Source organism: Pseudomonas sp. AP42, assembly GCF_001728935.1.
Lineage (GTDB): Bacteria > Pseudomonadota > Gammaproteobacteria > Pseudomonadales > Pseudomonadaceae > Aquipseudomonas > Aquipseudomonas lactis.
Map to the genome: position 1 here is coordinate 1 of NZ_LYSO01000012.1, position 57,149 is coordinate 57,149.

A 57,149-nucleotide genomic window follows, 5' to 3' on the forward strand; every position below is an offset into this window, starting at 1 on the left:
GCTCCCACATTTTGGACCGTGGACCGTCAGATAGGTAGTTATCCTGCCCATCACCGTTGGCTGAGGGCACGTAATGCATCAAAGCTGTACCGGCCAGGTACTCAGTCCCCCACCAACAACCCCAGAAACAGCTTTTGATCCAATGGCGGTGTCACGTCGGCATAGATCACCTTCAACACTGCCCTGTCGTTGGCGCCGGCGTCTCGCACCAGATCCTTCTGCCGCAGGAAACGCTGCTGGGCCAACTTGAGATGGGCAACACGGTAGGCACTGTCCGCCACCTCAGTGTCAGCATAATGAAAGTGGGCATACCAGAGCACCGTGGAGGCATTTTTTTCACGCACCGCGAACTCCGCCACATAGTCACCGCTGGCGGTGAGTTGGCGCCCATGCACCAGGTTGATATCGACCTGGCGATGGGTCCACAGGTAATCGACGTTTTCCTGGGAAGGGCGTTGCGCCTTGTAGCCGGTGCTGCGGTAGTCGCGCCCCTCTTCGAGCAGGCTGGCAACCTCGGCCCGGTAGTGATCGAGCAACGTCGGCACACCGGGCTTGTCTGCATGGGCCGCCTCAATTTCCCGGATGATGTCGCTGAACTTATTGGCGTGCTGCGTGAGCATGACCTCCCAATCCCTTGGGTCGACCTGTTCGCGGCGCGTCTGGTCCTGCAGCTTTTTCATCTGGAACTGGATAGAGCGCCGGATACCCTGCTTTTGCGCCGTCAGTTGATCGGCAGCGCGTTTCAACGTTGCCAAAGAGCGTTGAGGGGGCACAGGCGTCGGCTTTTCAGGGCGGGCGATCACCAAGTCCTTCCATACCCCTTCGCTGGGATGCTCGACAAAACGGCCAACCGCTTGTTGATTGAACGGGTCGCGAATTTCCATGATCGCCACCTGCTCGGCCGATTGCGCCGCCCGCACATCGCCGATCAACGTGCCGCGTCGCTGGGTTTTAAAGGCTCGATGGTTGGAACGCCTGGGGGCTCGAAGTGCAGGTGCGCGGCTTGGCATGGCAATGCCCTCCTCCTCTCGTACCAGCGCCGCCAGCTCGGCCTCGGCGCTCTGGCGCGCTTGATCCAGCCGCTCCAGGAAGCGGGCTTGATACAGCGGGCGGCTCAACGCCGGGTCAAGCTCGTGCAGCGCTTCGGATGCACTCGCCAGGCGCGCGTACTGGTTGATCAAGGTCGCCAGCACCGCCTTGCGCTCGCTCACCGAAAAATGTGCATAGGTCCTCAGGGCGATGTGGGAGGACGTCGCCAGTCGCAGGCCCTGCTCGTTGAGCAATTGGTAAAAATGCTGGACCGCGGGCGCGTCGGTCAGCGCGAGGTTGTCGATGCTCAAGGTTCTGAGCAAGTTGAGATTGTTCAGCGCCACGTTGAAGGGGTCGGCCATCTCCTGGGTGGGCAGCGACTGAATGAATGCCCGACTCTCCCCCAGCCCTCGGGTGGAGTCCTGCGCGTGCTCATTTAGGGTGGCCTCCAGGGCGTAGGTGTCTTCCAGCAATTGCTGCTCGTGGTCGTTCATCGCCACCATACGCGCGATGAGGTCTTGATAAGCCTCGGGTGTTCGCGTCGGCGTATTCACGTCGATACGCTGGGCGATCGCCCCTACCGACTCGCCTCGTGGTGAAAAACTGCTGTCCATGGCCAGCGCCAAGTGCAGGTTATGGATGAGCAATTGCGTGGCGCTGATGGCGCCATACTCAGTGGAACGAGCCTTCTCGAAGTCGCTGGTTTCCAACGCCGCTGTTGCGGGTTTGATCGCCTTGATCAGCGTGCGGCGTGCCTCGATCAAACGTCCCGCCTGCACGACGAACGCTTCCAGGGCCTGGTTGAAGGATTGCAGCAGTGCCTGACAGTTGGCCTGTTCGTCTTCGTGCTGTTTCTTCAGGAAGGCAACTTTTCGCTCATCGGTATTTTGCTCAAGCAGTGCCCACCAGTTCCTGAGTTTGTTTCTGGCTGAGAGGTACAGATCGCGCTGCGCTTTCACGCTGTCGAAACGGGCGGTCATTACATCCGCCTCGCGCTCCGTTTGCAGATCAAGCCGGGCTTGTTCGGCTTTCATGTGCTTTTTCGCAGCGCGATTTTTTTGTTGTTGCGCCTTGATCTGGTCACCCGGCGCACCCGCCCGCAGCTTCGGCGCGAGGTCCAGGCTCCATCGGCCGTTACCATCGTTTTTCAACCACGGGCCGCTGCGTGAGGTGTCGAGCGCATCCACGATAAATACGCGATTCGACTCGCGGCTGACGCGGTACACGTCATTGCCGATCAAGGCGTGCAGCCCGTTGTCCAGGCGGTAAAGACCCTGCAGACGCCCGGTCATCACCGGCATCGGCAGTTTTGCGGGACGCGGCACTTTAAAACGCTGGATATAGGCACGCTGGCTGGTGCTCAGGCCGTTCAGCGCATTGGAGAACGAGAAGTCAAAGGCGGTGCGACCTTCAGCAATCGGCACGGCAGGCAGCATAACCGGGCCGGCCAGCTGTTTGGCTGCGCTGGACAGCATTCCAGCGGGACGCCGCAAGTGCGCCAGGGCCACGGCCGTACTGCTCAGGTCTGCGGCGATCAAGGGTTGTTCAGGGATGGCGCGCGCAGAGATGTGCAACAGCGCCAGGCTGAGGCTACTCAGCAGGTCTACCCAGGCCAGCTCGCGGGTGGTCGGATCATTACTCTGCAGGGCGGGAATGTCCTGATGCAAGCTTTGAGTCAGCAGCAGCAACCATGCGATCGACATCGTCGAGCCTTGCAACAAGGGCAACAGCAAGGTGTTGAGCAACAGCCCGCCACCTTCGAGCAACAGCGCCCAGCGACTTTCGGCATTGGACACCGACTCGCGCTCAGCCAAGTCCACCAGTGCGCGCACATGCTCGCCAAACAGGTACGGCAATAACTGGTCATTGCGTTGGTGTTGCAGCAATTGTTCACTGCCCTCATCGGCGGCCAAGGTCGCGGGGCTGGGCGTTTCCAGCCGGTCAAACTCAGCCCCCAGGCCGAAACGCAGGATATGCGGCTCAGTGAACCCACCGTTGGCATACACCGGCCGCGCGGGTTCGCCAAGCCACATCAGCACGCTGTCCTGCAGGGCTCCAGGCTGGGCAATCGCCGCCAGCAACGCCTCGCGGCTGGCGTACTGCGTCAACGCTTGAGCATACAGCGGGCGATAAAGAATCACCGGGCCCGGTTCAAGGTCCTGGGCTTGGATCACAAACAGGTTGTCGACCTTGTCCGGTTCGGCCCCCGGTTTGCGCAGCAGGGCCAGCGCACGGATGACGACCTTGCGCCCCTCGACCACCCGCTCAGCAGCGCTGCGTTGCATCAGCGCAGCGACATAGCGATAGCCCAGCACCGTAAACCCCTGTTGCCCCTGGATCGCCAGCGTCAACGCCTGCAACGGTAACTGCGCCCGTAGTTGCTCGCCAAATAGCCGCTGGCGTTGCAAGGTGTCGTCGCTATCGGCCAGCAGCAGGCGCTTGAGGTAGTCAGGGTAGGCCTTGCCGATGTCCACGCGCTGGACCAGATCCGTGAGGTAATCGGGGGTGGTCCAGTCTTGGATCAATTGACCGCCCGTATGCCGAATGGTCATCGGGCCTTTGGGCTTGCCCACCAGGTTGCACAGGGCGAGGTCGGTCAATGACAGGGTTTGGCGCTGGATAATTCCCGCGCCGCCTGGGTACCCGGCCGCCACGGCAAAGGTCAGCTCCAATTCGTCAGGGTTGTAGCCGGGGGCTATCGGTTGATCGACCAGCATCTGCGCATGCAGGGCCTTCGCTGCAAACGTACGCAGGTCGCTCACGCCGTCGAGAAAGGACTGCCCGCCAGCTCGGGCCTTGGCACTGGCGAGTTCCAGCACATGGGTGCGATAAGCCAGGCGTTGAGTCTGCGCAGCGTCCTTCAGCCAGTCGGGCAGCCGGTCTTCCATCAGGCCGGTCGGCCCCGCTGAGTGCGGCGCCGGGTTCACAAACAAGGGGGATGGATCGCTCACGGCGTCATACTGCTGCTCCAGCGCATGCAGCCCCCGGCCAGAAGGTAACGGGATGGCCGCCAGGTCCTGCAGCTGCTGATTGAGCACCGCCGCGGCCTGAACCTGAAACACATTGCCGTTGGGCTCAAAACGCTTCCACGTCATCGCATCCGCGACAAAAGCAGCGTCGAGTTTCGCTGCCCAATACTGATCGAACGCATCATGGGAAGTGAATGACTCAACCGCCCCCGAAAGCGGGCACAGCAGGATCAGCGAGGCGTTGACCACCAGCAGGTCTGGCGATAACAGGGTAAACGAGGCCCCCGCTCGGGTCAGCGTGGTTTCCATGACATAGACGTGCACGGCCTTGGTTTTCATCGCCGCCACACGGTCGAGCCGATCCGGGTAGTCGGTGACCTGCTGAATGACGGCACGGGCGGGCTCGGCAAATGCCGTCGTGATGGCCGTGTGGATCAGGTTACTGCGCAGCAGCTCGCTGAGCCCGTGCCAACGGTTTGGCTCATCCCCTGTCCCTTGGTCCCAATAGGCAATCAACGCCTGCTGAAACGCCGTCGGAACCACGTCAGCAAGCTCGCGAATGACCTGCTCGATCACGCGCATATCCACGGCCGGCGCCGCCTCGTCCGCCAGGGCCAGCGGTGTGGGCGCCTGGTTGGTCAGGAAGTGATCCCGGTTGTAGCGCGTCGAAAAATCCAGCGAAGTACCGTTGCCCAGGTAGTCGAGCGCGACATTGAGCAAAACCCGCAGGTCCCACCCGCCCAATGCATTGGGGGTGGCCAGTTTGGTGGTCACCAGGTTGAAGTCCAGGTTGGGATAGGCCTCCTTGATGCCCTTTTCCAGCCATTGGCCGGTGACGGAGATCAAGGTGGGGTGATGCATGAACCGCGTGCCGACGGCTCTGGCGATCAGCGTGTCGGGGGGTGGCAGCGGTAGGTTGCGAGGCATGGAAAACGTCCTTTTTGTCCGTTGGGGCTCCAAAACCCGAGGTGGGGGAGCCTGGCAAAAAGAAGTACCACGCAGGCGTATTCGAACGCGGTAACGGTGTAGTGCACCGTGATACTTCGGTATGACGCCGAACCTGTGGCGAGGGAGCTTGCTCCCGCGACGGCCTGAGAGCCGGTTCTTATCTACCTGACACCCCACAATCCAAATGTGGGAGCTGGCTTGCCTGCGATGGCGGCCAGTCAGGCGACGCCTATCTACCTGACACCTCACGATCCAATTGTGGGAGCTGGCTTGCCTGCGAAGACGGCCTCACAGTCGACACAGCTGGATTGTGTACATATCCATTCCTGCGGTAACGGCCACTTAGGGTTCCGCTCTGACAGCGGCTGACTTTTGAAAAGCGCAAAAGTAAGCAAAACGCTCTTGCCCCACCACTCGGCACCTCGCCTAGGCTCGGTGTGCCCGTAATCCGCCAGCGTGGTTTGACGGGGCGCTTAAGATCAAAAGCAGATCAAGAGCGGCTCGCTTCGCATCGTGGTTACTGCTGGGTGAATCAGGGCGAATCGCTGGTTAGGGCAACAGGTATCTCTTTGCGACGCCCCAGTTGCGCAACCAGGTAAGCGACGGAGTCCGCGTTGCTCAGTACCGTAAGGATGCGTTTAAGCGGATCGGTACGGAAAGTTTGTCGAGCATCGGCGAGGGTTTGGGTGCCGGTGACCGTGAGCAGCCGGTCGAGCACAGGTTGTGTCGACGAGCCCTTGGCGGGATCGGTTTTGAGGCCGGTGGCGATATCAACCACCTGGAACAGCTGCTGCGTCGGGGTGCTGAGCGACAGGCTTGAAAGCTGGCGGTTTTCCAGGGCCGCCTTGGTTTTACTGCCCGCCGGGGTTTGGGGGTCAATCAGGTCATGAAAAGGATGGGTGGACTGCACGTAAGCCAAGTTCAATGTCGCACAGACATGATGCGTGATTTCGTGAATGAGGGTAGTCGCACGGGCGTGGACGTCGACATGGAAGGGTTTTATCAACAAATGATCGTATTGCAGACCCGGGTTGAAGAATGCTTCGGTCAAGTACACCAGTTGCAAGGGGTCGGGGACGATCGTAAAAGCCATCACCTTGTAGGCCCCCTGAAGCGCCGGTATCCGCGAGTGGCCAATGACAAATCGCGCTGAGTCCGCGCCGGTCAGTGAGGGCTCCATCAACGCACTGCAGACCGTGTCGACGATCGCCTGAATTTTTTCAAGGTGTTCGGCCTCGATGGTCTGCAGGCCAAAAAACGTTTTGATTCGTTTGGCGACATCAGGTGCAGCCAGGGGTGTTTGTGCGAGCAGGCGCAGGTTGTCCTGGGCGTTCCTTGCATAAAACGTGGCCAGTGCCAGTGCCTCAGTAATCATCAACGACTCCTGAGCGTAAAGCGCGCGAATCTGGCGCATGCCGCTGGCCAATATATTCATGCTGGGGCGCGCAAATGGCTCGGAATAGAAGCGATTGGTCAGTCGCGCAATAGCTCGTCGCCCCGTCAGCAATGGGTCAGTGCTGCTGAGCATCCACTGTTGTCGGGTGTTGCTGTGCACCAACGGGCCGACCTCCCCCTCCCCCGTGATCCGCCAGCCCTGGTCGTGCTTGATGACCTGGAACACTTTGCCTGCCACTGCTGCGTAATAGTGGTTGGAGGCCGATTGGTAAAGGTTGAGTGAGGTGTCTTTGATCAGGCTGGCCAAGCTCGGCTCAAGGACTTCGAAACGCTGGAGCCGGGTGCGTGGCGCAGCGGTAATGTCCAGCGCCGGCCAGGACACCACAGCGGTCGCAGGCGTGGAAGACGGTGGGGTCGGCTCGGTTGTCGGGAGTGTGCCGCCCTCCGATACGGCAGGCATGGAATTGCGCAGACCGACCAGTAAGGCGACGCCGCCGATAAAATGACCCAGCGCCTCATGCCATTGGTGGCTTTGCAGCTCTTCGGCAGACGCTTTGAACAACGTGAAGCTCTGCCAGACTATCAAGGGGTAAGCCAGTTTTCCGGCAAAAAACACGATGGCCTGCTGCACACCCTCAGCGAACACGGCTTTGGCCGTATCCCAGGCAGTGCCTGCATTGGCGGTTTTCTGACAGCCCAGCAACGTTGTCAGCAACTCGACATTCTCGGTGTACAACTGCTTAAACAAAGGCGCGTTGATGGGGTTGCATGCCAGCTGCAGGGCAGTGCTGGCCTGGGGTTGCTCCAGTGCGCTGGACAGTGCTGCGTGGTCAACGGCCGGGGCCAGCAGCCGAACCCAACGCTGTAAGGCGCCGCTGGCTGTCAGCTCGGCACGCAGTGCGGCCTCAACCGAATATTCCTTGAGGGTGTAGCCTGGACTATAGGGGGCATAAAGGACTAGAGGCCCCGCGTCACCTGAGGCGGGACCGATCAAATAAGCCCCGGGAATCCTGATGGTGTTCTTCCCGTCATCAACCAGCAGTTCCAGAGGGCGGATCATGGCGTGGGCGTCCACCACTGTGGCCCGGGCGATAGCATCGGGCATGTCCATGATCTGTTGAATGAGCCCGAAGGCCGCCGGTGAAAGCTGACCTTGCAGCATCATGCCATGAGCGTATTGCATCAGTTGCCACGGCAGTTGCTTGGCGAATCGTGTAGCACGTTGCTCAAAATCCAGGCTGGTGGGGCCCAGTAATCCTTCGATGTAAGTCTGATAAGCCCCATTGATATTCAGCGCCTGTATCCGCGTTTTCAGCGTCTGTGCATCCAGCGCGGAGGGTAATGGCGTTTTACCGGTGCTGGCGAACAGCGGCACCTCATCGTTCCAATACGATTGATGGCTCAAGGCATAGTCCAGCAGTGACTGGTTGCGCGCAGGCGTACTGCCCTGCGCCGGCAGCCCGACTTCGACGTCATCCGGCGTAATGCTGGCCTGGTCGTCACCGTCCTTGAGCACAGCGCTGAGTTTGTCGTGCGTGAACCGAGCCAGCGAGTCGATCCCGTGCAGGTAATCCTGATTATCAGTGACATTGTTTCGATACTGCTCCAACAACTCGGCATAGAGCTGTTGATCGACAGCACTGGCGTTGCCCAACCATTGCAAACCATGTTGCACGATCATGGCCTGGACCATGTCCATGGCACGCCGCAGGTTGGTAGGCGCCAGGTCTTGCGTGGCTTGAACCTGCCACAGCTTGCGCAACTGTTCGAGTGACAGTTGCGTGGCCAGGATTCGCTCCAGCTCACGGTCTTTGTGTTGAGCATAGGTTCGTTGCAAGTGTTCGACGAGGTTGTCTTCGATCAGCTCAAGGGCGCTGAGTGCATAGGTAGGATGGGCGTGCCAGTCCGGTTGCGCCAGGTTCTCCAGCAAAGCCTGTCGTTCGTGCGGGCTTGCCAGACGTCGATCAACCTCTGCTTTGAAGTGGCTCAATGAATGGAAACTTTCCAGTCCCAACGCGGGCGTCCAGAGCAGTGCACGACCGCAATAGCGAGGGTCAAGCCCGCCGCGCTCAGTCAGCATGAAACAGTGCGTGAGTACCTGTTGGGTACTTTGCCCAGTGGGTGTGATCGCCAACGCAAACGCATCAGGGCGAAACCCGTTGACGCTCAGGCGCAAGTCTCGGGCGTAAATACCCAGTACGGTTGAGAGTACTTCGTAGTCCAGGGGCAATAACGCGTTGTTCCACAGCCTGACTTGCATTTCCCCGGTCAAGCCCATCTCCATTGCTTTTCTCAGCAAGGGTTGCATGTTGGGGTACGCACTGTGGGTTCTGCGCAGATACGGCTTGAAACCCTCGACTGCAGTGTCGATCAGCGTATTGAAGTCAGTGATGTCCAAGCCTGAAATCTTGGTGGCGGTATTGTCAGATGTGACTGAGTAGACGTGAGTGTTCAACGGGTCGTTCAGTGAATCCACATCGCCACATAAACGCGCCAGAAAATACTCGACCATACTGCTCGATGACAGCAGTTGAGGTGTATCGGTGTCACTGGAGAGGCTGCTGTATTGACGCACCGAGAGGCACGCTGCCTGCAGGTGTTGATGTTTAGCGTGCAGCTTGGTGTTGAGGTAGGTGGTGGCGGAATTCTCCAGCGAGGGGCGCCATGCCAGGTGGCGTTCGATTTCAGCGCTGACGTTTTCGAGCAACTGCACAGAGGTGCGCAGTGCCGAGAGCGTTGGCGGAACCCTGGGTTCTGTCGCCGCCGCAGTCCAGGTACTTGCCAACTGGGTGCTCCAGCGGCCCATGGGCTCGAAGGTCAGTAGTTTTGGATCAATCATGCCACGCACATCCAGCACATGATCGACCAGGGCATCGAGGTCCATCGTGCCCTGGCTCAGGCGATATTGATCGAGGGCGTATTCAAGGTTGCGGCCTTGCTTCTCAATAATGCCCACCATGATGCTGTCGAAAACACCCCCCGTGATCGGGGCTTTGATGACCTCGCAGGCCGACAGATCGGCCTCGTTAAAGCGCTGCGACCTGGACAGGTGGTTTCTCCAGGCATCGGCGTGCTGCCGCGGGTTGAGGCTATCGATAAGGTGGGTTTTCAGCGCATCCAGTGCAGTGAACGATTGCAAGCCTTGGTGTGGGGTGTAGAGCAGCCAGGGCGAGTCATCGTCACTTTCTTCACTGCCGATGATGAGTGTGCCTGCCAGCTCGACAGGGGATTGCCCTGGCGCCTGCAGCAGTGCCTTTTCAACAGTCACGCTGGGAACCGCCGTTGTTGCGGCAAGCGCAGCCTTGAGCGGCAAGGCCAGTAGTTGCAAACGCTGGTCAACCGTAATCGCCGCTTGCTGCTGTTGGTCCAGCGCCACGGTGATAAAGGCATTGGCCATGGCATGGGTAAACAGTTGCAGCCGTGAGGCCCCGGTGGAAGCAGGTTGCGCCCAAAATGCCTTAGGCTGTTGCTTCATGTGGGCTCGCAAGCCCCGCGCCAGCCCTTGCACCGAGGCTTCCCAACGTAACTGGTCGTCAGCCCCGTGAGCGGGCTGCTGCGGGTCAGGCGTGCGTTGAGGGTCAACGTAGCGCCGGGTTTCGCCTTCAGGCCAGCCATTGTTGACGAAATACTGGAGGATAGTTGCGCTCAACGTGCGGGTGGTCGTGTGCCGCAGCGGTGGCTTGTCAGCGGTGCCTGATTCGCTGGAGGTGTCGACAACATACGTGTGCACCTGGATTCGGTGCTGATCGACGCCCGCAAACGTCTGCGCCAACTGCGTGCAAATGTATTCATCCAGCAGCGAGGTGAAACTGGGCAGTTTGAGCAGTTCCTCGCGCATCAGACGGGCGTTTTCCAGCAGGTTGTTGGCGAGGGTCGTGTGTTGGGCTTGGAAGACAGCGCCACCCACGGTATGTGCGCTAATCGTCAGGTTCGCAGTGGGCGTCAGGATGTGCTGCTGGGAGATGGAAAGGTAATCGAGCAACCCCTGGCGCTGCGCCGGGTCTTTGAGCCACGCCCCCAGTTGCGTCTTGAGTGCGTCATGGCTTTGCAGCTTTTCCAGGCCGCGAACGGGCGTGTAGAGAATAACGCCCCCTTCCGGGGCGGGGCTCATGACGAAGGCGCCCGCCAGTTCAATAGCCGGTTGGCCGGGTACGTTCAGTTGCAGGGTTTGGACGTGCATCGGCACTGTTTGTGCGCGTCGCAACGCATCGGTGGCCAGGTAGACGCTGTCGAACCAGTCAAGGTCCTTGAGGGTAAAGTTGCGTGCGCGTTGGCGCTCGCTGAGCTGCGTGCGATCGGTTTGAGTTTCGCTGAAAAAGTACGGTGGGTTGTCCGTGACCATTGAATACGCTCCATGCCGGATGGGCTGCTGAACTGAGCAGCGGTGAGTGATCGGAAAAGATCACTCTGGCGCTTCACGTTTCAGTCGAGGAGCTACATATGCCTATGCTCATGCCCCGCTAGTAGCTCGGCGCATCGCTTGCCGTCCCCGCGGAACAGCGCAAGTGAGCGCAGCAGCGTCCCGGTGTCCCCCTCAGTGATAAAAGCGTCCCGGAAGGCTTTGCCGGTCTCTGGGTTGAACAGGCCATCGCGCTCGAACCGCTCAAAAGCCTGGCGGGCCAGCACACCGGACCACGGGTAGGAATACAGTTTGGCCCCATAGCTCCCCATCGGTTGTTCGAAGCGGTTGATCGGGCGGGCGCCATCAGGCCACTGCAAGTACCCCACTTCAGCGTTGGCCTGGGTGAACACCTCGTGAGGTGTACGCCCGTCACCGTAGGTACGGTGCAATTCGAAGTCGACGAGGCCTGTGAGCAATACACTGGCGGTTTCATGACTGGTCTGGGTGTGAACCCATCGGCTCATTTTATTGGCCATATCATCACCCAAGGGCTCTCCCGTCTGAAAATGGCCAGAGAGCCAGACCAGGAACGGCGAAGTAAAGCAGAACTGCTCCAGCACTTGGCCGAAGAATTCCGCCGCATCATGGCTCCATTGGTCCATACCGGAAATCGCCCGATAGGGGGCGACGGTCAACAGGTGCTGCAGGCAGTGGCCGAACTCATGCAACAAGACCCTCAATTGCAGATGATCCAGCAAGCAAGGCTGGGCCTCCGTCGGCCGTGGCAACTTGCTGCGAAGCACCGCGATAGGCCGTTGTGGACGCCCCTCGGCCGTCATTCGGTGGCTGCGCAAGCCAAAGGCGGCGCCAGTCTCGCCACCCTCTACGCGGCGATAAGGGTCAATGAACAAATGTCCGATCGGCTGTTCATACTCCCTGAGCTCAAACACCCGCACATCCGCGTGCCAGGTATCGACCCTGGTCTGTTCGACCAGCTCAACGCCGAACAGGGTCTGGGTAAAGGTGCACAAGCGTTGCAGCACGGTGTCCAACGGGAAATAGTTGCGCAACGCATCCCGGGAAACGCCGGCCACGTCCTGACGGATTTTTTCCACGAAATAGCTGTGATCCCAGGGTTGCAGAGCGTCGACCCCGTGCTGCGCGGCATAGCGTTGCAGTTGTTGCGCCTCATCGGCGAATGTCGTGCGTGCCTGCTCAACCTGTTGATGCATAAAGGCAACGACCTCATCGCTCGTCTGCACCGTTTGCTCCACCAACGCCAGCTCGGCGAAGTTGGCATAGCCCAGCAATTGTGCTTTCTGGTGACGGCTGTCGAGCAACACCGTCAGGATCGGTTCATTATCGGTGGCAAGGGCATCCGCACCGGTGTCCACGGCACGACTGTAGTAAGCCACCATCATTTCCTGGCGCAAGGCTCGATGATCGGCGTAGCTCATCACGTCCTGAAAGGACTGCTCGCAAAGGGTTAGTAACCAGCCATCCAGACCTGCGTCCCGAGCCGCGACCGCCAGGCGCGCCAAGGTTGCCTCGGGCAGTCCGCTCAGCAGCGCCTTGTCTTGAATGTGCTTACGCCATGCATCGCTGGAGTCTCTTACCCGGCGCAGGAACTCCTGGCTGAACTCACCGATTTGCTGGTTCAGCGCTTTGAGCCGTAGCTGCTTCTCAGGAGAAAGATCAAGGCCAGCCAAATGGTACTTGCGCAATATTTTACGCAACGCACTGTGGCGTTGTTGATTGAAAAGCGCCGCAATCGGGCTATCGGCAAGCTGTCGGTGCAACTGATACAGGTCGTTGTTCACAGCCAACTCGGCTTTGTATTGCATGGCCAACTCATAACTGCGGTGCGATGCCTGCGCCCATGTCGGCTCTTGGGGGTGGGCGTCAAGCAGTTCAATGAGGTTGAGCACGCCATCCAGGCGAGCCTCCAACGCCTCCAGGGCTTGCACCAGGTCGTCCCAGGTGGGAAATGGCGCCTGGCTGGTAATGATCGTGGCGGTGGCGTTGCGACTTTCAGTGATGATCTGCTCAACGGCAGGCACCAAGTGTTCGGCCCGGATGGCTGAGAACGGTGGCAAGTCGTAGGGCTGTAGCAGTGGGTTGTTTTCAGACATGAAGTCACTCCTCAAAGGTAGCTTGCGAAGCAGCCAGCCTAGGGAGTGAATCATCGTTGGGTGGGCTAAATAGGTATGAGTAATCGGGACAAAAAAGCGATAGCGCGCAGGACAGGATCGTCAGTCATCAACATCAGCCTTTGAACCCCCTCCTTACCCATGCACTGCCACAGGAGCACGTCATGCAGCGTGGCAGAGCCCGATAACTGCTTGACCTGCACGAAGTAAGCCTGGCAGCCAGTGCGGGCATTGCGCGTACCGGCTATGGGGATGGGCGTCGGCGTACCAGGCGCGGAGAAATCCGTGTGTCAAACGATGGGGCAATTTCATTGCTTGGAAACCACGGTGACTCAAGATTACCAGTGCCAAAAGTGACATCCACCCAAAGCGCAAAGAGGCGGTTTGGAAAACCGAATCAAAGGTGCAACGCGGGCCTGGGCTCGCGAACGCCATGGACAGAAGGCACCCGGACACGCAGCGCAATCAGCAACGCAGCCAGCAGCATCAGCACGGCTGCCGCTACAAATACGCCTGCACTGCCACCGAGGCTGAATACTGCACCACCCGCGGCGGCGCCCGTGGCGATGGCGGACTGCACAGAGGCCACCACCATGCCGCCGGCGCTTTCCGCCTGATCAGGTACCGCGCTGGCGACCCAGTTCGACCACGCCACCGGCACACCGCCAAAGGCCAAGCCCCAGATTGCCAGCAGTACCGCCTGCCCCGGCAACGAGGGCGGCAGCAGCACCAGCGCCAGTGCTGCAACGCCGACCAGCGCAGGCATTAGCACCAGAGTGGCCAGCGGGTGGCGCTCCAGCAGCTTGCCGGCCAACAGTGTGCCGACGAAGTTCGCCACCCCGAAGCCCAGCAACATCAGCGACAGCCCTTGCGGGCCGATGCCGGTAGTGCCTTCAAGGAATGGCCGAACATAGGTGAACATCGCGAAGTGGCCGCTATGCACTAGTACACAACCGAACATCCCCATGGCGATGCCCGGGCGCTGCAACACGTCGAAAACCGTGCGCAGACGTGCCGGCCGGCGCGGCGCAAGGCGTGGCAAAGTCAATGACTGAAACGCCAGGGTCACCATGCCGACCGCCGCCGCTGCAAAGAACGCACTGCGCCAGCCATATAGCCCGCCCAGATAGCTGCCCAGCGGCACTGCAACGACCGTCCCGACGGCAATGCCGCTGAAAATGATCGAAAGCGCCCGAGGCAACAGCGCACTCGGCACCAAGCGCATCGCCACCGCCGCAGCCATGCTCCAGAACCCGCCAAGGGCAACCCCCAGCAAGATGCGCATCAACAGCAGCACCGCGAAGCTGGAAGAAACGGCGACCAACAGATTGGAGGCAACCATCAACGTGGAAAACCCCAGCAACACCCAACGTCGGTCGATGCCGCGGGTCAGGCCTGGCACCAACAATCCGGCGAACAACGCTACCACTGCTGTCACCGTTACCGCCTGGCCAGCCAGCGCTTCGGACACGCCCAAATCAGTCGCCATCAGTGTTAACAAACTGGCCGGAAGGTACTCAGCGGTCAGTAATCCGAACACCCCCATTGCCAGCGAGAAGACGGCCATCCACGCGGGGGCCGCAGTCTCTGCATCCGAGAAGGCGTCGGGATGGCGGTTGGATACGGCATTACACACACAGTCAGTCATTACAGGGATCTCCCAATCATCATTGCGACCCGCAGTCTAGGCGCGCGAATCTGGATGATCTATGATCCAAAATCTCTCATTTTTGACTAAAACACCTGAACAATGTCTGCAGAACCATTTGCTCTTGCCTCGGATCTCATCAACGAGCTGTTGCGCGGCATGCGCCTGCGTGGCGTCGAATACCGGCGTATACAAACCAGTCCGAGTTTCGGTTTGGGCTTCGCTGAAAAACCTGGGCATGCCTGGTTCCATTTCATGGCCGTCGGCAATGCGGTCCTGCGAATGGAGGACGGCACCACCTATGCGCTGTCTGCCGGCAACGCCGTGTTCATCTCCCATGGCGCGGCCCATCAACTGTATTCCCATGCGGATGTGCCCGTTCAGGACATCGACCGCCTAGACGGCGTCCCCCTCGGTGACACCGTGAGCGCGGTGCACACCGGAACCGATGCCAGCCCAACGCCGAGCACCATTTTGTTCAGTGGTTGTATGGAGTTTGAACTGGGCAGCATCCATGGCCTCGGCAAACTGATGCCGGGCCTGATGTTGATTGATGCCGACGGCCAGCGCTACCCTGGACTGGTGCCTATTCTGACCACCATGGAGCGCGAAGTCAGCGCCGCACGTGTGGGCTTCGCCGGTATCCTCGCGCGGTTGGCCGACGTGGTGGCCGCCATGATCGTTCGCGGCTGGGTGGAGTGCGCTTGCGGTAATGCCTCTGGCCTGGTCGCCGCTTTACGCGACCCCCGCTTGGCCGGTGCACTGCTAGCGCTCCATCAACAACCGGGCCGCGACTGGACCGTTGCGCAATTGGCAGCGCAATGCAACACCTCACGCTCGGCCTTCGCGGACCGCTTCCAGGTGACGATTGGCATGACGCCGCTGCGCTATGTCACCGAACTGCGAATGCGGCTTGCAAGCCAATGGCTGACCCTCGAAAGGCTGCCGATCGAAGAGGTAGCACAACGCTTGGGCTATACATCCCAGGCGGCTTTCAGTCGCGCATTCAAACGCATTACGGGGAAGACACCGGGGTTAAGTCGCAAGGTGAGGTAGCCTACTGTCACGTGAAGCTGAGCGCATGTAGTCGACGATCTTTACCCCTGAATAATTTAACGCCCGTTACGTCGAGGAATGGGTCACGGCAGTGCACAACCGGCTAAAGGACTGTCAAGTATGACAGTAGACGCCTGCGACGCCCCACCTGAGAATGAACGCCACGCGGCGAAAATCCCCAGCCTCTGAGACTGGGCCAGCACGTTTGCCGCCAGCACTCGATGAGGGGCTCAGTCATGGAGATCAGTGAATGCCGTGCCGCAGACAACGTCATCTTGACGCTAAAGCAACCGATGAACGCGCGACGCACCCGTCTGCTGTGCGGCTATCTGCGCCAGATCAATCCGCCGGCCAAGTATTTGATCCTGGTCGAGGAATGGACGGCGCAAGCCCATTACGTGCAGTTCAACCAGATTACAGGGTGCGCGCGCATCACAAAAAAACTGCGGCCACGCCCGGCCTGAGCATCCGCTCATGAACCTGCGTTCACGTAGCATCAGCGTAACGCTGGTGATCGGCGTGTTCACCACCATGGGGTGGTGCAGGCAGAACGTGCCCTCATCGAGCCGTCGCAGATACAAGACGCGATAGCGATTGAAACAGCGATCGAGGCTCAAAGTGCCACAGCCGCCCCCACCGACACTGCTTGGTATGCTGTCCTCAAAGGCAGTACGCCCGTGCTCATCACCGCGCCCCACGCCACGAAGCCCTATCGAGAAGGCAGCTATCGTTTTTCCGACGGCGCAGGCACGGCGGCGCTGGCCAAACTGCTCAATACCTTAACCTGCGCAACGGTCATTTATACCCAATACCGCAGCCCATCCGACCCCAACTACTATGACGACAATGCCTTCAAGGCCGAAGTCGCCGAGCTGATCAAACAGCACAAGCCCAAGCTATTGATTGACCTCCAAGGCAGCAGCACCTCGCGCCCCTACGATGTCGACTTTGGCACCATGGAAGGGGCGTCGTTGCTGGGCCGCACGGATATCGTCCCTTCCTTACGCAAAGCCTTGCGCAAGGAAGGGCTTCGCAACGTCTCAGACGACTACTTCCCTGCCGCCAAGCATCATACGCTCACACTATTTGCCTCCTCTCTCGGCGTGCCCAGCGTGCAGCTGGAAATCAACAGCACTTGACTGCTTCCATCGCAGGGGGATATCTATGCCCAACGTTTCTCCCAATTGCTGCAAGGCCTCACTCGGTACATTCGAAATACAAATGACACTGCCAACGGTGCGTGTCGAGCGGGTGGTGTGTGATCGCTGACTTATGGGCGCTCATCGCTGAAAGCTATTGCGACAACACCCCCAACCTTGTTCAGGTCCCTCTTCGTTTTGCGCTCTTCCAACAAGGTCCTGGGCAACACAAACCCTTCAAAACTGCGCTGTGTAATCGGGTTGTTACCCCGGCCGCTACAAACGCGACATCGCTGGCAAGCCCTTCACCAACACGCGCCTAACGGCGCTACGCAACGACGCCAAGTTGGCCCATTTGGAAGGCGACGATGAACGCCTGCAACCGGGGTTGGCCTTCGACCTCAACGATCATCCCCGTGAGGACTTCAACGACCGCTGGCGCACCATCGCCATCAAGCACGAAGGCAAGCAACACACCAGTTTGCAGGAGGAATCCTTTGGTAGCGGCCTCGGTACGTCTTATTCTTTGTCCGCGTCACCCAAGGCTGGGCCGGGGCGACCTGGGGCTCCATCGCGATCCCGCGCGTAGGCCAGGAGTTAGTGATCAGCCACCTGGACGGAGATCCTGACCAGCCGATCGCCACTGGGGCCGCCTACAGACAGACCAACCTGCCGCCCTACGAACTGCCCAAACACAAGACGCGGACGACAACCTGCTGGCGATCACTTTTAAAGCGCACAACGGCGAACAGCAGCAACTGAAATTTCGCTATGACGCCCTCGATCAACTGCTCAGCGAAAGCAGTGATGCCGGTGACCTGCAATACGCGTACGACGCCCTGGGCAACTTGGAAACCCTGACCCGACCCGACCAACGCCAACTCAACCTCAATGGCCGGGTGATCTGCGACTTCGGGGCAATTAATGATGAAGTGCTGCGCACCCAGGGCAGCCTGCTGGCCTGCATCCAAGACGACCGCAGCGGCCGCCTCAGCCAAAAAGGCCCTGCACTACATGGAGATGACCCGTTTTTGACAGGCCAGCGCTTTTCCACCGGCAACCTGATGATTGATGCCAGTTGGCAAGCTCTTCACTCAATCGTGCCTCTATTCAGTCGCCCTCGAAAGATCGTTCCTACACCTTCGCCAAACACTTCCGACGGCCCCATCTGAAATACCAAGCAGTCACGAAAAATGACGAGCCCTTTTCTATAATAAACGTTATCTATTCAGTTGTTCCGGGCAATAAGCCCACGTCTCCATTCATCTCATGAAGAACTTGGATTATGCAAAATACTTCGCTTTTCCCCTCATTGCGTACCGCCCTTGGTACAGCCCTGCGGCCCCGACAGCTCAACCGAGAGGAAGAGCGTCTGGTCCACTACTACCGTTGCTTGTCGGAACAGGATCGTGAAGCGGTGCGCTGCCTGATGTTTGCGGTCAAGGAAACCAGCGGAGCCGAACGCCCTCACCCATAAAAAGTGACACCGTCATGGGTCAGCCAACGATGAAGTACCTGCGGGGTTGGACACGTCGCCAAGAGCCGGCCCCCCATGGAACTGTCCTACCCAGCCAAAGCACGCCTGCCGACCCCACAAGCAACGCCATCACGTGCGTGATTGTGACCGCGACCTCGCCGTCGGAACGTTCGACCTTGCTAGAGTACGAAGCCCCATCGCCGTGGAGGAACTGCGCATCCCCATGTCCGCCCTCCTCAGCCTTCAGCCACGATTTCCCTTCGGTGGCCTGACCATCTCCCGCTGTGTCGACGCCCTGATCCGACAGGATCTGCTCGACCCACTTCCCTACGTACGCCGGCACATCTGCGGCGATTGGGGCGATGTGCGCGCAGAACATCGGCGCTACAACGATGCTGCTCTGAAGCTCGGCGGTTACCTGCTGTCGTCCTATGTCATCAGTGACGGGTTGGACCTCTGTGTCTTCACGCAAGCGGACCGGAACCTTACGGCGGTGTTTCTGCTGGATGAGTACTGACTACCGGCCATAAAGCCGGCATGTGCCTGATGCGGTTTGACAGACACCCGCCGCCAAGCCCTAGTCAAAGACCGCAGTACGTCAACGGCGCATTGGCCGCGTCATACCTTCATCACTTTCGTCATCTCAAGGGACGCCCACCCTGCGGTTGGGGAATCCTGCTATGTGCTCCCGCAGGGCTCGCTACTCGCCTGTCGCCGGGAATTTTTCCCCAGCCCCTGTTTCCAGCCATTGTGCATTAACGCTCAACAGTCCTGCGATCCTATCGAGCTGCGAGTGCGGGATACCACGAGAAAACCAGTTGGTCAGCCGCTGGGGGCTGATCTTCAGAAATAGCGCGAAATCCATTGGCACGATCTTGCACTCCGACAGCACTACCCGCAGACGCACGCCGGAACATTCCGCGCTGGCAGCGCGAAGCATCGTTGATCGTCGCCCTGTGCGCGTTTCTTTCCCCTGCCCATAGCCCATTCCTTGCTCCTTGTGTAGCTCCATGTATTTTTTTGCCTTTTTCACACTGCGGGTTCACTGAGTATAAACGCCGCGTTCACCGGTTCCAGTTCCCATGTCGCTTAGCTCATTCGGGTGAGCATTGGGCGCGTCATGCGGCGTGGCAGAGCCGGATAACCGCTTGGGTTGTTGTAGCCGATTTCCGTCAGCCACAACACGCTCCACGGTAGCTTCCGTCTCGATTTCCTCCAGGTGATTGTGGGGCCCACTACGCACTCCTAGACTCCGCCGCCAAGGGCCGTGTGTTCAACTGCTCGACGGTCATGACTCCAGGCATCCTGCTTGAGCCGCCGAAGTACTCGCGCCTGGCCTGCACGAAGTAACCCTGACAACCGGTGCGGGCATCGCGCGCACCGGCCTATGGGGATGGACGTCGGCGTGCCGGGCGCGCCACAACATCAGCACACCTGCGCCCAGCATGTGGCTGTCAGTGCCTCCCCGGCAATGATCAGCCAGTACGCAACGTACCATAGACACGGGGCGCTGATCGCTCGCCACATGGCGGCGTTGTCGGCAAAGGTGGTGTCCATGCTCAGCACGTGCTGGACGAAGGTGAAGTGGCCATCTTTGCGTAACGCGTAAGCATGCTCATCTTCTGCAAAGGCCTGAAAAGCTCAGCACGCTATACCTGCGTCAGGGCTCAGCATCCGATAGATGTTCGTTTGGGGCGTAAGAGTCCGCGCAATCGACTGCCGAAGGTGAAGTGCGCCCCCAACTCTTAGGCATCCATTCAATTTCCGAGGCTTTTTCAATGCTTGGATAAGCCACCCACTACGCCATTGAAAGACACCTCCTACAGACCAAGCGCATGGGTTCGCAGGATGCGTCCTGATTGCTCCCACGTTATTGAAGCCCACGGATGACACTGCCTAGGATGTGCCCACTCGCTCGTTTGATTGAGCCTTGGCCCTCCCAGCGTCCACGACAGGAGTCGATTGACCATGTACAACAACATCACCCTCGGTTTGCGAAAGCGCCTGCTCGCAGGTTCGACCTTCGCCCTCTTATCGCTAAGCGCAGCCCCCGCAGTGGCCACCGACTGGTGGATGATCTTTGGCACCGGCGACACGCCCAACAGAGACCTGTTCTTCGCCGATGCACAGTCGGTAAAAGCCACACAACAACACCCGCAAAACACACTGCTGACAGTCGTGCAGGTGTTTGAAAGCCCCAACAGTCCCAACTACGTGAGCTACGCGCTGGAGCTGCAATGCCCGGAGCGACAGCTCAGGGTGAACTCGGCCACCGCCTACCTGCGCGCCGGGGCCACCACGGTGCTGCCGGCGCCTGAACGCTGGGTGCCGGTGCCCAAGAGCTGGCTGGAGCGTGGCTATGACTTCGCCTGCGCACCAGGCAAACGTAAGTCCAACGCCATGATGCCGATGGGCGTCGGCTCCATCGACAACGCACAACTGGTAGCGATCACGCAGCAAGGCCTCTTCAATCAGTTGCCGGGTAATCAGCCGATCCGCATTGAATCCAGGAAGAGCAGCACCGAGGACGTGATGCGCGACCTCAACTTCCTCTTGGGCGCCCCTGAGAAAAAATAACCTTCAGCGCCGACTGGCATGCTTGAACTATGAGTGATCGACATGAAATACACAGGCGCATTGGCCCTGGCCCTCGTGCTGCTGCAGACCGGCTGCGTCAGCTTTGACACCGTGCCGGAGATGTATGCCCGCAGCCAGTGGAAGGGGCGTGCGGCGCAGGACGCAATTAATTTTTTTGGGCCGCCGCAAAAAATGGACCGCACCGCGGACGACCAGCATGTGGTGATGCAGTGGTACCGCGATACTTCCTACAACAGCAATGAGGTGGTGGCACAAAGCGCGGAAAGGCAGGGCAACGTGATGGTGCACACCAACTATTGGGCAACCGTCAATAACCCGAATCGCTGCATCCTTTCCATCACCGTGGACCAGGACAGGAAGGTCGTCGGGTTTGAAGCCGATGAAGGCGAATTGCTGCTCTCCAGTGGCTGCCAGTCGGTCAAGTTTGGGCCGCCTTAGGCAACCGACGCTGAGACAGGCTAGTGAAAACACCTCCTACAAACGTCATGTTTTACTCTTGAAGGATCGTCCTCGACAATGAAATCCGTCATCGTCGCCATCGCCCTACCGCTCATTGCAGGCTGCGCAACGCCGAAATATTGGGAGGCCACCGGCGGCAACCCGTCCGACGGGCTTGTGCAACTCTTCTACGTATGTACGCCGTTTGAGTACGCTCAGATCCGGTAGTCTCAAGGGTTGGCGATTGCCACGGGGCGCTGCCAATTTTGGAACTACGCGCGCGCTGAGCGCGCAGGCGCACAAAAATCCGTGTGTCGCACGATGGGGCAATTCCACTGCCTGGAAACCACCGTGACTCAGGATTATCGGTGCCAGAAGTGACGCCCTCGCCAAGCGTCCAGGCGCGTCGGGAAGTTGAGCGAACAGTAGTTCGCCTGGCGACCCAGGCGAACTGAGCGGATCTAGTAACAATACGAACTTGAGCGCGCACCCTACGGGTGTGCGCACAAACAAAAAAAGACGCCTAAGCGTCCATTCCGTAAATCACACAGGCAAAAAAAAAGCCACTCGTTAGAGTGGCTTTTTCTTTTATGCTTGGAGCGGGAAACGAGTCATGCACTAGAGCGATAAGTCTCTGTTTCCCAATCACTTTCTCCGCTGTGGTGAGCAGCGAAGGCCTGAATTATAGCCTTGTTTTTCGCCCTCGGCAACAAAGTTCATCCAACGACTTCCATTGAAGTCCAAGGACTGCTCTTTTCGCAGTCGCACCGCCCTACGATGCTGTCGCGATGCAATGGGGCCTCCAGTGGCCAAGGCCGTCGTGCGGCGATAGGCGAATGGAATCAGGGGTTATCAGATTACCGCCTGCTGCATGCGCTTGGTCAACGCCTCGGCGCTTTCCTTGCGCTCGCTATACCTGTCCACCAGATACGGCGACGCATCGCGCGTGAGCAGCGTGAACTTCATCAGTTCCTCCATCACGTCCACAATGCGGTCGTAGTAGGCCGACGGTTTCATGCGTCCCGCTTCATCGAATTCTTGATACGCCTTGGCGACCGAGGACTGGTTGGGGACGGTCAGCATCCGCATCCAGCGGCCCAGCACGCGCATCTGATTGACAGCATTGAAAGATTGCGAGCCGCCCGACACCTGCATCACTGCCAGCGTCTTGCCCTGAGTCGGACGCACCGCGCCGACTGACAGCGGAATCCAGTCGATCTGCGTTTTCATCAGGCCGGACATCGCGCCATGGCGCTCCGGCGAACTCCACACCATACCCTCGGCCCACTGCGCGAGTTCGCGCAGTTCCCTGACCTTGGGATGATCCTCGGTCGCGTCATCCACCAGCGGCAGGCCCGACGGGTTGAACAGCCGCGTCTCGCCGCCCAACGCCCGCAGCACGCGGGCTGCCTCTTCGGCGGCCAGTCGGCTAAACGAGCGTTCGCGCAGCGAGCCGTAGAGCAGCAGGAAGCGTGGCGCATGGGTGGAACGTTCGGGTGCCAGTAGCCGTTCCATGTCCGGCGGCTGGAGCAATGCGGCGTCGATGTTCGGCAGGTCGAGACGGGATTCAGACACGACGGCCCTCCACATCCACTACCGGCTCGCCGTCTTCCTTGTTGAACGCGCCGCGCTGCGGTTGCGGCAGGATGTCGAGCACTGTTTCCGACGGGCGGCACAGGCGCGTGCCCAGCGGCGTGACCACGATAGGTCGGTTGATGAGGATCGGATGTTGGAGCATGAAGTCGATCAATTGCTCGTCGCTCCACTTCTGATCTCCCAGGCCGAGTTCCGCATACGGCGTGCCTTTCTCGCGCAGCACCGCGCGTACCGGGATGCCCATCGCGGCGATCAGCGCCTTCAGCATGTCGCGGTCGGGCGGTGTCTTCAGATATTCGATGACAGCCGGTTCCTCGCCGCTGTTGCGAATCAGGCTGAGGACGTTGCGTGACGTGCCGCAATCGGGATTGTGGTAGATCGTGATGTGGCTCATGTCGAGGTGCCTTCGTTCGAGAGAAGCATGGATTGCTGGCGCAGATGCCTGATCACATAGCCGAACAGGATCGCGCCCGCCGCGCTGATGCCGGTCAGGGCCAGCAGCGTGCCGGGATAGCCGTTGCCGGCGGAATACAGCAGCGAGGCCACGAAGGGGCCGGCGGCCACTGCGATCTGCACGGGTGTCGCCATCGCGCCGCTGATGGCGCCATAAGCGGCCCGACCGTACAGCTCGGCGGGCAAGGCGCCTCGTACGATCGTCATGACGCCATTGCCGATGCCGTAGAGCGCGGCAAACACGACATACACCGGCAGCCACTGCTCGGAAGCAAAGAGCAGGAGCAATGACAGCGGCAGCAGACTGATGGCCGCCATGCCGACCTGGCGCGTGCTGGCCCGCTTGCCGACCGTGGCTTGCACCACACGGCCGAGTACCTGCATTGGCCCGATCAGCGCACCGACCCAGGCCGCATTTGCGGCAGAGATGCCATGTGCCTGCAAGACTGGGATCATGTGCAGCGACATCGCCGCGAACACCAGTGCATTCAGCGTCACAGCCGCCGTGACGAGATAGAACACCGGTTCGCGCATGACCGCGGTGAGATTGCGGGATCGGGTTTCCGTCCGCGCTGGGGGTGTGCCGTGTGCCGGGCCGCGTCCCTTTGGCAGGCTGGCATGGATGGGCAGGCAGATCAGCAGGTTCGCGGCCGCATAGATCAACCAGACCTCGCGCCAGCCGACGTGTTGCAACAGCGTTTGCGTCAGCGGCCAGAATACCGTGCTGGCGAAACCGCCGAACAACGTCAGGTGCGTGATCGCCCGGCGATAGTTGCTGCCATGGACCTGCGTGATGACCGCGAAGGCCGGCTGGTACAAGGTCGCGCTCATGGCCACGCCGATACCGGCCCACACGAGGTAAAGCTCCGTCGCGTTGTGTACCCGCGAGAGGCACGCGAGCATGACGGCGGCCAGCAAGGCGCCGCTTCCCATCAGCAGACGTCCACCGATGCGGTCGATGATGCTGCCGGCCGCGGTCGAAAGCAGTCCCGAGATCAGCAAGGCCACCGAATAAGCCCCGACGATGGCGGGCTTGGACAGGCCGAGTTCGTCCTGCATGGGCTGCATCAGGACGCCGTAGGCGTAGAACATCGACCCCCACGCGACGATCTGCGTCAGTCCGAGCGAGGGAATCAGCCAGCCGCGAGAGCGCGGGATGGTGTTGTCCATGATTACGCTTGGCGCTCGTACCAGCCGCGCGAGCGGTTGACCACGCGCACCACCAGCAGCATCACCGGCACCTCGATCAGCACGCCAACCACGGTGGCCAGCGCCGCGCCCGAGTGGAAGCCGAACAGACTGATGGCGGCGGCCACGGCCAGCTCGAAGAAGTTGCTCGCGCCGATCAGTGCCGAGGGGCCGGCGATGCTGTGCTTCTCGCCTACCTTGCGGTTGAGCCAGTACGCCAGCCCGGAATTGAAGAACACCTGGATCAGGATCGGCACCGCCAGCATGGCGATCACCAGCGGTTGCCGGATAATGGCCTCTCCCTGAAAGGCGAACAGTAGCACCAGCGTCAGTAGCAGCGCGGCGATCGACAGCGGGCCAATACGTTCCAGCGCCCGGTCGAACGCAACCTGACCCCGGCGCAGCAGCGCCCGGCGCCAGAGCTGCGCGAGGATGACAGGAATGACGATGTAGAGCGCGACCGACACCAGTAGCGTGGCCCATGGCACGATGATCGACGACAGGCCCAGCAGGAGGCCGACGACGGGCGCGAAGGCGAACACCATGATGGTGTCGTTCAGCGCCACCTGCGACAGCGTGAACACCGGATCGCCGCCGGTCAGCCGGCTCCACACGAACACCATCGCCGTGCAGGGCGCGGCGGCCAGCAGGATCAGCCCGGCGATGTAGCTGTCCAGCTGCCCGGCCGGCAGCCACTGTGCGAAGACATGGCGGATGAAGATCCACGCCAGCAGCGCCATCGAAAACGGCTTGACCGCCCAGTTCACAAACAGCGTGACGCCGATGCCGCGCCAGTGTCGCCTGACCTGGCCGAGTGCGCCGAAGTCCACCTTCAGCAGCATCGGCACGATCATCACCCAGATCAGCAAGCCCACCGGCAGGTTGACCTGGGCGACTTCCAGCTGGCCAATGGCCTGGAACGCGCCCGGCGCGAACTGGCCCAGCGCGATGCCGGCAACGATGCACAGCAGCACCCACAGGGTCAGATAGCGCTCGAAGCTGCTCATGGCAGATGCGGCCGGCGCGTGACCGGCCGCTTCGGTTTCTGTAGTCATCGCGCCGCCCTTACTGGCGGCCGATGTCGCGCAGCTCGCGCTGCAACGACATGGCGTCCAGGCGCTGGAGCGGCAGCGACAGGAACAGTTCAATGCGTCGGCGCAGCGTGATCGCGGCGTCGAGGAACGCTTTGCGCTGTTGCTCCTCAGTGCCCTCGACGGCTGCCGGATCAGGGACGCCCCAATGCGCCGACACCGGCTTGCCCGGCCACAGCGGGCAAGCCTCCCCAGCAGCGTTGTCGCAAACTGTAAAGATGAAGTCGAACACCGGCGCACCCGGTGCCACGAACTCGTCCCAGCTCTTGCTGCGGTAGCCGGTCGTCGGCAGGTGCAGCCGCTCCAGCGTGGCAAGTGCCAGCGGATGAACCTCGCCCTTGGGGTGACTGCCCGCCGAATAAGCGTGGAAGCGGCCCTTGCCCAGCTCGTTGAGCATGCCTTCGGCAAGGATGGAGCGGGCGGAATTACCCGTGCAAATGAACAATGCGTTGTAGATCGTGTCGGTCATGGCGTCAGCAGTCGCAGCGGGTGGATTCGGAAACCTCGCACACTCCGCCTTGGCAGCAATGCTCGGTCAGGTAGCCGATCAGGCCGTTCATGTGGTCGTATTCGGCGCGATAGATCAGGTTGCGGCCTTGCTGCTCGATGCTGACGAGGCCGGCGTGGGCCAGTTCCTTCAGATGGAAGGACAAGGTGTTGCGGGCCACGTCGAGCTGGTCGGCCAGCACGCTGGGCGTGAGTCCTTCCGGGCCGGCGACGAGCAGGGCGCGGAACACACGCAGGCGCTGGGTGTGCGCCAAGGCGCTCAGGGCGGAAACGGCTTGATCTTCGTTCATGATTCGATAGTACAACAATTATTGAATTAATGGATAAGAATCAGCGGGCAAGTCATTCATGGCTTCGCGGCATACCGCCGTCGAGTTCTTGGACTATGTTCCGCGCATCACGCCCATCAAAGTCATCGCGGCAGCAAGATGCTTCTATCAAGAGCGGCGGATGCCTTCTCGCACCACGGACTAGTTCAAGGGAAGGCAGGATGCCTAGCGGGCGATAGAACTGCACTGCATCCTGATGCGATGTGACCATGTTTGGCCCACACCGCAGGCGCGTGAACGCAAAGTGCGTTGGATTGAACCAAGCAAAATGCTTCGCCGCAAGATGCTATGTCGATATATCAGGATGCCGAAACAAGCATGACATGCGCGGATTTCTCCAGGTCCCTCTGGACGTGGAGCAGCGGATGCAATCCCCTGCGCCTTGTGAAACCGTGGGGATATCAGACCATATCGAATCGGTCTTGATGTGCTTGACGCACCCCATGACGCTGGCACCGTGAGCGCAATTGTCGAGCGTGCTTCTTCCTTATTACTCGACGGACCGGCAACTGGTCAATTCTTGCATATCGAGCAAGAGAGAACCACCTGTGACGGGTGCCATGATCTCTTCCGTCCATGTTCCAGGGCATCGCCCCAGGCATCAGCCACAGGCATAACGAAAAAACAGCCCCTTGGTGGGGCAAGAAGGAGCCGGTGATGTAGCGCTTCCGAAAGGAGACGAAAACATGCACAAGGAGCCACCACTATCAAAGGTGTTCTATCGTCCCATCGAAGCTGCCATACGGTGGGCTGGGTTGTTGCGGTACGAAGCGGTGATCGTCGCATCGATCGCATCACCGCGTTGTCTGCCGCAGATGTTGGACTGCCCGCGATGGAACGAGTGTCGGCTGTACTCGGAACGCATCTACGACGGTATCCTCAACGCCGAACTACCCTTCGGCAAGAACGGGATCACACTTAATGACCCAGATCTGGTGAGTTCACTCGATCTGACCGTCCGCCATGTCGATCTGAAGCGGTGGATGCGCACCCACTATCCCGAGCATCGGCCGGGATTTCTGTTCAGTCGCGGCGAGCGCATGGTGCATCCCTTCATCACCATCGAGACAGGACAGGCAATCCTGCTGGAACGGCTGGCTCTGCAGGCCGCGCTGGACCATAGCCGACGCGAGATGCGCGAACTGCAACAGCAACACGAAGTCTTGCTAAAGCAGTCCGCCGTACTGCTGGCTCCCAAGCAGTGCGTGATCAGTGATCGGGCGGAAACTACATACCTGAACATCATCGGCGGCATGCTGACGCTGATGCTGAGCCAATCCCCATCCGGCGTGCCGTACTCCAGCTTCAAGACGCAGGAGGCCATCGTCACCGCATTGCTCGCCCACTATGGCGGCACCATGGGCATCACGGAGCGAACCTTGAACGGCAAGTTCGCCAATGCCAGGAAGAATGTCCGTAGCGCAGCCGCGTGAATTCTTCCATCTTGTATGTGCAGTCGCGGAGATTGCATTTGCAATGTTTTTCCGCAGCCATGTCTATTGAATAGAGGTCACGCCAACAAACGCTACTGAGCGTTCAGGAGTGACCGCCATGTCGCAAATACCTGTACTGCCACCGCACGAGCGCCGCATCCTGCGGCTCGATGAAGTTGAAGCGAAGTCCGGCTTCAAACGCGCCCACATCTACAACCTGATGAAGAAGCGCCAGTTTCCGCAGGCGTTGCGCCTGGGCGTGCGCGCCGTGGGCTGGGATTCGGTCGAGATCGACCAGTGGATCGCCGAACGCCTCAACAACCGGACCTGACCCGCTCCCCCTCGATTTTCCCATCGCCAAACGGAGAGCGCCATGCAGGTCGTATCCATAATTTCAACGAAAGGCGGCGTAGGCAAGACGACTACGGCCGCCAACCTCGGCGGCCTCGCCGCGGACGCGGGGCTGCGTGTGCTGCTGCTCGATCTCGACGTGCAGCCGACCTTGTCGTCCTATTACGAGCTGGCACACCGCGCTGCCGGCGGTATCTATGAGTTGCTGGCGTTCAACGAACGCGCCCTCGATCAGTTGGTGTCCCGCACCATCATCGCGGGCCTGGACCTGGTGCTCTCGAACGATCACCGGGGTGAACTGAACACGTTGCTACTGCACGCGCCAGACGGACGCCTGAGACTGCGGCACCTGCTGCCGGCGCTGGCGCCGCTTTATGACCTGGTGCTGATCGACACCCAGGGTGCACGCTCGGTGCTGTTGGAGATGGCGGTGCTCGCCTCTGACCTGGCGCTGTCGCCCGTGACCCCGGAAATTCTCGCTGCCCGCGAACTGCGACGCGGCACCATGCAGTTGCTGGAGGACATCGCGCCATACCGGCACCTCGGCATCGAACCGCCATCCCTGCACCTGCTCATCAATCGCGTCCACCCCGTGTCCGCGAATGCACGGATGATCCAGCAGGCGCTGCGCGACCTGTTCCAGGACCATGCCGGCATATGCGTGCTGGGCACCGACGTGCCGGCCATCGAGGCCTATCCGCGCGCCGCAACCCGCGGCCTGCCGGTGCATCGCGTCGAGCATCGCCAGCCGCCGGGCAGAGTTGCGCCCGCCGCGCTCGACACCATGCGCGCGCTCGCCGGCGAACTGTTCCCACAGTGGCAAGACAGATTTGCCCTCGTGTCCGGCCGTCCTCCTCGTTCCATTGAAACCGGGAGGTCACATGGCGAACGCACATGAACTGGCCCGCGGCCACAAACGGCTGCGCGCCCTGATTGAGTTTGCGGTGAGCGAAGGCTGGCACGTCAAGCGCACACGGGGCGGACACCTCAAGTTCACCAAGGCCGGCTGCGCCGCCATCTACACCAGCTCAACAGCGAGCGACTACCGGGCGGATCTCAACGCCCGTGCACAGATCCGCCGCGCCGAGCGCGAGGCCCGCATGGCCCGGGCCGTCAACGCCGAGGGATGTGGTCATGGCTGAGATGACCTCCCAGGACATGGCCGGCAAGCTGCTTGCCGCCGGGTTCGAGCGCAGTGGGCCATCGGCCACGGCCTTGAGCGACCCGATCGCCGACACGCCGATGGTCGTGACGCTGGACCAGTTGCGGCCCTACGACCACGACCCCCGCAAAAAGCGCAACTCGGCCTACGATGAAATCAAGGCCTCCATCCGAGAGCGCGGCCTGGACGCGGCGCCAGCGATCACACGCCGTCCTGGCGAGGCGCACTACATCATCCGCAACGGCGGCAACACCAGGCTGGCGATCCTGCGTGAACTCTGGGCGGAGACCAAGGACGAACGCTTCTTCCGCATATCGTGCCTGTTCCGGCCGTGGCCTGCGCGCGGAGAGATCGTCGCCCTGACCGGGCACCTCGCCGAGAACGAACTACGCGGCGGCCTCACGTTCATCGAGCGCGCCCTGGGCGTCGAGAAAGCCCGCGAGTTCTATGAGGCTGAAAGCGGCACCACCCTGAGCCAGTCCGAGCTGGCCCGCCGCCTGGCCGCCGACGGCTTCCCAGTCCAGCAGTCGCACATCAGCCGCATGGCTGACGCGGTGCGCTACCTGCTGCCCGCGATCCCGACCGTCCTATACGGGGGCCTCGGCCGCCACCAGGTCGAGCGGCTGTCGGTCATGCGCAAAGCCAGCGAACGCACGTGGGAGCACTATGCCAAAGGCCGCTCCCTGCCGCTGGACTTCGACAGCTTCTTTCTGGAGGCGCTGTCGCAATTTGATGTCCAGCCCGACGAGTTCTCGCCGCCGCGTGTGCAGGACGAGTTGATCGGTCAGATGTCCGAGCTGCTGGGCATCGACTACGACGTGCTCGCCTTGGACCTGACCGAATCCGAGAGCCGCCACCGCGCCCTGGTCAGCGACCCAACCCCGCCATCGGCGCCGCCGGCATTGCCCGAGCCTGGGGCCATCGCACGGCCGCCGATCGAACCGGCACCGCCCCCCACTACAACTGCACCTTCTGCGGGCCACTCTGCCGACGCGCCGACAAGGCCCCGGGACGATGGGGCCCCGAGCGAGGCATCCGCAGCCAGCCCTGCGGCAGCGAATGGCGGTCTGCTTGACGAGCACATCATCTCTCCGGCACCCACGACGGAGCGGCTCCAGTCCATCCAGCGCATGGTCGCCGACCAGTTGGGCGATGCGCTGCCGCCCGACTTCTCGGCCAACGTCTTGCAGTCGATTCCCGTGCAGGCCGGTGGCCTCTATCCCATCTCGGACATCTGGTATATCGACCCTGGCCTCGACACACCCGACCGCCTGCGCATCCACATCGCGCAGTTCGCGCGCGAGATCGCGGGCGAGGCCGACCTGGACGCGTGTGTCGAGGATCGTTCTGATGGCATCGGGTTCACGTGTCGTGCCCCAGCCCAGGCTTCGTCGCCGCTCGCACGCGCCGTGCTCGCACTACTGGTTTCCCTGGCCGGTCAGCAGCCAGCCGGCGTCGGCTTGGACAGCGGGCAACTCATCACAGACCTGCCAGCGCTGTTGCACGGCCAGGGTCAACGTCGTGACGGCGGGGCCCGGCGATTGAGCGACACCGCGCTGGTCAAGCTGTTTCGTCTGCTGCGGCTGGCCCGGCGCCTGCTGGATCTGGAAGCCGGCGCTGTCGGTTCTGGGATCTGAGCGAGGGAGGCCTGCATGTCCGCACCGAACCCACTCAACCAGGCCGTCATCGCGCAGGCACTCTACGACCTACGCAACGGGCAACTGCGTCGCTGCAAGGCGATGGGGTTCGGCGAGGAAGAGCTGGATGCGCTCAAGCATCCGGCGCTGATCAGCGTGCTGGCCAATGCCAACGTCTCCTGGTGCTCTGTCTCGGTGAACCGGGAAGTGCTCCGGCGATTGCTCAAACAGGCGCAGGACGTGGAGAAGGAGATCGCCACCGTCGATCGCATGCTGCGCCTGGGTGCCAGTACCGAAATGGTGAGCCGCTTCTACGGGCTGACACATCAGGAAGTCGCACTTCGGCGCGAAGTTCTCGGCCTGCCCAAACGCAAGGGGCGCCATCCGGTTCTGGACGAGGAGCAGGACACCGAGCTGTGGCGGCGCTGGAAGGTCGTGACCAGCAGCAGGAACGTCGAGCTGGAGGATGAGACCTCGGTTCTTGATGCGGCAATGGACCTCGCCGAAGGCATGGAGCTGCCGCTGTCGGTGGTCTGGGCTGCGATCAAGAACTGGATCGATCAGGGACTGGGTTGAATCATGGCCGTGGACGACGCTGCACCACGAGCACCACGCCAAGGTCCGGTCGCCCTCGCTGATCTGTTCGACAGCGCGCTGAAAGACCTTGCACCGAAACCTCGCCCACTAGCACCGGCTCCCGCCTTCGCATCCGCGACGTCTCCTGTGTCTGCAACCGGCGACGGTTTCCTGTTCAGTGGAAATCGGCACGAGAGCGTGCCGCGACGGCTGTTCCTCGACCGACGCCTGACGCCGCTGGAACGCAATGCCTGGCAAGTCTTCCGGATGATGCTCAACGAGGATGGCGTCACGGCGTTTCCGACGTATGAGCAACTTCGCCCGTGGCTCGCGTCAATGCCCTGCGCCGGACAGGCCTCCCACGAGACCGTGGCACGGGCGCTGACGCTGTTGCGCCTGACGCGCTGGTTGAGTCTCGTGCGCCGCAGGCGCGACCCCAAGACCGGGCGCATCCTCGGCAACCTCTACGTCCTGCACGATGAGCCCCTGACCCCGTTCGAGGCGATGCAGCTCGACCCGGACTACCTGCAGCTCGTCAGCCAAGCCCTGGGCCATTCGGCCAGGGCCGTTCAGGTCGTGGGCTTGCACACGCTCAATGAGATCGCCGAAGACCCGCTGCTGTCTGGCCGCATGCTGCCCTCGCGGCTGCAGGTCCTTGCCGAACGCCTCGCAAGCCAAGGCATTGGGTCGCAGGAGAGTTATCCACAGGAGGACACGGTTCACGATTCCGAAGAAGGGGCGCCGAGCCTTCTTCGGAATTCTGATCGGCCCTCTTCGGATTCCGAAGCAGGGCCAAAACACGCAGCAGACGGCGCTCTTCGGAATCCGAAACAGGACCGTACTGTACGTAGTAGTCGTATTAATGAAGTACGTACTACCGCGCGTGAGCGTGGGCAGGCGCGCGCGATGCCGGGAGTTCGTCTGCCTGATCGCTTTCTCGGCTTGAAAGATGAACAGCAGGCCGGCGCCATGGTGGCATTGCAGCAGGTCGATGCCCCGCTACGCCAGGCCGTGCTGGACGAATGGGCGGATCGCTGTCGTGGCAGCACCATCCGCAACCCGGCAGGCTACCTGTTCGGCATCATCCAACGTGCCATCCGTGGCGAGTTCAACGCATGGGCCAGGCAAGCTGGGTCAGCACCGCCACCTGCCCCTGCACGAGATGCACCGCCTGAGCCACCGCGCAATGTAGTTCCGCCCGAGGTAGCCCGGCAGCACATCGACCGGCTGCGCGACCTTCTGCGCAGTAGCTGAGCGCGACGAGCGACAAGGGCGTGAAGCAGACGCCCGTGGCCGTCAGTAGAGCTATCCCCTGGGGATAGATGTGATGCAAGGCGTAACACCGAAAGACACAGGCTGGGTGCTTCTGTCCACGGTGCTGCAGTGGCGTCCGGTTCCTGAGCGCACCCACCATCTGCGCGAGCAGCGCTCTGTGGCGTTTGATGGAGCTATCCCCTGGGGATAGCTCGCATTGCGGGCCGCCACCACCACGACAACCGGGGACCAGTTCATTTCGGTTTGTTGACTGACTGCCTTCCGCTGCATGCCGATCCTGACCGCTCCTTTTCCCAAGCGAGCGGACACCATGGCAACCAACGAACCTCTGCAACTCAATCTCGGCTCTTTGCGCAGCGCGATGTCGCTGACGCTTCACACCCACCACGCATCGCGCATCTGGCATGGCCGCGCCGCCGCCGAGGGGCGACCCGGCATCGTCGGCCTGAACGGCTACATCGCCGTGATGAACAAGATGAAGCGCGGCTCGGAACAGGATGACCCGTACAGCGACTGGTGGATGTTGCGCATCGAGGAAAAGCTCGACCAGGCCAAGACCACGTTGCAATCGCTGCGCGAGCAGGTGGACCAGGCATTGGCCGGCGTGCCAGCGGCGTTGAGCCTGGGCGAGAACCTCAACGTGCAACCGGTGAAGCTCCCCTTGTTCGTGAACGCGCAGCTCGGCTTTGCCGCGGTCTATCTCCTGGCCGACTATGACGACATCGCCCGCAAGCTGATCCTCGCCCATCACACCGCGCTGATCGATCGCTCGACATTGGAGCGGTGGCTCAACGAAGGCGCTCACACGCTGCGCAGCCTGTTCAGCCTGGCCCAGCAGTACCGCTACTCGGGATGCACCCGCGACGACTTCGCGGCCAAGAACGCCGCAGCGCGGGCGGCGCTGGAGAAGTTCGGCGACTTGCCGCAGGACGTGCTCGAAGGCGCTCGCCGCTCGAAGTTTGCGCCGCCCGTCGTGCGCCGCGGCCTGCAACAGCGCAGTGATAGCGCTGCCGCAGCCGCACCTCCCAGCGACGAAGGCACTGCCGCCGATCCGGCCGAGGCCAGCACCGGCGAGGACGAACAGGCATGAGCGACCCGAACCGCGAACCTCGCTACTTCCGTGGTCTGGAACAGCCAGCCTTCATGCGGCTGGAACACGCGGCCTCTCTAAAAGGCCTTTTAAAGCCTTTTAAAGGTAAAGGGGACTTCGAGGCCTGGGCCAGCCAGTGCTTCGCCATGCGCGACGAGTTGATTGCCCTGGCGCAGCGACAGGTGCTGCCACAGGCGTGCGGGCATCCCTTCCACCTGCTTCCCGTCGAGCTGGCCCAGCAGATAACTGGCGCGGGAACGACGTTCCTTCGCTGGCGCAAGCACGACCGCTCGGCCATGGGCGTGGCGCTGTGGCAGGAACTGGTGGCGAGCACCAGCACGCCGGTCAACCTGCTGGCCGACCTGCACGCGATCGAGTTACAGCGCATCACGTTGAACATGCAGATCAGCCTGCTGCACACCTTGGGCAGGCAGGCGCAGGAATGCGCCAGCAAAGCGGCCGAAGCGGACAACGCATACCTGCGCCGGCTCAAGTCCACCCCAACCGCAATGCGCGATCGGTGATTGCGCCAGACATCCCAGCACGCACCCGGCGCCGATGAGGCACGGGTATTTCAACCACCACGGAGATCACATCATGAGCACGCATTTTTCTGGCGAAGGCAATATCGGCTCGCCACCGGAGTACCGCGAATTCCCCAATGGCAACGACGAGCCCAACCGCCTGCTGCGCCTGAACGTCTATTTCGACAACCCCGTTCCCAAGAAGGATGGCACCTTTGAGGACCGTGGCGGCTTCTGGGCGCCGGTGGAAATCTGGCACCGCGACGCCGAGCACTGGCAGCGCCTCTACCAGAAGGGTATGCGGGTGCTGGTCATCGGCCGCATGGAGCGCGAGCCCTGGACGGACAACGAAGATCAGCCACGCGAGACCTGGCAAGTCAATGCGCGCAGCGTAGGCATCTTGCCGTACCGCATCGAGTCTGTGGTCCTCAGCCCGAAGCCACAGGAGGCAGAACCGAAGCCGCAGGCCGACCAGGAATCGACCGCGCCGAAAGAGACGAAGCGCCGGAAGTGACCCGGCATGGAGGGCGGCTGCCGCAGCGCTTCGCCGCCCTCCATGCGCCGCGAGCTATCCCCAGGGGATAGCTCCATCAACGTCCACCGACTTCCACGCGTTCCCGCGAATCGCCGCTCCCGAACCGCATACCTCCGGCCACTCGCCATTACCGCACAAGCCCTTCCATCCCGTGAAAGCGGTCGCCGCCGCGTGCCGCTTGTTTGCTGCTGCCCCCGGTGGTGCTCGGCATCCTCGATCCCAGCAACTCCATGAACCATGGGAATCGGATGAACGGATATGCGGCTGTTCTTGTGCGAGAAGCCCTCCCAGGGCAAAGACATTGGCCGGATTCTCGGCGCCACACAGCGCGGTGAAGGCTGTCTCAACGGTTCCGGCGTCACCGTCACCTGGTGCATCGGCCATCTCGTAGAAGCCGCTACGCCCGAAGCCTACGACGAGCAGTTGAAGCGCTGGTCCATCGAGCAGTTGCCCATCATTCCCCAGCATTGGCGGGTCGAGGTCAAACCGAAGACCGCCACGCAATTCAAGGTCGTCAAGGCGCTTCTGGCGAAGGCGACCCAGCTTGTCATCGCCACCGATGCCGACCGCGAAGGCGAGTTGATCGCCCGCGAGATCATCGAACTGTGCGGCTACCGCGGCCCCATCGAGCGGCTGTGGTTGTCGGCACTCAACGATGCGTCCATCCGCGCCGCCCTCGGCAAGCTACGGCCCTCAGCCGAGACGCTGCCGATGTACCACTCGGCGCTGGCGCGATCCCGTGCGGATTGGCTGGTGGGCATGAACCTCAGTAGGTTGTTCACGGTGCTGGGGCGGCAGGCCGGCTACGACGGCGTGCTGTCGGTCGGCCGCGTCCAGACCCCGACGCTCAAGCTCGTCGTGGACCGCGACCGCGAGATCGCAGCCTTCGTGTCCGTGCCGTACTGGGCCATCGTCGTGTCCCTGTCCGCAGGTGTCCAGGCTTTCACCGCGCACTGGGTTCCACCCAATGCCTGCACCGACGACGCAGGCCGCTGCCTGCAGCAGCCGGTCGCACAGCAGGCCATGCAGCAGATCCGCGCTGCGGGCAGCGCCCACGTAGTGTCGGTTGAGACCGAGCGCGTGCGCGAAGGCCCGCCGCTGCCGTTCGACCTGGGCACCTTGCAGGAGGTGTGTTCAAAGCAGCTCGGGCTGGACGTGCAGGAAACCTTGGAGATCGCCCAGGCCCTGTACGAGACGCACAAGGCCACGACATACCCCCGCTCGGATTCCGGCTACCTGCCCGAGAGCATGTTTGCCGAAGTGACCACCGTTCTCGACAGCCTGCTTAAGACCGATCCCTCGCTGCGCTCGATCATAGGCCAGCTCGACCGTTTGCAGCGCTCGCGCGCCTGGAACGATGGCAAGGTCACGGCCCACCACGGCATCATCCCGACGCTCGAACCGGCGAACCTCTCCGCCATGAGCGAGAAGGAACTGGCCGTGTACAGGCTCATCCGGGCGCATTACCTAGCGCAGTTCCTCCCTCACCACGAGTTCGACCATACTGTGGCCAAGCTTTCGTGCGGTGGGCAGAACCTTGCGGCCACGGGCAAGCAGGTTGTCACGCCGGGCTGGCGCCAGGTGCTGGCCGAGCCGCAGTCCGAGGACGGCGATGGCGACGGCGACACCGCGGCCCGCGCCCAGGTGCTACCGGCGCTGCACGAAGGTCTGGCATGTCAGGTGGCCGATATCGATCTGAAGGCACTCAAGACGCTGCCGCCCAAACCGTACACGCAAGGCGAGTTGGTCAAGTCTATGAAAGGCGTCGCCAAGCTGGTGTCCGATCCCCGCCTGAAGCAGAAGCTCAAGGATACGGTCGGCATCGGCACCGAAGCGACCCGGGCCAACATCATCGGCGGCCTGATCGCCCGCGGCTACCTCGTAAAGAAAGGGCGCGCCATCCGCGCCTCGGATGCGGCTTTCACCTTGATCGATGCCGTGCCTGCGGCGATTGCCGACCCCGGCACCACCGCCGTCTGGGAACAAGCGCTCGACATGATCGAAGCCGGCCAGCTCACGCTGGATGTGTTCATCGGCAAGCAGGCCGCATGGATTTCGCAGTTGATCGCGCAGTACGGCAACGCGTCCCTGTCTATCAAGGCTCCCCAAGGGCCGACATGCCCGCAGTGCGGCGCACCCACGCGCCAGCGCAGCAGCAAGAGCGGCCCGTTTTGGTCGTGCAGTCGCTACCCGGACTGCAAAGGCACGCTGCCGGTCGAATCCGGCAGCTCCAAGCGCGCCGCCTCGCGCCCGCGCCGTAGCGGCCGCAAAGGCTCCTGACCGATCCCGTTCCCCGTGAGCCGTGCCCGCCTTCGGCGGCGTGGCCCGTGTCCCGCATGCCCTGCGGGACGCCCAGCGCGCAACGCCTTCTTGATTTGTGTGCGCGTCCCGCCCAGCCGTCCCCGGCCGCGGGACCTGAAGGTAGCTTCTCTGCGAGCCGCACCACGCGCGTTCTGTTGATCTGCGTTTCTTCCGCCCTCTGCGAAGGGTCTCCCGGTGGCTTGCCAGCGTGCACGAGCCACCGGGAGACCCTTCGTGGTCAGCGGTAATCGGTGCCGGTGCCCGCCGGTGCAAAAACGGGCTCCCTTTGTGCGCGGATGTGCGCCAGACGATGCCGGCCCCAGCCACGACATGGGCCGGGTGTGATTGCTGAGAGCAGACGGTTCTAGCGACGACCGGGCCTGCCAATCAGCCCACGGGTGGCTCCTCTTTCCTCCCGAGCCGAAGGCCGCAGGGCCTTCGGCGCCTTTTTCCTGCCCATCAACGTCCCGGTCCGGCCATTGGCCTGGGCCACACGAACAGGAGAGATGACATGCACCCTCAATATTGCGCGCAACTGCTGTACGGCAGTGTGTGCAGCGGCATCGATCCAGCTTCTCCTACCCGTCCTGACAGCCCCGCACTTGCTGCGGGGCTTTCTTTTTCCACGTTCGCCAATCGGGGCTGTAGCAGGTGCCGATTTCCGGCTGACGTGGCTCGACTCGCGCACGAAGCTGCCTGCATGTGTCGCTGATCCGTCAGCACCATGCCAGCAGCCAGGGTTTCCAGGCTGCCGCGGATTCTCTCCGCGCCACCCGCCAGTCCGCCATCGCATCGAGTCTGCGGACGCGCGTCCTCGTGACGCCGATGCTTTTTCTCAACCGCATGCGGGAGCTGCCATCCCGTGAGGGACAAGGCCCTCGCTTCTCCAAGGAGCCCATCCATGTCCCAGCAAGCCTCTTTCGGCCAGTTGGCCTTGATCCATTGCGGCAAGTTCCTGCCGCTCGAAGTCCTGCATAGCGCCGCCGGCCACTACATCGGCACGCGCGATACCGAAGGTCCCGTTTCGCGGGAATCCAGCGAGTACTTCCGCAGCTATGTCGCGGCTCAACGTGCCCTAGAAAGAGGCGGCTGGTCCCAGCTCGCCACGCCCTGATCCAACTGGAGGAATCACGTCATGAACCAGCTTTTGCCACAGGAAGTCGTCGATCAGATCATGCGGGAAGAGCAGCATTTCGCCGCCGCGCCCCAAGCCTTCTTCGAGGCCTGGAAGCGCGGTGTCGAGATCGCTGGCCCGCAATGGTTTGGCGACGGCACACGCGAAGGCCTGAACCAGGCCAAGAGCAAGTGGGATCTGCGTCCCGACATGCTGCGTGCCAACGACGCTCTCGGCGTCCTGAGCAGCGGAGAACGCATGTTCCTGTCCGCCATGTTCAGCTTCTACAACGCGCGCGAGGGCGGTGCCATGCTCAAACGCTGCCACTTCCAAGGACTGTCGGACTTCGACGGTCTCGATCTGCAACGCCGCAAGGTCATCGCCGACCTGCTGGTGAACTACAGCGGTTGGTGAGCCGGCTTCCGGAATATCACCACCTTGTCGTTCGCCACCCCATGAGGGACATGCGCCCACCAGGCCATGTCCCTCAATTTTCCCTCCGTCAGCCAGCGCGGATTGGCCCAAAGCCATCGATCAGTGCCGCCTGACGCTTTTTCGACTTTCAACCCACCGGGGTCCAGTTCCCGGTGGCGGGGATTGGCTCCATTATTCAATCTGGAGAAATCCTATGACCCAGAATCCCAACCCCTTTGTACGCGGCTACTGGAATCTGAAAATCGTCCGAACGCTGTGCATCAGCTACGAAGACGGAAGCCCGCATGTGTGGCGAAACATCCACGCGAGCCAACAGCACCTCTCCGACGAGGAGCTGGTTTCTTCCCCCTGCATCGTCACCAGCGACTTCGCGGTGGTCAGGAATGGCACTGTGCCTGTCAGTGCCGAACTGATGGCCGAATGCGATGCCATTGAAGGCGTCAGCGGCGAAGGCGTGGTGGGTGCGGTGGTTTATGCCATCCATGGCGACGACCTGGACGGTCGCCCGGTCCACGTCGGTGATACCTATTCGGCCGAGGCCGCGCGAGACGTGGTGCAGCGGTTGGGTTTCGAGACCGGCTATTACAGCCGATGCTGGGAAATCAGCAGCGCGCACATCAGCCAGGAAACCGGCCAGTACCTGGCCAGCCTAGCGGACCTTGCGACACCGGAGGCCTTTCTGTTCATCGCCTTCCGGGTTCCATACAGCCCAGCGATCGGCGTCAAGCTGATTTCCACGCCCTGGACAGACAAGAACCTGGAGTATGCCGAGGGCATCAGTGCGGAGCAGCTTCGGCAGGAACACCGGGACAAGGGCATGCCTGACGACCTGGCGAACATTCTTGAATTGGCCGGCCAGGCCGATGTGCGCATCCTCATCCTAGACGCTGACGCACCCGCGCTACTGGGCCTGCCACTGGCCGAGATCTAGCAGACGCGCGACGCGCAAGCCTTCCCCTTTATCCCCCACATGCCAGCCCGCCTCCCACCAGGAGCTGGGCCGGTTCAATTCCATAGGAGCAATCTCATGTTCCCCGATCTCATCTCGCCTACGCCTGACTTCGAGAATCAGCTTGGAGCCTGCGTTAACGCCATGAGCCAGAACGACGCCATCGGCCAGATTCTGGTGTTCGAGCGCATGAGCGGCACGCTGCACATGCGCCATATCGACAGCGCCGATCTGATGGACACCGACATTGACGACTACGAAATGGTCGTGTTTGACGGTGGCAATACAACCGGCGACACGTGGAAACACGTGTTCTTCCCACGTCAGCGCGAACACTATTTCGTGTACGAAGCCTGACATCTCCAGCCCCTTTCGAGGGGCTTTTTCTTGCGCTGAACCGGGCTGCGTGGACAAAGGGAAACACCCGGATGCCAATTGATTGCTGCCGCGCGCGCAAGGGCCGCCCATGCTGACCCCATGCCTGCTGACGTTGTCAGCGACATGCCAGGCAATCATCGGTCTTCGAGGTTGCGGCGCAGTTTCCACTGCGTGACCGAGCCAGCTCGCACCGCATCCATACGCGAGCGGCCACCAGTCTCTGGTGGTGGATGCTTTCGCCTTATCAACCCACCGCGGGGTTACGCACCTTTCCCCGCATGCGTGGGCTCGGTGTGTCTCCGCTTTTCCCAATGGAGATTCACCATGAACACCACGTCCAACGAGAAATCGTATTTCGACCTCCACACATCGGGCATCGGCTACATCCAGCGTGTCCGTGAAGTGCCCGTCAGGGGCGGCCGCCGTGCGCAGCCCTTCCTGGCATGCACCATCGCCGCATTGGTCGGCCCCGCCAGGGACCCCAGCTACCGCTACTTCGATGTCAAGGTCTCGGGTGCCGAGGCCAAGAAGCTCGTTCAGCGCTACATCGGCGTTGACGATTCCAAGCAGCGCCCGCTGGTGCGCTTCCGCCTCGGCGACCTTTGGGGCGATGCGTACATCCGCGACAAGGGCGAAAACCAGGGCAAGGCCGCCGCGTCCCTCAAGGCGCGACTGCTCAAGGCCGAGCCGATCGAGCGGGCCGAACTGGCTTCAATCGAGCAGCACGAGCTGATTACCCGTGGCATCGGCTACCTCAACCGTCCGAAGGACGTCACCCCCAAGGATGGCGATCCGTTCCTGTCATGCTCCATCGCCGCATTGGCCGGACCTGTCGATGAACCGGAATATCGGTACTTCGACACGATCGTCGCCACCCTCGGGGCCGAGCATCTGGTTCGCCGATGCGTGCAGGCCATCGAAGGGGATCGCAAGGTGCTGATCGCCTTCCGTCTCAACGACATGAAGATCGATCCGTACATCCGTACCAAGGGCGAGCACGCTGGGGCACCGGCCGCAAGCCTGGAGTCGACGCTGATCCACATCGGTCTGATCAAGATCGATGGCACCCAGGTCTATCCGATGAGCCAGGCGCAAGCCGAGGCGCCAACGGTGGAGGACGCACCCGCGCCCGAAGCCGACAACGCCATCGACACTGCCGCCGACGCCGTTTCCGACCTACCCGTCGAGTCCGCCGAGCGCGAGCCCGAGGGTGAAGTCGAGGAGCAGGAGCCGGCCTTGGTCGCTTCGTTTTGATCCGGCATGGCCCCTCATGGGGCCTTGTCGCTTCTCCTCCCTAGCATCCGCCGCGTCCCCAAGACGCCAAAGGTGCTTGCGTCTTTTCATCCCCCGAGTCCCGCGTGGTCACACGACCGCGCGGTTACCGCATTTCTCAAAGGAGATCAGCCATGTCTCTGGCATCCCGTTTTGCTCCGCAATCCCCGATCCTGCGCTCCGATCGCCCACTCTCGGACGACCGTATTCGTGCCGTTGTTCCCTCGATCTTTGCCGACGCTCCGCATGGGAGCCGGTCCGATCGGTATGCCTACATACCGACCTCGGTCGTGCTGACCAGGTTGCGCCAGGAGGGTTTCGAGCCCTTCATGGTGTGCCAGACGCGCGTGCGCAACGAGGATCGGCGCGAGTACACCAAGCATCTCATCCGACTTCGCCATGCAAGCCAGATCAACGGCGACGAGGCGAACGAGATCATCCTGCTCAACAGCCACGACGGCACGAGCAGCTACCAGATGCTTGCCGGCATGTTCCGGTTCGTCTGCCACAACGGCCTGGTCTGCGGTGACACCACCGCCGACATCCGCGTTCCTCACAAGGGCGACGTGGCAAGCCAGGTGATCGAAGGTGCCTACGAGGTTCTCGAAGGCTTCGAGCGCGTGCAGGACGCGCGCGATGCGATGCGCACCATCACCCTCGATGAGGGCGAAGCGGAAATCTTTGCGAATTCCGCGCTCGCACTCAAGTACGACGACCCGGCCAAGTCCACCCCTGTCACGGAGAGCCAACTTCTGGCGCCCAGGCGCTGGGACGACCGCAAGAACGACCTGTGGGCCGTCTTCAACCGCGTCCAGGAGAACCTCGTCAAAGGGGGACTGAATGGACGCTCGGCCAATGGCCGCAATCAACGCACCCGTCCGGTGCAAGGAATCGACCAGAACCTGCGCCTGAACCGGGCGTTGTGGCTGCTGGCCGAAGGCATGCGCCAGCTCAAGGCGTGATGCCAAGCGGACCTCGCCCAGCTCGGGTGAGGTCCATTTCCTCTCATCCACCGGGCGCCGTCGGCGGCCCGCTATTCGTCATCAGGAGAACCAACATGGCAACCACATCGGCGCCCGAGCAATCGGTATCGCCCATCATTGTTCCGGGCCAGCTCACGCTGCGCACCATACGCGGCAAGAACGGCCCGTTCACCGTCGGCCGCCTTGTCACCCCCATCGGCAAGTTCGCGGTCAAGGATGCGGAGCTGGAGCAGTACCCCGAAGGAAAATACGACGGGGAATTCATCATCCGCTACATCTTCCCGAAGTCCTATCCGGTCGGCGACGGCATGCGGTTCGAGATCCGCGCCAACCTGGACGGAATGACGCTCAACGGAATCGACAAACTGAGCCGCGACGAAGCCCGAAGCTTCGCCACCCAGGACGTCGATCCACTCGATGAAGAGCTGGGGACGCAGCCTGCAGCAACGCCGGCCAAGTCTGCCAAGGCCTCCACGCCCGCCAAGCACGCACCCGTGCAGGCGTCGGCGGATCCTCTGGTCGATACCACGCCCTTCGGTGTGGATGCGCCGACGCCCGCTGCGGCGGCTGCCCCCGGCAGCACCGAAGATGGCGACGCCGCTCTGTTCGGTCTGCTGTGGCCGCTGGGCGAGTCCGTGAAATTGGATTCGACCATCGACCGCCGCGCCCTGCGCGCGCAGATCGCCCGCCTGGGCGAACTGGGTTTTGCGTTGGACTTCAAGACGCAGGAGTGGAGCCGTCAGGCCGAACTGCAACCTGCGTGATCGCAGACGCCGCATCCGCGGTGTTCTTCATCCACCCGCCGGGGTTCCTTCCCCCTGCGGGGGAGGCCTCGGCCATTTTCTGGAGGTCTCCATCATGTCCACCATCGCTTTCGATGTACCCCGTTCCGCGCTGGATGAATCCGCATGGCGAGCTGTTTGCAAGACAGCCGCCGAGCACGCCCAGCGTGGTTGCGGCCTGTCCTGGGATCATTGGGTCACGCTTTTCAGTTCGGAGATCGACGCGCAAGCTAGTCGGTTGCCGGAAAGCCAGCGAGCTCAGGCCCTGGAAATCGCAGCCCACGAATGGGACTACGCAACACCCGCCGAGCGGCAGGAAGCCCAGGACTGGAATGCGGAGCATGGCTATTGCTCGCATGGGATCGAGTTCGGCTACTGCCCGGCCGGTTGTGATCGCGACGATGACGACTGGGACTAAGGGCAAAGCATAGGTTCCTTCGCCGCACCTGCGGCTTTTCATCACCCGCCGGGAGGCCCTCCCCGTGGGGAGGCCTCCGGCTCTACTTTTCCAGGAGGCCTCTCATGGGCTGGTATTTCTCACCCCAATCGCGGTCTGAACTGATCGCGGAACTGATCGCACCGCAAGAGACCGAGCGCGCCAGCGTCAAGGTCATCGCCCACGCGCTGCGCGGCAACGTCCTCTGGTCTGTCGCGGAAGTGACGGCCAAGGTCGAAGGCGTACATCGTGATCTCGCGCCGGGCCAATCCCTGCGCTACATCCGCTGCGATCTGCTTGAACGCAGCGGCGGCCAGTGGGGTTACAAGCCGCTGGACGAGTCCATGCACCCGTACTACTACTCGTGCCCGCTGTCCTATCTGGACCTTGCACCGGAGCAGTCTGCCGAATGGCGTGCAGGCGTTCGCGCCTACCACGCTCGGCGACGCACACCCACGGCTGTCACGGCACCCGCCGCAACGCTGATGGTCTGAGCCAGGAGGAACCGACATGGACCTGATCCTCGCTGCGCTCTCCCCCTCGCTGCTGGCGCTCGTTGAAGGGAGTTTGTCCAACGACGAAGTGTCCTCCGACGAGGAGATGCTGGAGTACTTCATCAGCAACGGCCTCACCGAGAAACAGGCGCGGCAGGCACTGACCTACCGCGACCAGTACCTCAACAACATCTACCTGGACGGCTTCACGCCGATCACCGCGGTGGACGAGGTGCTTCACTTCAACCCGCACACCCGGCAGTTCGAGCCGGACTGAGCGGTTTTCTTCCACCCCCAGGGGCAGCACTTGCCCCAGCGGGCGGTGCTGTTCCCGTTCATCCGAGGACACCACCATGCCCGCACACACTTCTTCCACCACGCTGTACCGCATCGACGAATGCCCGGATGTGATGGCCGACGCCTGCGTCGGCGACGACCAGGGCAACCTGATCTTCCTGTCGATCTGGGCGCGGGACACCGCCGTCCAGCAGTTCCTCGCTCGCCTGACCCTTGGGCGCGACGAGCAGGGACTGGACCAGTTTCACGTCATCACCGACCAAGGCGGCAGCGTCCCGGTGTTCATCGGCAACGTCGATCGCCTGGAAAAGCGCATCACGCGCGCCTACCGGCGAACGCTGTTCGGTTCGCTGTCCAACGTGTGGCTGTTCGACCGGCGCTGCGTCAAGCCCGACAAGGCCAACGCCAGCGCGCTGGCATTGCTGCCACGCGACAGCGCCCACCGGCTCGACCGCCTGTGGACGCTGGTGCGGGACACGTGCCCGTTGCCGCTGCTCGACCACTGGCGCGAGACCGTGCTGGAACTGCTGCAAAGCCGCGAGATGCTGGGCCGCCTTCCGTTCGCCCTCGGGCCGCTGGAAGGCCATCGGCTCGCCATCGACGTGCCGACGCTGACCCTGGCGCTGGGCTCCCTGATCCGCAGTGACGTGCTCACCGCCTATCCATACCCGGCCAAGATCTGGACGCCGGAAGTGGTAGCGGCCTGACCCACCCTCGGAGGCACGCCTTGGTGTGCTTCCGTCTTTCATCCCCGCCAACCAGGAGACTTCCATGGCCCTCATGTTCCCGCGGCTTGCCCGCAATTTCGTGAAGAACGGGTATTTCCCGACTGATGAACCCACGCTCGAAAGAGCCCTCAACGCACTGATGCCCAGCGACGGGCCGATGTGCATCCTCGATCCCTGCGCCGGCGAAGGCGTAGCGATCGCCGAAGCCGCCCACGCCCTCGGGCGCGAGCAGGCCAAGGCGTTCGCCGTTGAGTTCGACGCGGAGCGGGCACGCCATGCCCGCGGCCTGGTCGATCACTGCCTGCACGCGGACCTGATGGACACGATGGTCTCCAAGCAGTCGTTCGGACTGCTCTGGCTCAACCCGCCGTATGGCGACCTGTCCAAGGACGTCAACGGCAACATCGGCTATCAGGGCCAGGGTCGTGCCCGCCTCGAAAAACTGTTCTACCAGCGCAGTTTGTCGTTGCTGCAATACGGCGGCGTGCTGGTCTTCATCGTCCCCGGCTACGTGCTCGACGCGGAGCTGGTCGGCTGGCTGACGCGCCACTACACCGACCTGCGCATCTACCGAGCGGTGGAGACGCAGTTCAAGCAAGTTGTGATCTTCGGCCGGCGGGTGCGCCAGCGCGAGCAGGCCTCGGATGGCGTCAAGGCCGTGCGCAATCTGCTGCTGCAGGTTGGGCAAGGCGAGATCGAAGCTGACGAACTGCCGAGCGAATGGCCGTTCCTGCCGTACATCGTCCCCGCCAGTCCGGCCGAGCCGGAGCATTTCTTCCGCGTGACGATGGAGCCCGAGCAGTTCGCCGACGAGGTTGGCAGGCTGCAAGGCCTCTGGCCGTCGCAGGACACGCACCTGGGGGCCGCGCAGCAGTCGCTGCGTCCACCGGCGCGGGCCTTGTCCCACTGGCATCTCGCCCTGGCTCTGGCCGCAGGCGCGATCTCGGGGGTTGTGCGCTCCAAGACGGGGCGCGTGCTCGTCGTCAAAGGTGACACCCACAAGGACAAGACGCTCCAGCGGGAATTCACCGAACGCGAAGACGGCTCCATCGCCGAGACCCGCATCCTCACCGACAAGTTCGTACCTGTCATCCGCGCGTGGGACATGACGCCTGGCTCCCCGACACGGGGCGACGTCTTGACCATTCGTTAATCCACCGGACGCGCTGCTGTCCTGCTGTACCACATCGAAGGAGAAACACCATGTTCCCAAATCTGTTCAAGCGGCCCGCGCCGCAGAAGCAACCGTTGTTCGCACCGGGCTCGCTGAAGTTGAGCGAGAAGGTGCATTGGTTGGCCCGCAAAGGCCTGATCGACCCCTTGACCTATGTCCAGCGCCATGTGCGCGGTGACTGGGGCGAGATCGACAAGGCCACCCGCAAGGCCAACGACGTCGCACTCCAACAGGACAACCTGATGATCTCCTACTACCGGATCACGCCGGAGCTGGTTCTGATCGTCAAGACCAGCGAAGACCACCAGACCACGGTTGTCCAGCTTCCCGAAGAGCGCGACATGATCTGAAGTCACCCATCGTCATCCCAGTCACCTGACGGAGCCACTTCACTCCGCCAGGGGTGTCGTGGCTCAATGAATCCATCAAGGAGGAATCCATGGCATCCCGACACATCGAAACCTACTGCCAGGACCTGCTGTTTCCGGTAGGTGCACTCATCCTCAGCGAAGGTATCGACCGCCTGGTCCGCGCCGGTCGTCTTGACCCGATTCCGTACTTCCGTCGCCATGTCCGTGGCGACTGGGGGGACGTCAGCGACGGGCAATGGCAAGCCAACGGCATCGCACTTCAATCGGGTGCTTTGCTGGAATCGCACTACGTGATTCATCGTGCGCTGCGCATTCGCATCGTCACCGATGCGAAACGCCATCTCACATCCATCGTGCTGCCGTCCGAAGACTAAGCACATTTCACCAGCAGGCCGCCAGCGCCTGCGTTTTCCATCCACCGTCGGCCGTGTGCCGATTGATCTTCCCACCCTGGGGCAGGCCATTGCCCCTTTGGGGGTGGTGCATGCCCCATTTTCTTTGGAGCATCACCATGTCCCTCGATCTCGAAAACACTACCGCCGAAGCCACGCCCGTACAGGGCGAACTGCTCGACGCGGAATCCAACCCTCTGACCCTGAGCCTTCAGGATTTTGTCGGCGAGTTCGGCGACGAACTGCTCGACGCCCTCAACAGCGCCAATCCGCCGGTCTATACCGGCCAGCCGCAGGCGCATCGTCAACTCGTCGTCGCCAGCCTCAAACGCAAGCTATTCCAAGCCCAAGCCGAAGTCGTCCATGCCGCCGCCGAGCTGCTGATCGACCGTGGCGAACACGCCGCGATCGTCAACGGCGAGATGGGTTGCGGCAAAACGACCGTTGGTATCGCCACAGCCGCCGTGCTCAACGCCGAAGGCTATCGCCGTACCCTGGTTCTTTCTCCACCGCACCTGGTCTACAAGTGGCGGCGCGAGATCCAGGAGACGGTGGCAGGCGCCAAGGTCTGGGTGCTCAACGGCCCGGACACGCTGGTCAAGCTCATCAAGCTGCGCGAGCAGTTGGGTGTGCAGCCCACGGGCCAGGAGTTCTTTGTCCTGGGGCGCGTCAGGATGCGGATGGGATTCCACTGGAAGCCTGTCTTCACCACGCGGCGCACCCGCCATGGCGACGTGGCAGCGTGCCCTGACTGCGGCACGGTCATCACCGACCTCGACGGCGAGCCGGTCAACCCGGTCGCGCTCGAAGCCGAGGAGTACCGCAGGAAGTGCAGCCATTGCGCCGCGCCCCTGTGGACATTGATCCGCCCGCGCAGCCTGTCCGGCAGCGACCAGTCCTCGGCCGTGCTGAAAGCGTTGAAGCGCATCCCGACGATCGGGGAAGTCACCGCGCAGAAGCTGATGCAGAAGTTCGGCGACGGGTTCCTGGCGTCGATGCTGGGCGACAACATCCATGAGTTCATCAACCTCATGGACGGCAACGGCGAGCTGGTGTTTTCCGACCGTCAAGCCACGCGCATGGAACGTGCGATGGCCAACATGGAGTTCGGTTTTGGCGAGGGCGGCTATCAACCGTCCGAGTTCATCAAGCGCTACCTGCCGCAAGGCACGTTCGACCTGCTCATCGCCGACGAGGCCCACGAGTACAAGAACGGCGGCAGCGCCCAGGGCCAGGCCATGGGCGTGCTGGCGGCGAAGGCTCGCAAGACCTTACTGCTGACCGGCACGTTGATGGGCGGCTACGGCGACGATCTGTTCTACCTGCTGTTCCGAGCCCTTCCCGGGCGGATGATCGAAGACGGCTATCGCCCGACCACGAGCGGCAGCATGACCTCGGCCGCGATGGCGTTCATGCGCGATCACGGTGTCCTGAAGGACATTTATTCCGAGAGCACCGGGACGGCGCACAAGACCGCGAAAGGCACGAAAGTCAGTGTCAGAACGGTCAAAGCTCCGGGCTTCGGCCCCAAGGGCGTGCTGCGCTGCATCCTGCCGTTCACGATCTTCCTCAAACTCAGAGACATCGGCGGCAACGTTCTGCCACCGTATGACGAGGAGTTCCGTGAAGTCGCGATGGACACGGCGCAAGCCGCGGCCTACCGCGATTTGGCGGGTCGGCTGACCGCGGAGCTGAAACAGGCTCTGGCGCGACGCGATACAACCTTGCTGGGTGTGGTCCTCAACGTGCTGCTGGCCTGGCCGGACTGCTGCTTCCGGTCGGAGACCGTGGTGCATCCGCGCACACGCAATACCTTGGCGTTCGTCCCGGCTCAGTTCAACGAGTTCGAGATCAGCCCCAAGGAGCGTGAGCTGATCGACATCTGCAGGGAAGAGAAAGCACAGGGCCGCAAGGTTCTGGCCTACACGGTCTATACCGGCACGCGCGACACGACTAGCCGGTTGAAGGTATTGCTGGAGCAGGAAGGCTTCAAAGTGGCGGTACTGCGCGCAAGCGTGGATGCCAGCCGCCGCGAGGACTGGATCGCCGAGCAGTTGGACCGTGGCATCGACGTGCTCATCACCAATCCCGAGCTTGTCAAGACGGGATTGGACCTGTTGGAGTTTCCGACGATCGTGTTCATGCAGTCGGGCTACAACGTGTATTCGCTCCAGCAGGCGGCACGCCGCTCTTGGCGTATCGGGCAGAAGCTGTCCGTGCGCGTGATCTACCTGGGCTACGCCGGCTCCTCGCAGATGACCTGCCTGGAGCTGATGGCCAAGAAGATCATGGTCTCGCAGTCCACTTCGGGCGATGTACCCGAATCGGGGCTCGATGTCCTGAACCAGGATGGTGATTCCGTCGAGGTCGCATTGGCCCGGCAATTGGTAACTGCGTGATCTGCTGTCTGCCGGCATCCTTTCGGGGGTGCCGGCATTTTTCTAGGAAATTGCTGCTCGGAGGATTCGATCACCGCCCCGGTCCCAGCGCGGGGAAGGCTAAACTGATCAGACAATACCGAGATTCAAGGAGGCACTATGGCTATGGTGATCGAAGCAGCATATGCAGATGGTACTGGTGCAGCCAACGCACTGCATATGTCTCAGGCGCAGTGGGAAGAGTTGCAACGGGCGTACTGCGTCGGTGATCTGCTGATGCCTTGCTGCAACGCTCCAGCGATTCCCAAGGTTAGTGCTAATGGGTACCCCTTCTTCGCGCATCTAGGAGGTGCGTGCAGTACTTCCGAAGAAAGCCAATGGCACCTGGCGGCCAAGATACTTGTGCGCAGCGTGCTTGAAGATCTTGGATTCCGTGCCTCGGTTGAAATGCCGGGTTCGGGTGATGCAGGTCGCTGGCAGGCTGATGTCTGGGGTGAGCGCAATGGGGTTAGGTTGGCTGTCGAGATCCAAAGATCGTATCAGTCGCTCCGTGACTACCGTAAACGCCAAGAGCGGTACCGCGAGGCGGGCATCAAGTCTCTTTGGTTGCTGCGGCAGGAGCGATATAGCACTCTCACCAAGAGCATGGGAAAGGAGCGTCTGCGCACCGAGTTTGGGGGCAAGTTCCCTTCGGCCGGCCACTTCGGCCCGTGCCTTTCTGACCTGCCGGTCGCGATGCTTGAGCTAGATCCGGCCCCAACGGTCAAGGGTGCCGGATTCTTCAACGCAACCCTTCCAAACATACTTGAAGCAGTGCTTAGTGAGCGCTTTCTTTGCATCAACGGTCTATGGTGTATCGATAACCTAGACTCGATGAATAACGCCGCCAGACTCGCGCGCGAGCGTTTCGCAGCCAATCGCTTGGCTGCAAAGATGTAGCTCGACTGTGGTGTTGCTCGACATGCGCCGACGCAGCACCGACACTCCAGATTCCCGGGTTCACACTCAAATGCCAGCGGCACGCATTCGCGCCTCCAGCTCATCAAGGAATGGCGAGCGCCCAAAGCGCATAGGGCCATAGCGGCCATCAACGAAGCCCGAATACAGCATGTGGACCTCGTCGCGAGCACGTGTGAGTCCCACATAGAAGAGCCGGCGACTTTCGCGCAACTTCTCTGGAGTTTCATTGCGCCACGGCAGATTTCCGAGGTCGAGTCCAACCATGATGACGACGTCGTACTCACAGCCCTTTGCGGAATGCAGTGTCAGCAGATTCAGGTGATCGGGCGAACCGTCCCGACCGCCCAAACTCGTGATGTCTAGCGAAGCCAGTGCACCGCCTTCAGCGAGCGCTGCCGTCATGCGATCCAGTTGCTCCTTCTGATCAGCGAGCGCCAATTCAGCCGCCAGCAGATGATCCACTACACCGTTGCGCAGCGAAGCAACAAATTCTCGCGCAGGTTGCTGGTCAGCACGCAGCTCCCATAGCAAGGCGGTTAGCTCTTGCTCTTCGCGCTTGGCCTGTGAATCGTCCAAGCTCGCCCGATGAAATGCGCGATAGCGGTCGAGTAGTCCACGCAATTGTGGGCGTCCAACACGCCAGCCACCCGCGCACCACGCCGCACAATCTTCTACCCAACTTGTTAGGGCAACCTTGCGGTAAGGTGCTGCGGTATCCACACGGATGTGATCGAGACCACCGGTTGCCACAGCTTCAGCCACGATATCGCCTGCGCGATAGTCTTTGTATAGGATCGCGATATCGCCCAGTGTTCGTCCCGGCTTGGAGGCTAAGGCCGCCGGAATGATCTGCGCGACGGCGTGCGCAGCCTGGTCCGCCATACCACCCGGGCGCAGGACAAATTCGATGGTCGTTTGTCGCGCAGGATCGCTCGCTTGATAGCCTCGGGCTTCTCCAAGCGCCATCTCTGACGCAGTCACGATCCCTGCACCAGAACGGTAATTTAATTGAAGCTGGACAGGCTCAATGTCTCTGCGAGCCGCCAATTCCATGAGCAACGCGCCATCAGCTCCCGTAAATCCATATATCGACTGATCCGCATCCCCGACAGCGAAAAGTCGGACACCCCCGTCGAAGGCAAGGCGTTTGACGATGCGATGCAGTGCCACGCCTAAATCCTGGTACTCATCCACCGCGAGCACGGGGAATTTTGCCTGAACCAGAGGTAGTACCCAGTCGTGCTCGGCGATCAAACGCTGGCCGAAGACAACCATGTCATCGTAGTCAATCAGCCCCTCGTCGCGCAGAGCGGCCTCGTAGGCCTCGGCCCAGGCAGCGAGTTCCTCCTCGCTACGCCAAGCGACGCTATTTCGATTGAGCACGGAACGGCGATGCCGCCCGAGGTCAATAACTTTGTACGGATGGTTCTGGCCGAAAAGCGCATCTCCAGTTTGCTTCAACAACCGATCACTGACTCGTTGAGTGGCTACCGAAAGTGGGAAAGATATGGGCAGGCCGGCCAGGCGTCCATACGGCATCAAGAGATGACGCAGACAGAACCCATGGACCGTACCAATGAAAAGATTAGGTGCCTGCTGAAGTCCCAAGTTTTCAATTCGGCGAGCGAGTTCGCGAGCGCACTCCTGGCTATAAGTGATGCACGCAACGCCACGAGGGGCCTCGACGTCTTCGGCCAGGATGCGGGCGAGCTTTAGGACGAGTGTCTTGGTCTTACCGCTCCCGGGACCAGCGAGTACCACACAATGTCCTTGAGAGTTGTAAGCTGCCAACTGCCCTGGATTTCCAGCCAACTCGGCAGCCTGCGCCAGGTAGGCTGTACCGACGTTACGCGACGGCATCGCGGATATGCTCCAGCGCAGAGCGAATGTAGGCCGGGCAAACGTCCTCAGACACCGACGGCGCAAGTGCCTGTGCAAATCTCCCCTTGCCAATCCGTTCAATCAACTTCAGCAGCCGGTCTTCATCGACCTGATCCGGATCATCCACCCACTCTTGCAATGCGTCCCGGGTGACTTGCCTCAGCGGCAACTCCTGCTCGATTACCGACTTCATCGCCTCGGTCATTCCGGCGGCAAATAGGTCGGATTCCAGCGTGCTCTCGTTGACGAAGTATCCAAACTCTGCGGCGTATTTGAGCACCTCATCTATATCCAGGTCATCGTAACCATATTCGTCATCGACCTCGTTTAAGAGATTAATTAATCGCCTGTGGGCTAGTGGAGGTTTGCCATTGACCGGGTCGCGATCTGTCAAAATTACATGTGGAATATTTAGCCCTTTAGGGCCCAAAAGCTTCACATAAGGAGTGAAGTTCGTCCCCCCGACCGAGCACACAGTGATTCCAAGTATGTCGAAAGGAATCCCGAGGGCGTCGGCGAACGCGGGAATGATGAAGCGCTCGGCGTCCCCTTCAACCAGAATCACTCCCCGGGAAAATAATATTTCTCCGCGAGTGACGTCGATGTAGCGCTGGAGGTCGTCTTCATCCCTCTGTGTGAAAGGTGTGTTCGCGGTCGAAACCGCGACGGTTTTCCCGTCCGTTGCGTTATGACGCAGGAGAACGATGGACCTAATCGGTGTAACGCTTGCGATATGCGGCGAGTGAGTAGTGAGAATTGTCGTCAGTGGAGGGGCTTCGTCCTCATCTTCCGCTCTTGTGCCGAGAAAGTAGCGATAGACAAGACGCTGGACATGCGGATGCAGGTGCGCTTCGGGCTCCTCGACGACGAAGAATGTGTGGTCGCGCTCCCCCTCGGAGACGAGACGGTCGAGTTCGAGGCTCTTCAAGGCCAGGAAGATCAGATTCGCCGTTCCTAGGCTGGCATCGCCGACACCGCGAACACCGTTGTCGATAAGCAGCCGAAGGCTACGCAGCAATGCATCCACTCGTGTAGGTGCAAGTCCGAGCGATACCGGGACAGCATGTTGCCCCCCGGCGATTGCGATCAGCCGTTCGCTGATCCGTTCTGCTGTCGCTACCACTTCCTCGTGTCCAGCCAGCTCTCGCTGTGCTTGGTCGACCTGATTCTGAATCTCCTCACGGGCGTCATCATCCAACGACGCGGCAAGATCCTCAATGAGTGGCCTCAATGGCGAATTGCGCCAGCTCGCAAGGTCCTTCTCAGCGTCACGCAGGGCTACCTGAACATCTATTGGCAACATCCGGCGAAGTGCGCCGCCGATACGCATTTCGGGATCGTTGCCACCGAAGATCACATACTCATAGTCCTTCAACGATTCCGGGGCGCGCCCCAGGCCCGCCTTAGGCTGGAAGCGGTAGGTGAGTCGGGCCACCATGGGTGGGCCAGGATCAATCACGCAATCGTTGAGGTGAGCCATCAGCCGGGGATCGTTTGTGAAGTCCGTTAGATCCACAGAGACCTCAATGGTCGCACCAACCTTGTCTTCGCCAAGTCCGTCCCAGAAATGTTCAAGCCCCAGTTGTCGATCGCGTTCAGACAAGCCCGGATCAAGGATCAACTGCAGGCCGCGAATGAAATTGCTCTTGCCAACCTTGTTCTCTCCCACGATGACGATACTTTCCCCCGTCTCGACATCAACATCCGAGAAATTGGCGAAATTGATCAACCTGACCCGAGAAACCCTCATTTACGCCCCCGTCCACTGGTGTTTTAACAAATAGTAGCAGTCAAGCGGCCGGCCTCCATCCGCCGACCGCGACTGAGCTTTTCCGTTTCGGCGCCCTCAAGGCCGCTTTTGTTCGACTAGACCGCTGCCGGCAAATCGGACGCAGCGTGGTTCGCATTGTTTGCTGCTGCCCCGGGCCTTAGCGGCGATGGTGAGGGCTCGTTGTTTCAGGACGCCGAGCTTATGTGCCCCTCTCCACCTTGGTTTCACCATCCCGAACGCCGCCTGCTGGCAGGAGTCCTCGGCCTGCTCTGGTCGGTGCTGGCTGGCGGCTGCGCTACGACGACTGCGCCGCCCGCACCTGATGCCATCGAGGAAGTGTTGGCCACGCCCGAACCCGAGGCGCCCGAGTACATCCCCGTCGTGCGCTACGGTCGCTACACGCTGGTCGAGCTGGCACCCAGAGCGGCGCAACGCGACCTGCTGTTGCAGACCATCGACGTGTCCATGCCCGAAGATGCCCGCGCCACCGTCGGCGATGGGCTGCGGCATGTGCTCAAGCGCAGCGGTTACAGCCTGTGCCAGACGGCGCACGCGGTAATCGAGCTGTACGCGCTGCCGCTGCCGGCGGCGCACCTGCACCTCGGCCCCATGACCTTGCGCGATGCGCTGCTCACACTGGCTGGCCCGGCCTGGGAACTGCACGCGGATGATCGCGCACGGCAGATTTGCTTCGAACGGCCCGCCGACAGCGCGGTCATCGAACCCGCATCCGAGCCACCCGCCGCCGAGGCGGTGCAGACGTTCCCGCTGGAGCCTTCGGTTTCGGGAGGCCAGCCATGAGCGCCCCACAGTCTGCCCGGCGCCCGGCCGCCGTCGTGATGGTGCAGAGCCTTCTGTGGCTCTGGCTGATCGGCCTCAGCGTCTTCGTAGCCTTGGGCTACCAGACCATGAACGACCAGGCCGACCAGGAACGGCTGGATTCCCGCCTGCAACGCCTGGAAGCCCGGGCGGCGGGCCTGGTCGAGTCGATCGAGGCCATCCAGCAGCGTTCGGCCGTCGCAACGGCGGCAGACCTCAAAGACACCCGCCAAGTCTTGGAAGCACGCGCTGCCCAGGTTGAGAAAACGCTGAGCGGCTATGCCGCTGCCGACGACCTTCAGGCGCTGCGCGCGGAGGTCGAGCAGATCAAGGCGCGCCAGACCGCTGCGCCCGTTCCGCGCGCCGCAGCACCCGCCCAGCCGCGCGCATCGGGCAAGGCCGCCGCCAAGCCCGAACCGCCGCCGCTGCCGTTCCGCGTCGTCGGCGCCGAATTGCGCGCTGGCCAGCGCAGCGTGTCCGTTGCGCCGAGCAGTGCGGACTTCACGCCTGACCAGCTTCAGGTGCTGCTGCCAGGTGATGCGCTCGGCCCGTGGCACTTACAGGCGATTGAGGGCAACACCGCCGTGTTCCAGGCCGGCAACCAGACCCGTCGCGTGGCGATTCCCTGACCGGAGCACACCACATGAATCCGTCGATCATCCTTTCCGCGCTCCTGCTGGCATCCGCCCAATTGCCCGCCTGGGCGCAGCAGCCGGTCACCGCCCCGGCCCGCAATGCGCAGAACCAGGAGCGTCCGCTGGTCGCCCGAACCCCGGACGACCAGGTAGCAGGCGACTGGGGCCTCCAACCGCAGGAATGGGCGCTATACCGCGAGCTGATGGACGGGCCGCTGGGCATCTATTCGCCTAACCTGGACCCTCTGTCCGCCCTGGGCATCGAGGCCCGCACCGACGAGGAACGGCGGCGCTACGCAGAACTGCAGGTGCAAATCGAAGCGCGCCGCGTCGAGAAGCTGCTTGCCTATCAACGTGCCTACGACGAAGCCTGGCAGCGCCTGAACCCCGGCATGCAACGGGTGAACCTGCCTGACGACAAACCCAGCGGCGGCGCAGTGCGCGGCGGCGGCCGCACGGCGGTGTTCGTCAAGGACGGCTGCGCGGCCTGCGGACAGCTCGTGCAACGCCTGCAATCCTCAGGTACCGAGTTCGACCTGTACATGGTCGGCAGCCGCCAGGACGACGCGCGCATCCGCGACTGGGCCAAGCGCGCACAGATCGACCCGACACGGGTGCGCAGCGGCACCATCACGCTCAACCACGACGGCGGCCGCTGGCTGTCGCTGGGTCTGCCCGGCGATCTGCCCGCGGTCGTGCGCGAGGTGAACGGCCAATGGCAGCGCCAGCCCTGACGGCGCGGTTTCGCGTACTGGTGATCGCTGCTGGCCTGTACGCCTGCGCCGTCCATGCCCAGGAGGTTCCGCCTCCGGCCTATCAGCTTGCCGCCCAACGTGCGGGCATTCCCTCCACGGTGCTCTACGCCGTGGCCTTGCAGGAGAGCGGCATCCGGCGGAACGGACGCATCGTCCCGTGGCCGTGGTCCCTCAACGTCGCCGGCCAATCGCGCCGCTATGCGACCCGCGCCGACGCCTGCGCCGGTTTGCAGCAGGCGATGCGCTCCACGCCGCACACGCGCATCGACGCGGGCCTGGGTCAGATCAACCTCGGCTACCACAAGCACCGCTTCACCAGCCCGTGCGACTTGCTCGATCCGTACCGCAACCTCGCCATCGCCTCCGAGATCCTGAAGGAGCAGCACATCCCGGGGGAGAACTGGCTGCTGGCGATCGGCCGCTACCACCGCCCCGCGGGGGGCGAGCCCGCAGCCCGCTACCGGCGGAGCGTTTCCCGCCACCTCGCCCGCGTGCAGGGCACGCGCCCAACCGCCGCGGTCCTCGCCGCGCGCCAGGAGACCACCCCATGACGAAATCCCATCTGGCCCATCTCGCGGCGAAAGGCCTGCTCGTGCTGCTGGCGGGTCTGCCGCTGGCCTCGCGTGCCGGCGAGCCGCTGATCTTGGTCGAAGACCGTGGCGGCACGTCGGCGCTGCCGTACTACGAAGCCCTGAGCCTCCAGCCGCGCGCCAACACTCCGGCCCGATCGCCCATCCCTGCGACTCAGATCCCGGCCACGCCGGCGGATGAGGCCGCGATGTTGCCGGTGCGCAGCGCCAAGCTCACGCCCGGCACCGTCGCGCGGCGGGTGATCGAGGCCCCGGGCCTGCGTCCCTTCGTGGTCGTGGGCGACGACGAGGCTTCCCAGGCCTGGTTGCGCCGCCATG

Annotated in this window: 54 protein-coding genes and 2 pseudogenes (1 of these 56 running past the window's edge); 42 read left to right on the plus strand and 14 right to left on the minus strand. The window is 61.9% G+C overall.

Translation table 11 applies throughout. From position 1 onward, the window contains the following. Positions 1–101: 101 nt before the first annotated feature. The 4 genes from A7K61_RS06825 to A7K61_RS06840 form a co-directional block, all read right to left on the minus strand. Entirely contained in the window at positions 102–4,925 is a 4,824-nt protein-coding gene (locus A7K61_RS06825; protein ID WP_069557259.1) for a dermonecrotic toxin domain-containing protein, read from the minus strand. 553 nt (positions 4,926–5,478) lie between these two features. After that, entirely contained in the window at positions 5,479–10,683 is a 5,205-nt protein-coding gene (locus A7K61_RS06830) for a dermonecrotic toxin domain-containing protein (protein ID WP_069557260.1), read from the minus strand. Positions 10,684–10,775: 92 nt separating this feature from the next. Further along, complete coding sequence (locus tag A7K61_RS06835; RefSeq protein WP_069557261.1) at positions 10,776–12,815, minus strand: M3 family metallopeptidase; 2,040 nt, start codon at positions 12,813–12,815, stop codon at positions 10,776–10,778. A gap of 415 nt (positions 12,816–13,230) precedes the next feature. Then, positions 13,231–14,481, minus strand: coding sequence for an MFS transporter (locus A7K61_RS06840; RefSeq protein ID WP_069557262.1), 1,251 nt, complete (start codon positions 14,479–14,481; stop codon positions 13,231–13,233). 102 nt (positions 14,482–14,583) lie between these two features. Here A7K61_RS06840 and A7K61_RS06845 point away from each other — a divergent pair, with 102 nt between their 5' ends. From A7K61_RS06845 to A7K61_RS31065, 6 genes and pseudogenes are all read left to right on the plus strand, one after another. Further along, complete coding sequence (locus A7K61_RS06845) at positions 14,584–15,537, plus strand: AraC family transcriptional regulator (protein ID WP_044273245.1); 954 nt, start codon at positions 14,584–14,586, stop codon at positions 15,535–15,537. Between the two features lie 236 nt (positions 15,538–15,773). Continuing rightward, positions 15,774–16,001: a hypothetical protein gene (locus A7K61_RS06850; RefSeq protein ID WP_069557263.1), complete on the plus strand. Its 228-nt coding sequence runs from the start codon at positions 15,774–15,776 to the stop codon at positions 15,999–16,001. A 75-nt stretch (positions 16,002–16,076) separates the two neighbouring features. Then, the gene (locus A7K61_RS06855) at positions 16,077–16,676 is read left to right on the plus strand and encodes a ketol-acid reductoisomerase (RefSeq protein ID WP_153046045.1); all 600 of its coding nucleotides are present in this window, start codon (positions 16,077–16,079) and stop codon (positions 16,674–16,676) included. Between the two features lie 265 nt (positions 16,677–16,941). After that, positions 16,942–17,387, plus strand: a pseudogene (locus tag A7K61_RS31050) (contractile injection system protein, VgrG/Pvc8 family); the annotation flags it as partial. A gap of 107 nt (positions 17,388–17,494) precedes the next feature. Next, positions 17,495–17,848: a hypothetical protein gene (locus A7K61_RS33575; RefSeq protein WP_234454922.1), complete on the plus strand. Its 354-nt coding sequence runs from the start codon at positions 17,495–17,497 to the stop codon at positions 17,846–17,848. 528 nt (positions 17,849–18,376) lie between these two features. Next, on the plus strand, positions 18,377–18,670 hold the full coding sequence (locus A7K61_RS31065) for a hypothetical protein (RefSeq protein ID WP_078468070.1): 294 nt from the start codon (positions 18,377–18,379) through the stop codon (positions 18,668–18,670). 183 nt (positions 18,671–18,853) lie between these two features. On the opposite strand, the gene A7K61_RS06870 is transcribed toward A7K61_RS31065, so the two are convergent. Further along, positions 18,854–19,186: a hypothetical protein gene (locus A7K61_RS06870; protein ID WP_139129467.1), complete on the minus strand. Its 333-nt coding sequence runs from the start codon at positions 19,184–19,186 to the stop codon at positions 18,854–18,856. A 366-nt stretch (positions 19,187–19,552) separates the two neighbouring features. Next, a pseudogene (locus A7K61_RS33580) lies at positions 19,553–19,740 on the minus strand (DUF2165 family protein); the annotation flags it as partial. 381 nt (positions 19,741–20,121) lie between these two features. On the opposite strand from A7K61_RS33580, the gene A7K61_RS06880 reads away from it, so the two are divergent. The 4 genes from A7K61_RS06880 (at position 20,122) to yecR (ending at position 21,570) form a co-directional block, all read left to right on the plus strand. Further along, positions 20,122–20,730: a hypothetical protein gene (locus tag A7K61_RS06880; RefSeq protein ID WP_069557269.1), complete on the plus strand. Its 609-nt coding sequence runs from the start codon at positions 20,122–20,124 to the stop codon at positions 20,728–20,730. A 42-nt stretch (positions 20,731–20,772) separates the two neighbouring features. Continuing rightward, the gene (locus A7K61_RS06885; RefSeq protein WP_069557270.1) at positions 20,773–21,189 is read left to right on the plus strand and encodes a hypothetical protein; all 417 of its coding nucleotides are present in this window, start codon (positions 20,773–20,775) and stop codon (positions 21,187–21,189) included. Between the two features lie 78 nt (positions 21,190–21,267). Then, the gene (locus tag A7K61_RS33585; RefSeq protein ID WP_238597323.1) at positions 21,268–21,417 is read left to right on the plus strand and encodes a hypothetical protein; all 150 of its coding nucleotides are present in this window, start codon (positions 21,268–21,270) and stop codon (positions 21,415–21,417) included. Between the two features lie 9 nt (positions 21,418–21,426). Further along, positions 21,427–21,570 (plus strand): YecR family lipoprotein, encoded by a 144-nt coding sequence (gene yecR, locus A7K61_RS33590; protein WP_238597322.1) that lies wholly within the window; start codon positions 21,427–21,429, stop codon positions 21,568–21,570. 471 nt (positions 21,571–22,041) lie between these two features. Here the strand turns inward: yecR and arsH are convergent, their stop codons facing one another. The 6 genes from arsH to A7K61_RS06920 are packed head-to-tail and all read right to left on the minus strand — an operon-like array spanning position 22,042 to position 26,314. Next, positions 22,042–22,764 (minus strand): arsenical resistance protein ArsH, encoded by a 723-nt coding sequence (arsH, locus tag A7K61_RS06895; RefSeq protein ID WP_011871430.1) that lies wholly within the window; start codon positions 22,762–22,764, stop codon positions 22,042–22,044. After that, positions 22,757–23,179, minus strand: a complete 423-nt coding sequence (gene arsC, locus A7K61_RS06900; protein ID WP_009876563.1) for an arsenate reductase (glutaredoxin) — start codon at positions 23,177–23,179, stop codon at positions 22,757–22,759. Before arsC ends, arsH begins: the two co-directional genes overlap by 8 nt. Next, on the minus strand, positions 23,176–24,408 hold the full coding sequence (locus A7K61_RS06905) for an MFS transporter (RefSeq protein ID WP_009876564.1): 1,233 nt from the start codon (positions 24,406–24,408) through the stop codon (positions 23,176–23,178). Before A7K61_RS06905 ends, arsC begins: the two co-directional genes overlap by 4 nt. A 2-nt stretch (positions 24,409–24,410) precedes the next feature. After that, positions 24,411–25,481 (minus strand): ACR3 family arsenite efflux transporter, encoded by a 1,071-nt coding sequence (gene arsB / locus A7K61_RS06910; protein WP_011871431.1) that lies wholly within the window; start codon positions 25,479–25,481, stop codon positions 24,411–24,413. Between the two features lie 10 nt (positions 25,482–25,491). Then, entirely contained in the window at positions 25,492–25,986 is a 495-nt protein-coding gene (locus A7K61_RS06915) for an arsenate reductase ArsC (protein ID WP_009876566.1), read from the minus strand. Positions 25,987–25,990: 4 nt separating this feature from the next. Further along, positions 25,991–26,314 (minus strand): helix-turn-helix transcriptional regulator, encoded by a 324-nt coding sequence (locus tag A7K61_RS06920; protein ID WP_069557271.1) that lies wholly within the window; start codon positions 26,312–26,314, stop codon positions 25,991–25,993. Positions 26,315–27,039: 725 nt separating this feature from the next. Between A7K61_RS06920 and A7K61_RS06925 the strand changes: the two genes are divergently transcribed. The 27 genes from A7K61_RS06925 (at position 27,040) to A7K61_RS07055 (ending at position 50,359) form a co-directional block, all read left to right on the plus strand. After that, a complete protein-coding gene (locus tag A7K61_RS06925; protein ID WP_011871432.1) occupies positions 27,040–27,786 on the plus strand; it encodes a hypothetical protein in 747 nt (248 codons plus the stop codon). A 118-nt stretch (positions 27,787–27,904) separates the two neighbouring features. Beyond that, positions 27,905–28,117 (plus strand): AlpA family transcriptional regulator, encoded by a 213-nt coding sequence (locus tag A7K61_RS06930; protein ID WP_009876569.1) that lies wholly within the window; start codon positions 27,905–27,907, stop codon positions 28,115–28,117. Positions 28,118–28,159: 42 nt separating this feature from the next. Then, entirely contained in the window at positions 28,160–29,035 is an 876-nt protein-coding gene (locus A7K61_RS06935; RefSeq protein ID WP_011871433.1) for a ParA family protein, read from the plus strand. Beyond that, a complete protein-coding gene (locus tag A7K61_RS06940) occupies positions 29,019–29,279 on the plus strand; it encodes a hypothetical protein (protein WP_009876571.1) in 261 nt (86 codons plus the stop codon). The genes A7K61_RS06935 and A7K61_RS06940 overlap by 17 nt, the downstream gene beginning before the upstream one ends. Further along, positions 29,272–30,936, plus strand: coding sequence for a ParB family protein (locus A7K61_RS06945; protein WP_009876572.1), 1,665 nt, complete (start codon positions 29,272–29,274; stop codon positions 30,934–30,936). Before A7K61_RS06940 ends, A7K61_RS06945 begins: the two co-directional genes overlap by 8 nt. Before the next feature lie 15 nt (positions 30,937–30,951). Beyond that, positions 30,952–31,512 carry a DUF2857 domain-containing protein gene (locus tag A7K61_RS06950; RefSeq protein ID WP_009876573.1) on the plus strand — a complete coding sequence of 187 codons (561 nt, stop codon included), beginning with the start codon at positions 30,952–30,954 and terminating at the stop codon, positions 31,510–31,512. Positions 31,513–31,515: 3 nt separating this feature from the next. Then, positions 31,516–32,766: an STY4528 family pathogenicity island replication protein gene (locus A7K61_RS06955; protein ID WP_011871435.1), complete on the plus strand. Its 1,251-nt coding sequence runs from the start codon at positions 31,516–31,518 to the stop codon at positions 32,764–32,766. Positions 32,767–33,097: 331 nt separating this feature from the next. Further along, positions 33,098–33,877 (plus strand): PFL_4669 family integrating conjugative element protein, encoded by a 780-nt coding sequence (locus tag A7K61_RS06960; protein WP_011871436.1) that lies wholly within the window; start codon positions 33,098–33,100, stop codon positions 33,875–33,877. Continuing rightward, positions 33,874–34,401, plus strand: a complete 528-nt coding sequence (locus tag A7K61_RS06965; protein ID WP_011871437.1) for a DUF3158 family protein — start codon at positions 33,874–33,876, stop codon at positions 34,399–34,401. The genes A7K61_RS06960 and A7K61_RS06965 overlap by 4 nt, the downstream gene beginning before the upstream one ends. Before the next feature lie 73 nt (positions 34,402–34,474). Continuing rightward, the gene (locus A7K61_RS06970) at positions 34,475–34,915 is read left to right on the plus strand and encodes a single-stranded DNA-binding protein (RefSeq protein WP_009876576.1); all 441 of its coding nucleotides are present in this window, start codon (positions 34,475–34,477) and stop codon (positions 34,913–34,915) included. 279 nt (positions 34,916–35,194) lie between these two features. After that, positions 35,195–37,216 (plus strand): DNA topoisomerase III, encoded by a 2,022-nt coding sequence (locus A7K61_RS06975; RefSeq protein ID WP_009876577.1) that lies wholly within the window; start codon positions 35,195–35,197, stop codon positions 37,214–37,216. Between the two features lie 922 nt (positions 37,217–38,138). Continuing rightward, complete coding sequence (locus tag A7K61_RS06980; protein ID WP_009876578.1) at positions 38,139–38,351, plus strand: hypothetical protein; 213 nt, start codon at positions 38,139–38,141, stop codon at positions 38,349–38,351. Between the two features lie 21 nt (positions 38,352–38,372). Further along, the gene (locus A7K61_RS06985; RefSeq protein ID WP_009876579.1) at positions 38,373–38,765 is read left to right on the plus strand and encodes a hypothetical protein; all 393 of its coding nucleotides are present in this window, start codon (positions 38,373–38,375) and stop codon (positions 38,763–38,765) included. A 214-nt stretch (positions 38,766–38,979) separates the two neighbouring features. Continuing rightward, a complete protein-coding gene (locus A7K61_RS06990) occupies positions 38,980–39,717 on the plus strand; it encodes a hypothetical protein (RefSeq protein ID WP_009876580.1) in 738 nt (245 codons plus the stop codon). A 96-nt stretch (positions 39,718–39,813) separates the two neighbouring features. Further along, on the plus strand, positions 39,814–40,092 hold the full coding sequence (locus tag A7K61_RS06995; RefSeq protein ID WP_011871439.1) for a hypothetical protein: 279 nt from the start codon (positions 39,814–39,816) through the stop codon (positions 40,090–40,092). 345 nt (positions 40,093–40,437) lie between these two features. Further along, positions 40,438–41,367: a DUF3577 domain-containing protein gene (locus A7K61_RS07000; protein WP_009876582.1), complete on the plus strand. Its 930-nt coding sequence runs from the start codon at positions 40,438–40,440 to the stop codon at positions 41,365–41,367. A gap of 152 nt (positions 41,368–41,519) precedes the next feature. After that, positions 41,520–42,347, plus strand: a complete 828-nt coding sequence (locus tag A7K61_RS07005) for a DUF932 domain-containing protein (RefSeq protein ID WP_011871441.1) — start codon at positions 41,520–41,522, stop codon at positions 42,345–42,347. A 95-nt stretch (positions 42,348–42,442) separates the two neighbouring features. Then, positions 42,443–43,132, plus strand: coding sequence for a DUF3275 family protein (locus tag A7K61_RS07010; protein WP_009876584.1), 690 nt, complete (start codon positions 42,443–42,445; stop codon positions 43,130–43,132). A 94-nt stretch (positions 43,133–43,226) separates the two neighbouring features. Further along, complete coding sequence (locus tag A7K61_RS07015; RefSeq protein WP_011871442.1) at positions 43,227–43,568, plus strand: hypothetical protein; 342 nt, start codon at positions 43,227–43,229, stop codon at positions 43,566–43,568. A 104-nt stretch (positions 43,569–43,672) separates the two neighbouring features. Further along, positions 43,673–44,080 (plus strand): hypothetical protein, encoded by a 408-nt coding sequence (locus A7K61_RS07020; RefSeq protein ID WP_009876585.1) that lies wholly within the window; start codon positions 43,673–43,675, stop codon positions 44,078–44,080. Positions 44,081–44,096: 16 nt separating this feature from the next. After that, a complete protein-coding gene (locus tag A7K61_RS07025; protein WP_009876586.1) occupies positions 44,097–44,357 on the plus strand; it encodes a hypothetical protein in 261 nt (86 codons plus the stop codon). A 76-nt stretch (positions 44,358–44,433) separates the two neighbouring features. After that, on the plus strand, positions 44,434–45,084 hold the full coding sequence (locus A7K61_RS07030; RefSeq protein ID WP_009876587.1) for a hypothetical protein: 651 nt from the start codon (positions 44,434–44,436) through the stop codon (positions 45,082–45,084). 40 nt (positions 45,085–45,124) lie between these two features. Next, positions 45,125–46,258 carry a DUF6094 domain-containing protein gene (locus A7K61_RS07035; RefSeq protein WP_254912368.1) on the plus strand — a complete coding sequence of 378 codons (1,134 nt, stop codon included), beginning with the start codon at positions 45,125–45,127 and terminating at the stop codon, positions 46,256–46,258. A gap of 50 nt (positions 46,259–46,308) precedes the next feature. After that, on the plus strand, positions 46,309–46,629 hold the full coding sequence (locus tag A7K61_RS07040; protein WP_009876589.1) for a hypothetical protein: 321 nt from the start codon (positions 46,309–46,311) through the stop codon (positions 46,627–46,629). An 89-nt stretch (positions 46,630–46,718) separates the two neighbouring features. Continuing rightward, entirely contained in the window at positions 46,719–47,024 is a 306-nt protein-coding gene (locus tag A7K61_RS07045; RefSeq protein WP_009876590.1) for a hypothetical protein, read from the plus strand. Between the two features lie 137 nt (positions 47,025–47,161). Further along, a complete protein-coding gene (locus A7K61_RS07050; RefSeq protein WP_011871444.1) occupies positions 47,162–49,441 on the plus strand; it encodes a helicase-related protein in 2,280 nt (759 codons plus the stop codon). A gap of 138 nt (positions 49,442–49,579) precedes the next feature. Next, positions 49,580–50,359, plus strand: a complete 780-nt coding sequence (locus A7K61_RS07055; RefSeq protein ID WP_017514159.1) for a competence protein CoiA — start codon at positions 49,580–49,582, stop codon at positions 50,357–50,359. 66 nt (positions 50,360–50,425) lie between these two features. Here the strand turns inward: A7K61_RS07055 and A7K61_RS07060 are convergent, their stop codons facing one another. Then, positions 50,426–52,240 carry an ATP-dependent helicase gene (locus A7K61_RS07060; RefSeq protein ID WP_020924957.1) on the minus strand — a complete coding sequence of 605 codons (1,815 nt, stop codon included), beginning with the start codon at positions 52,238–52,240 and terminating at the stop codon, positions 50,426–50,428. Next, on the minus strand, positions 52,227–53,990 hold the full coding sequence (locus tag A7K61_RS07070; RefSeq protein ID WP_134315833.1) for an ATP-dependent endonuclease: 1,764 nt from the start codon (positions 53,988–53,990) through the stop codon (positions 52,227–52,229). Before A7K61_RS07070 ends, A7K61_RS07060 begins: the two co-directional genes overlap by 14 nt. 243 nt (positions 53,991–54,233) lie before the next feature. Here A7K61_RS07070 and A7K61_RS07075 point away from each other — a divergent pair, with 243 nt between their 5' ends. The 5 genes in view from A7K61_RS07075 to A7K61_RS07095 are tightly spaced (at most 14 nt apart) and all read left to right on the plus strand, a layout consistent with a single transcriptional unit that may run on beyond the window. Further along, complete coding sequence (locus A7K61_RS07075; protein WP_020924956.1) at positions 54,234–54,833, plus strand: PilL N-terminal domain-containing protein; 600 nt, start codon at positions 54,234–54,236, stop codon at positions 54,831–54,833. Further along, positions 54,830–55,480, plus strand: coding sequence for a hypothetical protein (locus A7K61_RS07080; protein ID WP_009876593.1), 651 nt, complete (start codon positions 54,830–54,832; stop codon positions 55,478–55,480). Before A7K61_RS07075 ends, A7K61_RS07080 begins: the two co-directional genes overlap by 4 nt. Before the next feature lie 14 nt (positions 55,481–55,494). After that, complete coding sequence (locus tag A7K61_RS07085) at positions 55,495–56,220, plus strand: TIGR03759 family integrating conjugative element protein (RefSeq protein WP_009876594.1); 726 nt, start codon at positions 55,495–55,497, stop codon at positions 56,218–56,220. Then, positions 56,202–56,792 carry a transglycosylase SLT domain-containing protein gene (locus A7K61_RS07090; protein WP_009876595.1) on the plus strand — a complete coding sequence of 197 codons (591 nt, stop codon included), beginning with the start codon at positions 56,202–56,204 and terminating at the stop codon, positions 56,790–56,792. The genes A7K61_RS07085 and A7K61_RS07090 overlap by 19 nt, the downstream gene beginning before the upstream one ends. After that, a protein-coding gene (locus A7K61_RS07095; RefSeq protein ID WP_009876596.1) for an integrating conjugative element protein crosses the window boundary here: on the plus strand, positions 56,789–57,149 show its 5' portion. 188 nt of this gene lie beyond the right edge of the window; 361 of the gene's 549 nt are visible here — the first part of the coding sequence; it begins with the start codon at positions 56,789–56,791; the stop codon falls past the right edge of the window. Before A7K61_RS07090 ends, A7K61_RS07095 begins: the two co-directional genes overlap by 4 nt.

Excerpts from the sequence above, each read along its gene's own strand:
- A7K61_RS06970 (WP_009876576.1), top strand. The coding sequence starts at position 34,475 with ATGAGCACGCATTTTTCTGGCGAAGGCAATATCGGCTCGCCACCGGAG.
- A7K61_RS06980 (WP_009876578.1), top strand. The coding sequence starts at position 38,139 with ATGTCCCAGCAAGCCTCTTTCGGCCAGTTGGCCTTGATCCATTGCGGC.
- A7K61_RS06945 (WP_009876572.1), top strand. The coding sequence starts at position 29,272 with ATGGCTGAGATGACCTCCCAGGACATGGCCGGCAAGCTGCTTGCCGCC.
- A7K61_RS31065 (WP_078468070.1), top strand. The coding sequence starts at position 18,377 with ATGTCCGCCCTCCTCAGCCTTCAGCCACGATTTCCCTTCGGTGGCCTG.
- A7K61_RS07090 (WP_009876595.1), top strand. The coding sequence starts at position 56,202 with ATGGCAGCGCCAGCCCTGACGGCGCGGTTTCGCGTACTGGTGATCGCT.
- A7K61_RS07005 (WP_011871441.1), top strand. The coding sequence starts at position 41,520 with ATGTCTCTGGCATCCCGTTTTGCTCCGCAATCCCCGATCCTGCGCTCC.
- A7K61_RS06975 (WP_009876577.1), top strand. The coding sequence starts at position 35,195 with ATGCGGCTGTTCTTGTGCGAGAAGCCCTCCCAGGGCAAAGACATTGGC.
- A7K61_RS07015 (WP_011871442.1), top strand. The coding sequence starts at position 43,227 with ATGTCCACCATCGCTTTCGATGTACCCCGTTCCGCGCTGGATGAATCC.
- A7K61_RS06955 (WP_011871435.1), top strand. The coding sequence starts at position 31,516 with ATGGCCGTGGACGACGCTGCACCACGAGCACCACGCCAAGGTCCGGTC.
- A7K61_RS07050 (WP_011871444.1), top strand. The coding sequence starts at position 47,162 with ATGTCCCTCGATCTCGAAAACACTACCGCCGAAGCCACGCCCGTACAG.
- A7K61_RS06915 (WP_009876566.1), bottom strand. The coding sequence starts at position 25,986 with ATGACCGACACGATCTACAACGCATTGTTCATTTGCACGGGTAATTCC.
- A7K61_RS06830 (WP_069557260.1), bottom strand. The coding sequence starts at position 10,683 with ATGGTCACGGACAACCCACCGTACTTTTTCAGCGAAACTCAAACCGAT.
- A7K61_RS07055 (WP_017514159.1), top strand. The coding sequence starts at position 49,580 with ATGGCTATGGTGATCGAAGCAGCATATGCAGATGGTACTGGTGCAGCC.
- A7K61_RS07080 (WP_009876593.1), top strand. The coding sequence starts at position 54,830 with ATGAGCGCCCCACAGTCTGCCCGGCGCCCGGCCGCCGTCGTGATGGTG.
- A7K61_RS07020 (WP_009876585.1), top strand. The coding sequence starts at position 43,673 with ATGGGCTGGTATTTCTCACCCCAATCGCGGTCTGAACTGATCGCGGAA.
- A7K61_RS06935 (WP_011871433.1), top strand. The coding sequence starts at position 28,160 with ATGCAGGTCGTATCCATAATTTCAACGAAAGGCGGCGTAGGCAAGACG.
- A7K61_RS06960 (WP_011871436.1), top strand. The coding sequence starts at position 33,098 with ATGGCAACCAACGAACCTCTGCAACTCAATCTCGGCTCTTTGCGCAGC.
- A7K61_RS06845 (WP_044273245.1), top strand. The coding sequence starts at position 14,584 with ATGTCTGCAGAACCATTTGCTCTTGCCTCGGATCTCATCAACGAGCTG.
- A7K61_RS06990 (WP_009876580.1), top strand. The coding sequence starts at position 38,980 with ATGACCCAGAATCCCAACCCCTTTGTACGCGGCTACTGGAATCTGAAA.
- A7K61_RS06920 (WP_069557271.1), bottom strand. The coding sequence starts at position 26,314 with ATGAACGAAGATCAAGCCGTTTCCGCCCTGAGCGCCTTGGCGCACACC.
- A7K61_RS06905 (WP_009876564.1), bottom strand. The coding sequence starts at position 24,408 with ATGGACAACACCATCCCGCGCTCTCGCGGCTGGCTGATTCCCTCGCTC.
- A7K61_RS06850 (WP_069557263.1), top strand. The coding sequence starts at position 15,774 with ATGGAGATCAGTGAATGCCGTGCCGCAGACAACGTCATCTTGACGCTA.
- A7K61_RS06880 (WP_069557269.1), top strand. The coding sequence starts at position 20,122 with ATGTACAACAACATCACCCTCGGTTTGCGAAAGCGCCTGCTCGCAGGT.
- A7K61_RS06835 (WP_069557261.1), bottom strand. The coding sequence starts at position 12,815 with ATGTCTGAAAACAACCCACTGCTACAGCCCTACGACTTGCCACCGTTC.
- A7K61_RS06995 (WP_011871439.1), top strand. The coding sequence starts at position 39,814 with ATGTTCCCCGATCTCATCTCGCCTACGCCTGACTTCGAGAATCAGCTT.
- A7K61_RS07075 (WP_020924956.1), top strand. The coding sequence starts at position 54,234 with ATGTGCCCCTCTCCACCTTGGTTTCACCATCCCGAACGCCGCCTGCTG.
- A7K61_RS07045 (WP_009876590.1), top strand. The coding sequence starts at position 46,719 with ATGGCATCCCGACACATCGAAACCTACTGCCAGGACCTGCTGTTTCCG.
- arsB (WP_011871431.1), bottom strand. The coding sequence starts at position 25,481 with ATGACTACAGAAACCGAAGCGGCCGGTCACGCGCCGGCCGCATCTGCC.
- A7K61_RS07040 (WP_009876589.1), top strand. The coding sequence starts at position 46,309 with ATGTTCCCAAATCTGTTCAAGCGGCCCGCGCCGCAGAAGCAACCGTTG.
- A7K61_RS06930 (WP_009876569.1), top strand. The coding sequence starts at position 27,905 with ATGTCGCAAATACCTGTACTGCCACCGCACGAGCGCCGCATCCTGCGG.
- A7K61_RS06885 (WP_069557270.1), top strand. The coding sequence starts at position 20,773 with ATGAAATACACAGGCGCATTGGCCCTGGCCCTCGTGCTGCTGCAGACC.
- A7K61_RS06925 (WP_011871432.1), top strand. The coding sequence starts at position 27,040 with ATGCACAAGGAGCCACCACTATCAAAGGTGTTCTATCGTCCCATCGAA.
- A7K61_RS06965 (WP_011871437.1), top strand. The coding sequence starts at position 33,874 with ATGAGCGACCCGAACCGCGAACCTCGCTACTTCCGTGGTCTGGAACAG.
- A7K61_RS07025 (WP_009876586.1), top strand. The coding sequence starts at position 44,097 with ATGGACCTGATCCTCGCTGCGCTCTCCCCCTCGCTGCTGGCGCTCGTT.
- arsC (WP_009876563.1), bottom strand. The coding sequence starts at position 23,179 with ATGAGCCACATCACGATCTACCACAATCCCGATTGCGGCACGTCACGC.
- A7K61_RS06825 (WP_069557259.1), bottom strand. The coding sequence starts at position 4,925 with ATGCCTCGCAACCTACCGCTGCCACCCCCCGACACGCTGATCGCCAGA.
- A7K61_RS07010 (WP_009876584.1), top strand. The coding sequence starts at position 42,443 with ATGGCAACCACATCGGCGCCCGAGCAATCGGTATCGCCCATCATTGTT.
- A7K61_RS33585 (WP_238597323.1), top strand. The coding sequence starts at position 21,268 with ATGAAATCCGTCATCGTCGCCATCGCCCTACCGCTCATTGCAGGCTGC.
- A7K61_RS06950 (WP_009876573.1), top strand. The coding sequence starts at position 30,952 with ATGTCCGCACCGAACCCACTCAACCAGGCCGTCATCGCGCAGGCACTC.
- A7K61_RS07085 (WP_009876594.1), top strand. The coding sequence starts at position 55,495 with ATGAATCCGTCGATCATCCTTTCCGCGCTCCTGCTGGCATCCGCCCAA.
- A7K61_RS07000 (WP_009876582.1), top strand. The coding sequence starts at position 40,438 with ATGAACACCACGTCCAACGAGAAATCGTATTTCGACCTCCACACATCG.
- A7K61_RS06940 (WP_009876571.1), top strand. The coding sequence starts at position 29,019 with ATGGCGAACGCACATGAACTGGCCCGCGGCCACAAACGGCTGCGCGCC.
- A7K61_RS07030 (WP_009876587.1), top strand. The coding sequence starts at position 44,434 with ATGCCCGCACACACTTCTTCCACCACGCTGTACCGCATCGACGAATGC.
- A7K61_RS06840 (WP_069557262.1), bottom strand. The coding sequence starts at position 14,481 with ATGACTGACTGTGTGTGTAATGCCGTATCCAACCGCCATCCCGACGCC.
- A7K61_RS07060 (WP_020924957.1), bottom strand. The coding sequence starts at position 52,240 with ATGCCGTCGCGTAACGTCGGTACAGCCTACCTGGCGCAGGCTGCCGAG.
- A7K61_RS06985 (WP_009876579.1), top strand. The coding sequence starts at position 38,373 with ATGAACCAGCTTTTGCCACAGGAAGTCGTCGATCAGATCATGCGGGAA.